We start from the raw sequence: 57,671 nt of genomic DNA, 5'->3' as shown, positions 1-57,671 counted from the left end.
GGTTGCCGATCAGTGGGCGCAGGTCTTCGGGGATCGCATTTTTCAGTTCGATGGTCAGGTACGAAATGCAGCGTCGCGCGTCCAGCACATAGGGGCCGACGAAGGCATTGGTCGGGCAGATGTCGAGGCACGCGGTGCAGCGGCCGCAATGTTCGGTGCTGTGCGGATCATCCACTGGCAACGGCAGATCAACGAACAACTCGCTCAAGAAAAAATAGCTGCCAGCCTTACGGTTCAGCACCAAGGTGTTTTTGCCGATCCAGCCCAGCCCGGCCTGCTCGGCGATGGCTTTTTCCAGCACCGGCGCGCTGTCGACAAAGGCCCGAAAACCGAACGGGCCGATCTCGGATTGAATCTTGTCGGCTAATTGCTGCACACGTTTACGGATCAATTTGTGGTAATCGCGGCCCAAGGCATAACGCGACACGTAGGCTTTTTCCGGTTGGGCCAGGCGTTTGGCCATTTCGGTGTCGCCCGGCAGGTAGTCCATGCGCAACGAAACCACGCGCAATGTGCCCGGCACCAGTTCTTCCGGGTGTGAGCGTTTGCTGCCGTGGGCGCCCATGTAGTCCATTTCGCCGTGGTAGCCGGCCGCGAGCCAGCGCTCCAGATGTTGTTCATGCTCGGCGAGATCCAGACCGCTGATGCCGACTTGCTGAAAGCCCAGCTCGCGGCCCCAATCCTTGATCGATTGGGCGAGGGCGGGCAGGTCTGTGGTGATGGCGGACATGAGGCGAGAGAAACCGGAGCTGAGGTGCGTATAATTCTGCCAGACATCGGAGCCCGAAGACGCATGCCGCACACGAAAGATGAATTACCCGACGCGCTGTATGGCGCCGCGCAGGTGCGCGAACTCGATGCACGGCTGATTGCCGCGGGTACGCCGGGCTTCGAATTGATGCAGCGCGCGGCGCATGCGACCTGGCGTGCGTTGGTGCGGCAATGGCCGTCGGCAACTGAACTGACGGTGCTGGCCGGGCACGGCAACAATGCCGGTGACGGTTATCTGGTCGCGGCCATGGCGCAGCGAGCCGGGTGGTCGGTGCGCGTGTTGGCGGTCGGCGATCCGCAGCGTTTACAGGGCGATGCCGCGCAGGCCCGTGCCGAGGCGTTGGCTGAAGGTGTTGCGGTGCAGGGCTGGCAGGCTGAAAGCGAAATGCGCGGGATCATTCTCGATGCCTTGCTCGGCACGGGGCTGAGCGGGGATGTGCGCGAGCCTTATGTCTCGGCGATCAAGGCAATTAACGCCAGTGGTTTGTCGGTGACTGCCGTCGATATCCCTTCAGGTCTAAGCGCCGACTCCGGGCATGTTCTGGGCGCCGCTGTGCAGGCTGATCTTACGGTGACCTTTATCGGGCTGAAAATCGGCCTGTTCACCGGCGACGCGGCGGATCATGTCGGCCAATTGGTGTTTAACGATTTACAGGCCAGCGCCGACATCTATCGTGACATTCCGATCATCGGCCAACGGCTCAACACGGCTAATCTTCCGGGGTTGGCGGCGCGTGCACCGACTTCGCACAAGGGCCGCTTTGGTCATGTGCTGCTGATCGGTGGCGATCACGGCTTTGGCGGGGCGATTCTGCTCAGCACCGAAACGGCCTTGCGCAGCGGCGCGGGTATGGTTTCGCTGGCGACTCGCCCAGAGCATGTCGCGGCAGCACTGACTCGTGTGCCAGAAGCCATGGCGCTTGGCACCTCATCGGCCAATCAGTTGATGGGTTTGCTGGAGAAAGTTTCTGTGCTGGTGGTCGGTCCGGGATTGGGGCAGGCCAGTTGGGGGCGCGCACTGTTGTCGGCGGCGGCCAACGCGGCATTGCCGCAAGTGTGGGACGCCGATGCGCTGAATCTGCTGGCAAGCGGTTTCGTTGAGCTGCCCAAGGATTGCGTGATCACCCCGCATCCGGGAGAGGCGGCGCGATTGCTGGGCATCAGTACGGCCGAAGTGCAGGCGGATCGTCCGGCGGCGGCGCTGGCATTGAGCAAAAAATATACAGCTGTGGTCGTGTTGAAGGGCGCGGGCAGTCTGATCGCGCATCCCGATGGCCGTCTGGCGTTGTGTCACCAAGGCCACCCGGCCATGGCCACCGCTGGACTCGGCGACGTGCTGGCGGGCTTGACCGGTGCGCTGCTTGCGCAAGGCCTGGACGGTTTCGAGGCCGCGTGTCTGGCCGTCTGGCTGCACGCCAATGCCGGTAGGCAACAAGGAAAATTCGGCCGTGGGCTGGCGGCCAGTGATCTGATTCCAGCCATTCGTCAGTTGTTGGAGGAGCAAGCACCGTGTCTGAAGTAACCCTGTACCTGGCCGATGAACAGGCCATGAGCGACTTTGGCGCACGGATCGCCCGCGTGACTCAAGGCCATGGCCTGATTTTTCTCGAAGGCAATCTGGGCATGGGCAAAACCACCCTGTCGCGAGGCATCATTCGCGGGCTGGGCCATGTCGGCGCGGTAAAAAGTCCGACCTTCACTTTGGTCGAACCTTACGAAATCGGTGACATCCGCGCCTTCCACTTTGACCTGTATCGCCTGGTCGATCCGGAAGAACTGGAGTTTCTCGGCATCCGCGACTACTTCGAAGACGATGCGATGTGCCTGATCGAATGGCCCGATAAAGGTGCAGGCTTTTTGCCAAAGCCTGACCTGACCATTACCATTAGCCCGCAAGACAGCGGGCGTTCGCTGAAAATTTTATCCCAGGGTTCGCGTGGCGAGGCCTGGTGTGCCGCTTTGGCATTGGAATCCAATTAAATGATGGGGTTAGGTATGCGCTTTCGCGCGTTGGTGGCTGCCGCTGGACTGTTGTTGATGGCAGTAACCGTCAACGCTGTGGCCGATTCAAAGGTCAACAGCGTGCGCCTGTGGCGGGCGCCGGACAACACGCGACTGGTCTTCGACCTGAGTGGCCCGGTGCAGCACAGCGTCTTCACCTTGACCTCACCGGACCGGCTGGTGATCGACATCAACGGTGCCACCCTCGGTGCTCCGTTGAATGTGCAGACCGCAAACACGCCGATCACCGCGATGCGCTCGGCCCAGCGCACGCCGACCGACCTGCGCGTGGTCATCGACCTGAAGAAAGCCGTCACCCCGAAAAGCTTCTCGCTGGCGCCGAACGCGCAGTACGGCAACCGTCTGGTGGTCGACCTGTTCGACAACCCGGCCGACGCCGCACCGCCGCCGGCGCCAACGCCGCAGGTGGCGACCGTGCCAGCGGTGCCGGTAACCCCGACCGAGCCTGCAATCAAGTTGCCGCCAGCCCCGGCCGGCAAGCGCGACATTATTGTGGTGATCGACGCCGGCCACGGTGGCGAAGACCCGGGTGCGTCCGGTTCGCGCGGTCAGCGTGAGAAAGACGTGGTATTGCAGATCGCCCGCGAACTGCAGCGTCAGGTCAACGGCATGAAAGGCTTCCGCGCCGAGCTGACCCGTACCGGCGACTACTTCATCCCGTTGCGCGGCCGTACCGAAATCGCCCGCAAGAAAGGCGCCGACCTGTTTGTCTCGATCCACGCCGACGCCGCGCCATCTGCCGCAGCGTTTGGTGCGTCGGTGTTTGCCCTGTCTGATCGTGGTGCAACGTCGGAGACCGCGCGTTGGCTGGCCGACAGCGAAAACCGTTCTGACTTGATCGGGGGGGCCGGTAACGTCAGCCTCGATGATAAGGACCGCATGCTCGCCGGCGTATTGCTCGACCTGTCGATGACGGCCTCGCTGACCTCCAGCCTAAACGTCGGCCAGAAAGTCCTGACCAATATCGGTCGCGTCACGCCGCTGCACAAACAGCGGGTGGAGCAGGCCGGGTTCATGGTGTTGAAGTCGCCAGATATTCCGTCGATCCTGGTCGAAACCGGATTTATCTCCAACGCCAACGAAGCGAACAAACTCTCGGCGTCGAGCCACCAGCAAGCGCTGGCGCGTTCGATCAGCAGCGGCGTGCGTCAGTTCTTCCAGCAGAACCCGCCACCGGGCACCTACATCGCCTGGTTGCGTGATTCCGGCAAGATCGCCCAAGGCCCGCGCGATCACCGCGTTGGCCCAGGTGAAACCCTGGCGATGATCGGCGTGCGCTATCAGGTATCGCCGGCCACGCTCCGCGCCGCCAACAACCTGAAAAGTGATGAGCTGAAAGTCGGTCAGCACTTGACCATTCCAGGCACCGAACTGGCGTCCAAAGAATGAACGAAGTGTTGAACGCTGCTGCCCGCATCGAACTGCTCAGCCCACGGCTGGCGAACCAGATCGCCGCCGGTGAGGTGGTTGAGCGTCCGGCTTCGGTGATCAAGGAACTGCTGGAAAACAGCCTCGACTCCGGCGCCAAACGCATTGATGTCGACGTCGAGCAGGGCGGGGTCAAGCTGCTGCGTGTGCGCGACGATGGTAGCGGTATCTCTGGCGATGACCTGCCACTGGCCCTGGCTCGTCACGCCACCAGCAAGATCCGCAACCTCGAAGACCTTGAACAGGTGATGAGCCTCGGTTTCCGTGGTGAAGCACTGGCGTCGATCAGTTCCGTGGCACGCTTGACCCTGACCTCGCGCACCCGCGACGCCGATCAGGCCTGGCAGGTGGAAACCGAAGGCCGCGACATGGCACCCCGGGTGCAACCAGCGGCGCATCCGGTCGGCACTTCGGTGGAAGTTCGCGACCTGTTCTTCAATACCCCGGCGCGACGCAAATTCCTCAAGACCGAAAAAACCGAATTCGATCACCTGCAAGAAGTGATCAAACGTCTGGCGCTGGCGCGTTTCGACGTCGCGTTTCATCTGCGCCACAACGGCAAGACCATCCTCAGCCTGCACGAAGCCCACGATGATGCGGCCCGCGCCCGGCGTGTGGCAGCGATCTGCGGCTCGGGTTTCCTTGAGCAGGCGCTGCCGATCGAGATCGAGCGCAATGGCTTGCATTTGTGGGGCTGGGTTGGATTGCCGACGTTCAACCGCAGTCAGGCAGATTTGCAGTATTTCTTTGTGAACGGCCGCGCGGTGCGCGACAAACTGGTCGCCCACGCTGTGCGTCAGGCCTATCGCGACGTGCTGTTCAACGGCCGTCACCCGACCTTTGCACTGTTTTTCGAAGTCGATCCGGCGGCGGTCGACGTCAACGTGCACCCAACCAAACACGAAGTGCGCTTCCGTGACGGGCGCATGGTGCATGACTTCCTTTATGGCACCTTGCACCGAGCGTTGGGCGATGTGCGTCCGGAAGATCAGCTTGCCGGTTCCGTGACCACAGCCGTCGTGCGGCCAACGGGCCTCGATGCCGGTGAGTTCGGCCCACAGGGTGAAATGCGTCTGGCGGCCAATGCCTTGCTGGAGCAACCGCAGGCGCAACCGGCGTTCAATACTTCGTCCGGTGCCAGTGCTGGCGGGGCTTATCAGTATCAATACACGCCACGTCCGCAATCGGCAGTGCCGCCGGCTGCCGAGGCGCAAGCTGCTTATCGAGAGTTTTTCGCACCGCTGCCGGAAGCCAATGCCAACGCATTGCCGGCCGGTCAGGAAGACATTCCGCCGCTCGGTTACGCGCTGGCGCAGCTCAAAGGCATTTATATTCTGTCCGAGAACGCCCAAGGTCTGGTGTTGGTGGATATGCACGCCGCCCACGAACGGATCATGTATGAGCGTCTGAAAATCGCCATGGCCAGCGAAGGCCTCAGCGGCCAGCCGCTGCTGGTGCCGGAATCCCTGGCCGTGAGCCAGCGCGAGGCCGATTGTGCTGAAGAGCACGCGGCATGGTTTCAGCGTTTGGGCTTTGAATTGCAGCGTCTGGGCCCGGAAACCTTGGCGATCCGCCAGATTCCGGCGTTGTTGAAGCAGGCTGAAGCCAACCGTCTGGTCGGCGACGTGCTGTCGGATTTGATGGAGTACGGCACCAGCGACCGGATTCAGGCACACCTCAACGAATTGCTCGGCACCATGGCCTGCCACGGCGCGATTCGCGCCAATCGGCGCCTGGCCCTGCCGGAAATGAACGGCCTGCTGCGTGACATGGAAAACACCGAACGCAGCGGTCAATGCAACCATGGCCGACCGACCTGGACCCAACTGGGCCTGGACGATCTGGACAAACTGTTCTTGCGCGGTCGTTGATGAGCCAACTCCCTCCAGCGATTTTTCTGATGGGCCCGACCGCTGCGGGCAAAACCGATCTGGCCATCGAGCTGACCAAGGTGCTGCCGTGCGAGCTGATCAGCGTTGATTCGGCGTTGGTCTACCGCGGCATGGACATTGGCACCGCCAAGCCTTCGAAAGAACTGCTGGCCGAATATCCGCACCGTTTGATCGATATTCTCGATCCGGCCGAAGCCTATTCCGCTGCGGATTTCCGTCGTGATGCCCTGCAAGCCATGGCCGAGATTACCGCGCGCGGAAAAATTCCGCTGCTGGTCGGCGGCACGATGCTCTATTACAAGGCTTTGGTCGAAGGCCTGGCAGACATGCCGGCCGCCGATCCCGAGGTCCGTGCGCAGATCGAAGAAGAGGCTGCACGCCTTGGCTGGCAAGCCCTGCACGACCAATTAACGATCATCGATCCGGTATCGGCGGCGCGGATTCACCCGAACGATCCACAGCGCCTGAGTCGCGCACTGGAAGTTTATCGGGTCAGTGGTCAGAGCATGACCGAGCTGCGTCAGCAACAATCTGCGCAAAGTGCTGAAGCAGCCGCTTCGGGACTGCAACAATTGCCCTATACTGTCGCGAACTTGGCCATTGCCCCGGCGAATCGTCAGGTACTGCACGAGCGCATTAAACAAAGATTCACAATTATGTTGGAACAGGGGTTCATCGACGAGGTCGTAGCCCTGCGTAAAAGAAGTGACCTGCATTCGGGGTTGCCGTCTATACGTGCGGTAGGCTACCGCCAAGTCTGGGACTACCTGGATGGCAAGCTGACGTTGGCCGAAATGCAGGAGCGCGGCATCATCGCCACGCGCCAATTGGCCAAACGCCAGTTCACCTGGCTGCGCAGCTGGGAAGATATACACTGGCTGGACAGTCTTGATTGCGACAATCTGCCACGCGCCTTGAAATACCTTGGGACCATCTCCATATTGAGCTGAGTCCTTGCAATTGCCGTCTATCCTTGGGGGTGTGACGGCCAAAGCCATCTGAATTACCTATTTTTTATTATTGAATCCTTAAAGGAGTGCGGCACATGTCAAAAGGGCATTCGCTACAAGACCCTTACTTGAATACTTTACGTAAAGAGAAAGTTGGGGTTTCCATCTATCTGGTCAACGGTATCAAACTGCAAGGCACGATCGAGTCGTTCGACCAGTTCGTGATCCTGCTGAAAAACACCGTGAGCCAAATGGTTTACAAGCACGCTATCTCGACAGTAGTGCCGGTTCGTCCAATTCGTCTGCCTAGCGCAACCGAATCCGAAGCAGGTGACGCTGAGCCAGGTAACGCCTGATAGGAGTCTCCTTTGTTCTTTGAGCGCCACGGTGGTGGTGAACGAGTCATCCTCGTTCACTTGGATGGACAGGACCCTGAGGCGCGCGAAGATCCGCAGGAGTTTCAGGAATTGGCTAATTCGGCCGGCGCCGAGACCGTTGCGTTTTTTAACGTGCCGCGTCATCGGCCAACCGCCAAATACCTGATCGGCAGCGGCAAGGTCGAGGAACTGCGCGACCTGGTCAAGGCTGAAGAAGCTGATCTGGTGATTTTCAATCACATCCTCACGCCGAGTCAGGAACGTAACCTCGAACGTGTTTTCGAGTGTCGCGTGATCGACCGTACCGGCCTGATTCTCGATATTTTCGCCCAACGCGCCCGTACCCATGAAGGCAAGCTCCAGGTCGAACTGGCCCAGCTTGACCACATGAGCACGCGGCTGGTTCGCGGATGGACTCACCTTGAACGTCAGGGTGGCGGTATCGGCATGCGCGGTCCGGGTGAAACCCAGCTGGAAACCGACCGCCGTTTGCTGCGGGTCCGCCTGCGCCAGATCAAGGGCCGGCTGGAGAAGGTGCGCAGCCAGCGCGAGCAATCGCGACGCGGTCGCTCCCGTGCGGACATTCCTACCGTGTCTCTGGTGGGCTACACCAACGCCGGCAAGTCCACACTCTTCAACAACGTGACGAAATCCGACGTCTACGCGGCCGACCAATTGTTCGCCACGCTGGACCCGACCCTGCGTCGTCTGGAACTGGACGACCTGGGGCCGATTGTTCTGGCGGACACGGTGGGCTTCATTCGTCACTTGCCGCACAAGCTGGTCGAGGCATTTCGGTCTACCCTCGAAGAGTCGAGCAATTCCGATCTGCTGTTGCACGTGATCGATGCGGCCGAACCGGATCGCATGTTGCAGATCGAGCAGGTGATGGTGGTGCTGGGCGAGATTGGTGCCCAGGACTTGCCGATCCTCGAGGTCTATAACAAACTCGATTTGCTTGAAGGCGTTGAGCCACAAATCCAGCGCGATGAAAACGGCAAGCCCCAGCGAGTCTGGCTGTCGGCGCGTGATGGCAGTGGTCTGGAATTGCTTGAACAAGCCATCGCCGAATTACTTGGCAGTGATTTGTTTATCGGTACCTTGCGCTTGCCGCAACGATTCGCCCGACTGCGTGCGCAGTTTTTCGAACTCGGTGCGGTGCAGAAAGAAGAGCACGACGAAGAAGGCATCAGTTTGCTGGCCGTTCGTTTGCCCCGTGTCGAGTTGAATCGACTGGTAAGCCGCGAAGGATTGCAGCCGATGGAATTCATCGAGCAACACACTTTGCAATAAAAGCCTGACAAAGCGGTTGTGCCGCAACGGCAGGCATTCTGTAGCATTGGTCGGCGCGCCGTGGGTGCGTCTTTGCTTTATCAGATGGAGAGCGCTATGGCTTGGAATGAGCCGGGTGGCAACTCGAATAATCAGGATCCTTGGGGTGGCAAACGCCGCAATAATGGCGACCGCAAGGGGCCACCGGATCTCGACGAGGCCTTCCGAAAGCTGCAGGAAAGCCTGAACGGGTTGTTCGGTGGTGGTAAGAAACGTGGTGATGACGGCGGTGGTTCGGGCAAGAGCAGTGGCGGCTTCGGCGGTCTGCTCGGCATCGGCCTCGTTGTGCTGGCGGCTGTCTGGCTGTACAGCGCGGTCTACGTGGTCGACGAGCAGGAGCAAGCCGTGGTGCTGCGCTTCGGCAAGTACTACGAGACTGTCGGCCCGGGCCTGAACATCTATTTCCCGCCGATCGATAAAAAGTACATGGAAAACGTCACGCGTGAGCGTGCCTACACCAAGCAGGGCCAGATGCTGACCGAAGACGAGAACATCGTCGAAGTGCCGCTGACCGTGCAGTACAAGATCAGCAACCTGCAGGACTTCGTGCTGAACGTCGATCAGCCGGAAATCAGCCTGCAGCATGCGACCGACAGTGCCCTGCGCCACGTGGTGGGTTCCACCGCCATGGACCAGGTGCTGACCGAAGGTCGTGAATTGATGGCCAGCGAAATCAAGGAGCGTCTGCAACGCTTCCTCGATACCTATCGCACCGGTATCACCGTCACTCAGGTCAACGTACAGAGCGCAGCGGCACCGCGTGAAGTGCAGGAAGCCTTCGATGACGTGATCCGCGCCCGTGAAGACGAGCAGCGTTCGCGCAACCAGGCTGAAACCTACGCCAACGGCGTCGTGCCGGAAGCCCGTGGTCAGGCCCAGCGTATCCTTGAGGATGCCAACGGTTACCGTGACGAGACGGTCTCGCGCGCCAAGGGTGAAGCCGACCGCTTTACCAAACTGGTCGCCGAGTATCGCAAGGCACCTGAGGTGACCCGCCAGCGTCTGTACCTGGACACCATGCAGGAAGTCTTCAGCAACACCAGCAAGGTACTCGTGACCGGCAACAAGAACGGCCAGAGCAACCTGCTTTACCTGCCGTTGGACAAAATGATTCAGAACAGTTCGGGCAGCAATGCACCGGTCACCGGTTCGGCTGCCGCCAGTAACAACACGGACGTCACGCCGCATGTCACTGACCTGCCGCAATCGCGCACAAGGGAGACCCGCTGATGAGCAATAAATCGCTGATCGCCCTTATTGTTGGCGTCGTTGTCGTGCTGGTGGGCTGGAACTGCTTCTACATCGTCGCTCAGACCGAGCGTGCGGTGCTGCTGCAATTCGGTCGTGTGGTTCAGGCGGATGTTCAGCCAGGCCTGCATGTGAAAGTGCCTTACGTTAACCAGGTGCGTAAATTCGACGCACGTCTGATGACGCTGGATGCACCGACACAGCGTTTCCTGACCCTGGAAAAGAAAGCCGTGATGGTCGACGCTTATGCCAAGTGGCGCGTGAAAGATGCCGAGCGCTTCTACACCGCGACTTCCGGTCTGAAGCAAATCGCCGACGAGCGTCTGTCCCGTCGTCTGGAGTCCGGTCTGCGTGACCAGTTCGGTAAGCGCACCCTGCACGAAGTGGTGTCGGGTGAGCGTGATGCACTGATGGCTGACATCACCGCATCGCTGAACAAAATGGCGGAAAAAGAGCTGGGTATCGAAGTGGTCGATGTCCGGGTCAAGACCATCGATCTGCCTAAAGAAGTGAACCGCAGCGTGTTCGAACGTATGAGCACCGAGCGTGAGCGTGAAGCTCGCGAGCACCGCGCCAAGGGTAACGAACTGGCTGAAGGCATCCGTGCTGACGCCGATCGTCAACGCCGCGTGCTGCTGGCTGAAGCCTATCGTGAATCCGAAGAGGTTCGCGGTGACGGTGATGCCCAGGCCGCTGCGATCTACTCCAAGGCCTACGGCCAGGATCAGGAGTTCTACAGTTTCTACCGTAGCCTGCGCGCCTACCGTGAAAGCTTCGCGAACAAATCCGACGTATTGGTCCTCGACCCAAGCAGCGACTTTTTCCACTACCTGGAAAAGGCCAAGCCTTGATGCGCCGTTGACCTGAATCATTCCGCCCGGCGGCTAATACCTCGGGCGGGGTGATCCTTTGGGAAAACGTGTGTATGATGCGGCAGCCGGGAAATTCCCGGCTTTTTTGCGTCTGCACGTTTGATTGCTGTTTTTTGTTGCAGGCATCGGGTTGAATGGCCCGAGAGTATTTCGAGGAAAGTGATGGGCGAAGCCGGTAACAGGCCTTTCGCCGCGTCGTTCATGCGCGTGCGTTTTGAACGGACCGGTCATTTTCTGCTTCACTCAAGGCTCGCCCGCAGGCTGGCCGCCCGGATCAAAGGGGAATGGCGTAATGGCAACGGTAGACCGCTGGCTGCTGCCAGATGGCATCGAAGAAGTACTGCCACCGGAAGCGGCGCGCATTGAAGTCGCGCGTCGTCAGGTGTTGGATCTGTTCCAGAGCTGGGGTTACGAGTTTGTCGTGACTCCCCATATCGAGTACCTGGAATCCCTGCTGACCGGCGCAGGCCAGGACCTGGATCTGCGTACCTTCAAGGTCATCGACCCGCAGTCGGGCCGGCAGATGGGTTTCCGTGCCGACATCACGCCGCAAGTGGCGCGCATCGATGCGCACACCCTGCGTCGCGAAGGCCCGAGCCGTCTGTGCTACGCCGGTAGCGTGCTGCATGCGCAGCCGCGGGCATTGTCGTCCTCGCGCAGCCCGATCCAGTTGGGCGCCGAGTTGTACGGCGACGCCAGCCCAAGCAGCGACGTTGAAGTGATCAGCCTGATGCTGGCCATGCTGCAACTGGCCGACGTGCCGGATGTGCACATGGATCTTGGTCATGTCGGCATCTACCGTGGCCTGGCGCGTGCCGCCGGTCTGTCCGGTGAAGTCGAGCAGCAGTTGTTCGACGCGCTGCAACGCAAAGCCATCGACGAGGTCATTACCTTGACCGAAGGCCTGCCGGCCGACCTGTCCGGCATGCTGCGTGCGCTGGTTGATCTGTGCGGCGGCCGTGAAGTGTTAAGCGCTGCCCGTGAGCGTCTGGCCAATGCGCCGGCGCCGGTTCTGGCAGCACTGGAAGATTTGCTGGCGATCGCTGAGCGTCTGTCGGCGCGCTTCCCGGAGCTGCCGTTGTACTTCGATCTGGGCGAGCTGCGGGGCTACCACTACCACACTGGTGTGGTGTTCGCGGTGTTCGTACCGGGCGTTGGCCAGTCCATCGCTCAGGGCGGTCGTTACGATGACATCGGCGCAGATTTTGGCCGCGCCCGTCCAGCGACAGGCTTCTCCACCGATTTGAAAACCCTGGTGACCCTGGGGCGTGCTGAGATCGAGCTACCGTCTGGCGGTATCTGGATGCCTGACAGTACGGATGCGGCACTCTGGCAGCAGGTTTGCCAGTTGCGCAGTGAGGGTCAGCGTGTCGTTCAGGCGTTGCCTGGACAACCTTTGGCCGCCGCCCGTGATGCGGACTGCGACCGGCAATTGATTCAGCAGAACGGGCTTTGGCAAGTATCGCCACTGGCTTCTTGAGTTTTCCTGCCGGCCATCGCCGGCACCAAGTTTGCGCGAATGAGGACAAGTGTTATGGGTAAGAATGTCGTAGTCCTGGGCACCCAATGGGGTGATGAGGGCAAAGGCAAGATCGTTGATCTGCTGACCGAACATGCTGCAGCCGTAGTGCGCTACCAAGGTGGCCACAACGCTGGCCACACACTGGTGATCGACGGCGAAAAAACCGTCCTGCACCTGATTCCGTCGGGTGTGCTGCGCGAAGGCGTGCAGTGCCTGATCGGCAACGGCGTGGTGGTTGCACCTGACGCCCTGCTGCGCGAGATCACCAAGCTGGAAGAGAAAGGCGTACCGGTGCGCGAGCGCCTGCGTATCAGCCCGTCCTGCCCGCTGATCCTGTCTTTCCACGTGGCGCTGGACCAGGCCCGTGAAAAGGCCCGTGGCGAGTTGAAGATCGGTACCACCGGTCGCGGCATCGGCCCGGCGTACGAAGACAAGGTCGCTCGTCGTGGCCTGCGTGTTGGCGACCTGCTGAACATGCCGCGCTTCGAAGACAAGCTGCGTGAACTGGTGGATTACCACAACTTCATGCTGGTCGGTTACTACAAAGAGCCGGCCATCGAGTTCGAAAAGACCCTGGCCGAGTGCAAGGAATACGCAGAGCTGCTGAAGCCGCTGATGCTCGACGTCACCGCCGAGCTGCACGACCTGCGTCGCGCCGGCAAAGACATCATGTTCGAAGGTGCTCAGGGTTCGTTGCTCGACATCGACCACGGTACCTACCCGTACGTGACCAGCTCCAACACCACCGCTGGTGGCGTGGCGACCGGTTCCGGCGTTGGCCCGATGTTCCTGGATTACATTCTGGGCATCACCAAGGCTTACACCACTCGCGTCGGTTCGGGTCCATTCCCGACTGAGCTGTTCGACGACGTCGGCGCGCATCTGGCCAAACAAGGTCACGAGTTCGGTGCGACCACCGGCCGTGCCCGTCGTTGCGGCTGGTTCGATGCGGTTATCCTGCGTCGCGCGATCGATGTGAACAGCATCTCGGGCATCTGCCTGACCAAGCTGGACGTGCTCGACGGTCTGGAAACCATCAACATCTGCGTTGGCTACAAAGATGCCGAAGGCAATGCTGTTGCGCCGACCGACGCTGACAGCTACGTAGGCCTGCAGCCTGTGTACGAAGAAGTGCCGGGCTGGACCGAATCGACCGTGGGCGCCAAGACCCTGGAAGAACTGCCAGCTAACGCTCGTGCCTACATCAAACGCGTTGAAGAGCTGATCGGCGCGCCGATCGACATTATTTCGACGGGCCCGGACCGCAACGAAACCATCGTTCTGCGTCATCCGTTTGCTTGATAAGTCGTTGATGTAAAAACACAAAGGCCCCTTCATCGGGGCCTTTGTCGTTTATGCCTGTTGGACGGCATGACCTTTGCTGTGAATCTGTCTACAAGAGTGCCATCAAATTAATGGCGTCAGAAGTAGAGGGATTCACAGTGTCGGCCGTTCTCTCACTGTTACAAAGCCGTTTGTTGCGGCCCGTGTTCGTTACCCTTGGTATCGCCCTTTTGGTGCAGGTGTTGGTGGCGGTTGCCCTGACGCGGAGCACCGTCACCGCGCTGGAAGCTGATTTGGCGGTGCGTTTGGGCGCCGACAGCCAGAAACTCTCCGCTGAGCTGGAGCAGGCCGGGCGTGAAGTCACGTCGAGCCTCGATGCCTTGTCTGCCAGCACCCGCCAGCGGCTGACTGCCGGTCTGTCTTTGCGACTGAAAGACGAGCAGGCGCAGTTGCGTGCGACGTTGGAAAAGGATCTAAAGGATTCGGCCAATGACATGGCGCAATTGCTCGCCTCCGTTGCGCCGCGTGCCATGTGGGACAGCGACGTTCCGACCCTGTCCGAGTTCGCCCGTCGCGCCCAGCGCAATCCCAACGTGCTGTTCGTGGTCTACGACGACGCTAGCGGCCAGCATTTGACCCGTTATCTCAATCGCGAAAATCCGATCAACAAGGCTTTGCTGGAAAAAGGCCAGGGCGAGCGTGCACTGGATAAAGTGCTGGATGCGGCGAAAAACGATCCGTCGGTTTATTACCTCGAGGCCTCGATCAATCCCAATGGCGTGGAAATCGGCAAGGTGCTGATGGGCGTTTCCACTGCGTCGGTGGAAACCGATCTGGCGGCACTGGACAAGCGCTTCTCCGCGCTGATCGCGAGCAGTGATCAACTGGTCGGCGATAGCCTCAAAGGCGCCGCTGCCGACAGTGCCAAAGCCATGCAGGCGCGCCTGCAATCGGCGCAGTCAACGGCCGTCGAGATGAAAGCCAATACCGCCAATACTGTTCAAGAGGCGGCTGCGACCCTGCGCTGGCGGATCGGCATGGGCCTGGCGTTGGTCGGTTGCGGCGTGTTGCTGTTGCTGGCAGTCGTGCTCGGCCATCGCGTCGTCAATCGCCTGAAGATGCTTAACGCCGCGATGGATGATCTGGCGGCGGGTGAGGGCGACCTGACCAAGCGTGTGCAGATCAACAGCAACGATGAAATTGGCGACATGGCCTCGGCGGTCAATCGCTTTGTGGATAAGTTGCAACCGATCGTGCGTGAGGCGGGTGATGTGGCGCAGCGTACCGGCGTCGAGATTGGTGCGATGACCCTGCGCAATGCCGGTGCAGATGCGGCGGCGGGCATGCAGCGTGATGAAGTGGCGGAGAGTTTGCGCGCACTTTCGCAAATGGCGGATGAAGCGCAATCGGAAAGCCATGCGATGCAAGCGGCGTTGAAGCAGGTTGTGGATATTCGCCAGGCCACTGATGAAAACACCCGCACCTCCGCCAAGGTCGGCAGCCTGATCGAGGCGCTGGCCGGACAAGTCGATACCGGTGCAAAAGTGATCGAGCGACTGGCGCAGCAGAGCGAGCAGATTGAAGTGGTGCTGACGGTAATTCACGGGATCGCCGAGCAGACCAACCTGCTGGCGCTAAACGCTGCCATTGAAGCTGCGCGCGCTGGCGAGACCGGGCGTGGTTTTGCGGTGGTAGCGGACGAAGTTCGGGCGCTGGCCAGCAAGACACAAAGTTCTACCGGCGACATTCAGGCGCATATCGTCGCGTTGCAACAGGGCGCACGTGAGGCGGTCGAGGCAATCGGCCAGGCCGGGCGTCAAGCCAGCGAAGGTTTGCTGGTGTTGCGTGACAGCGCGCGGTTGCAGCAGTCGGTACAAACGTCTGTCGAGCAGGTGCACGCGGCGATTGGTCTGGCAACCCAGGCAGCGGCGCATCAGGCGCAAGGTGCGCAGGCGGTGCGTGGGCGCGTCGAGACGATTCATGCGCAGGCCGAGAAAGCAGCGCAGGCGGTGGTGGAGACCACGGCGAGTGGCAAGGTGCTGGATGGCTTGGCTGCGCAGTTGAAGGCGAGTCTGGGGCAGTTCAGGGCTTGAGGTCGTCTGGGCGGGCCTCTTCGCGAGCAGGCTCGCTCCCACATTAGATCGCGTTCCTCTGATGGAACTCGGTCAACATGTGGGAGTGAGCCTGCTCGCGATAGCGGTATCAGCGACTCAGATACATTCGAGTCGTCAGTAAATAAACCGGCAACCCCGATACCAAAATCAACAACGCCGCATAAGGCGCCGCCGCCGCAAATTCGACATTCGCGGTATGCGCCCACACTTCGGTCGCCAGCGTATTGAGCCCGGTCGGACTCAACAGCAGCGTCGCCGTCAATTCCTTCATCGCATCCAGAAACACCAGCGCAAACGCCGCGCCCAATGCCGGGAAGATAATCGGCAACGTCACCCGGCAAAACGCGGTGAACGACGAAGCGCCCAGCGTCCGCGCAGCTTCTTCCAGCTGTGGCGCAGCCTTGTTCAGGGCCGTGCGGATCGGCGCCTGCGCCAGTGGCAGAAACAGCAGCGCATAAGCGATCAGCAGCAGCCCCGGCGTCTGGTACAGCGCCGGCACGTAATGCAGAGCGAAATACACCAGCGTCAACGCAATCACCAATCCTGGCAGTGCATGCAGCAGATACGGCAAGCGTTCGGCCCAGATCGCCAGTTGGCCTTTGTAGCGCACTACCAGCAATCCGACTGGCACTGCCAGCACCAGGCACAATGCCGCCCCGCCAAGAGAAAGCGCCAAAGACGAGAGCAGGGCTTCAGTAATCGCGGCCACCGGAAAAGCCGCCGACGAACCCACCGCCAGCCAATACGCCAACATCCCCAGCGGAATTCCGCTGCCGACAATCGCCAGCATCAGGCAATACAACTGACCGACTGCTGCCCATGGTCCTAGCCGAACCTGCTCAGCCTGACGCGCCGCGCCTTGCCCGGTGCGCACATGCCGGCCTTTGCCGCGTACGCGCAACTCCAGCCACAGCAACACCAGGCACAGCGCCAGCAATACGGCCGACAGCATCGCCGCGTTGGCGTTGCTGAATTCCAGTTCGAATTGCTGATAGATCGCTGTGGTGAAGGTTTGCAGGCCGATGATCGACAACGCGCCGAATTCCACCAGCATGTGCAGGGCGATCAGCAACGAACCCGCCAGCAGTGAAGGCCAGAGCAGCGGTAGAGTGACACGGAAAAACACGCCCCAGCGATTCTGCCCAAGGGTGCGGGCCGATTCTTCAAGGGATGGATCAAGATTGCGCAGGGTTGCCGCCACGGGCAGGAAGATCAGTGGATACTTCGACAGGCTCATGACCAGAATCGCCCCGCCAAGGCCTTCGAACTGCGCGCTCAACGAAACCCAGGTGAAGCTGCTGACAAACGCCGGCACCGCGAACGGCAGGCACAGAATCACACCCCACAGGCGTCGTCCCGGCAGATTGCTGCGCTCCAGCAGCCAGGCCAGCGACAGACCGATCACGCCGCACGTAAGGGTTACGCCAACCATTAACGCCAAGGTGTTGCACAGCAGGCCGAACACATATGGGCGCCACAACAAGTGCAGCGCTTCGGCCCAACCGGCCTGCCAGGCTTTGAGCCCGACATAGGCGAGCGGCAACAGACTCAGTATCACCAGCAACAAAACTGGCAATACCAGCCAGATTGAAGGCCGCTTGCGTTTTGGCACGTAACCCCCGCGCGCGGCGGGGGCGGATAACGATGCGGCCATCAGTTCAAGCCAACTTCACGTTCCAGTTCCAAGGCTTCTTCGGCATTGCCCAGATCGGCCGGGGTTACGTTCGGCGCTTCCAGTTCGCTGAACGGCTTGAGCCCGCGATCCGATTCCATGCCTTTGTGCAGCGGGTATTCGGCGGTGGTTTGGGTGATCACGCGCTGGCCTTCTTCGCTGGCCATATAGGCAAGGAATTGCTGGGCTTCTTTTGGATGTTTGCTGGATTTCAGTACGGCAGCACTGGACACGGTGATCAAGCCGCCGGCGTCGCCACCGGTGAAGTAATGCAGTTTCGAATCCAGTTTGCCTTTCTCGCGTTGCAGTGCGAACCAGTAGTAGTTGTTCACCAGTACGGTAGCGACTTCGCCGTTTTCCACAGCTTTGAGGGCGACCATGTTGTTGCTGTAGGTCTTGCCGAACGCGCGCAGGCCGGTCAGCCATTCCTCGGCGGCATCGCGACCGTGCATTTTGATGATGGCGACGGCTTGTTCCTGAAAGGCGCCGCTGGTCGGTACGAAACCGACTTTGCCTTGCCACTGTGGGTCGGAGAATTCCATTACCGATTTCGGCAGGTCTTTTTCGTCGACCAGTTTCGGGTTGTAGGCGACCACACGAACGCGCGCCGTCACGCCGATCCAGGTGCCGTTGCCAGCCACGTATTTTTCCGGAAGCACGGCCAGCGTGGCGTCATCGGTCTTGGCCAGCAGGCCCAGTTCGCCGAGATTGTTCAGCGGTGGCGATTCTTCGGTGTAGATCACGTCGGCGGGGGAGCGGTCGCCTTCTTCGATGATCTGGCTGGCGAGTTGATTGCTGCTGCCTTTGCGCACGTTGACGTGAATGCCGGTCTTGGCTTCGAAGGCTTTGGCGATCGCGTCGCCGACTTCTTTATGCTGGCCGTTATAGAGAGTCAGGGAAACCGCATCGGCAGCCTGGGTGAGGGGAGTGGCGAGCGCCAGGCCGAGGAGGGTGAAGGTCAGGCCTCGGCGCAGGGTATTTCGAAACGTCATTCGCAGGGTTCCTCACTGTCGCATTGCAAAAACTTGCAACAATGATAAACGATATTGTTTCTCAAGTGCGCCTTGCGAGAGGCTGCCAGCTCTGGTACGGCCTCTACGTTGAACTGTAGGAGCTGCCGAAGGCTGCGATCTTTTGATCTTGCTTTAAAAACAGGATCAAAGGATCGCAGCCTTCGGCAGCTCCTGCAGGGGGGATTCTGGATTTCTGGAAGCCAGAAACGCAAAAACCCGCTTTCGCGGGTTTCTGTGAAATCCAAGGTCGTGACCTTGAATTTGAATTGGTGCCCAGAAGAAGACTCGAACTTCCACGACCGTAAGGTCACCAGCACCTGAAGCTGGCGTGTCTACCAATTTCACCATCTGGGCAATCATCGCTAGCGTTGCCGCTGTTGATGTGGCGCACTATACGGAGCGACTTTTGATCTGTAAACCCCTGATTTAATTTTAATAAATCAGTTTTAAGAAAACCTGGGCTTAGAATGCAAAAAACCCGCTTTCGCGGGTTTTGTGTGAGCCTTGAAACTGATCTAGTCTCAAGCTCGAAATTGGTGCCCAGAAGAAGACTCGAACTTCCACGACCGTAAGGTCACCAGCACCTGAAGCTGGCGTGTCTACCAATTTCACCATCTGGGCAGTATCGGCAACGCTTGTGCGTCGTCGATGGCGCGCACTATACGGAGCGTCTTTTTAACTGTAAACCCCTCTCAGCAAAAAATATGATTTTTTTTACCGGCGGTGTGCAAAACGGCTTTCAAGTGACGCTACAGCCCTTGATAAGGGCCTTATAGAGTCGGAAATTTCCCGTTTCATGGCGCCTATGCCAAACTAACCCGCATATAGACAAGGTGAAAACTCTCTAATGGCCGATTGGCAGTCCCTCGATCCCGAGGCCGCTCGTGAAGCGGAAAAATATGAAAACCCTATTCCTAGCCGCGAACTGATCCTGGCGCACCTCGCCGATCGGGGTTCGCCTGCTGCCCGCGAGCAACTGGTCGAAGAGTTTGGTCTGACCACAGAAGACCAGATCGAAGCCCTGCGCCGTCGCCTGCGCGCCATGGAGCGCGACGCACAACTGATCTATACCCGTCGTGGCACGTACGCGCCGGTCGACAAGCTTGACTTGATCCTTGGTCGCATCAGCGGTCACCGTGACGGTTTCGGCTTCCTGGTGCCGGACGATGGCAGCGACGATCTGTTCATGAGCCCGGCGCAGATGCGTCTGGTGTTCGATGGCGACCGTGCACTGGCGCGTGTTTCCGGTCTTGACCGTCGCGGTCGCCGCGAAGGCGTGATCGTCGAAGTGGTGTCGCGTGCTCACGAAACCATCGTTGGTCGCTACTTCGAAGAAGGCGGCATCGGTTTTGTCGTCGCAGACAATCCGAAGATCCAGCAAGAAGTGCTGGTCACGCCGGGCCGTAACGCCAACGCGCAGATCGGTCAGTTCGTTGAGGTGAAAATCACCCACTGGCCAACGCCGCGCTTCCAGCCGCAAGGTGACGTGGTCGAAGTGGTCGGCAACTACATGGCGCCGGGCATGGAAATCGATGTCGCCCTGCGCACCTACGACATTCCGCATGTCTGGCCTGAAGCCGTTCTGAAAGAAGCGGCCAAGCTCAAGCCGGAAGTCGAAGAAAAAGACAAAGAGAAGCGCGTCGACCTGCGCCATCTGCCGTTCGTCACCATCGACGGTGAAGATGCCCGCGACTTCGACGATGCTGTTTATTGTGAAGCCAAACCGGGCAAGCTGCGCCTGTTCTCCGGCGGCTGGAAGTTGTACGTGGCGATTGCCGACGTTTCCAGCTACGTGAAGATCGGCTCGGCGCTGGACAACGAAGCACAAGTGCGCGGCAACTCGGTGTACTTCCCCGAGCGTGTAGTGCCGATGCTGCCTGAGCAACTGTCCAACGGTCTGTGCTCGCTGAACCCGCACGTCGATCGTCTGGCCATGGTTTGCGAGATGACCATCTCCAAGTCCGGCGAAATGACCGACTACTGCTTCTATGAAGCGGTGATCCATTCCCACGCTCGTCTGACGTACAACAAAGTCAGCGCGATGCTGGAAACGCCGAAAATCACCGAGGCGCGTCAGCTTCGCGGTGAGTACAACGATGTTCTGCCGCACCTCAAGCAGCTTTATGCGCTGTACAAGGTTCTGCTGGCTGCCCGTCACGTCCGTGGCGCGATCGATTTCGAAACGCAGGAAACCCGAATCATCTTCGGTACCGAGCGCAAGATTGCCGAAATCCGTCCGACCACCCGTAACGACGCGCACAAGCTGATCGAAGAATGCATGCTGGCGGCCAACGTGGCCACCGCCGAATTCCTCAAGAAGCACGAAATTCCTGCGCTGTACCGCGTCCACGACGGTCCGCCACCGGAGCGTCTGGAAAAACTGCGTGCCTTCCTCGGTGAGCTCGGCCTGTCCCTGCACAAAGGCAAGGACGGCCCGTCGCCGAAGGACTATCAGGCCTTGCTGGCGAGCATCAAGGATCGTCCGGATTTCCACCTGATCCAGACCGTGATGTTGCGTTCGCTGAGCCAGGCGGTGTACAGCGCTGACAACCAGGGCCACTTCGGCCTGAATTACGAAGCCTATACCCACTTCACTTCGCCGATCCGTCGTTACCCGGATTTGCTCACGCACCGCGCGATCCGCAGCGTGATCCATTCGAAACAGGACACCTCGCACGTTCGCCGTGCCGGTGCGATGACCATTCCGAAGGCGCGCATCTATCCGTACGACGAAGCAGCGCTGGAGCAGCTCGGCGAGCAATGCTCGATGAGCGAACGCCGTGCCGACGAAGCGACGCGCGATGTCGTGAACTGGCTCAAGTGCGAGTTCATGAAGGATCGCGTGGGCGAATCGTTCCCGGGCGTGATCACCGCAGTGACCGGTTTTGGTCTGTTCGTCGAGCTGACCGATATCTACGTCGAAGGCCTGGTGCACGTCACCGCGCTGCCGGGCGATTACTACCACTTCGATCCTGTGCATCACCGCCTGGCGGGCGAGCGCACCGGTCGTAGCTTCCGTCTGGGCGATACCGTTGAGGTGCGCGTCATGCGTGTCGACCTCGACGAGCGCAAGATCGACTTCGAGATGGCGGAAAAAACCATCAGCGCGCCGATCGGTCGCAAAAAGCGTGGTGCTGAAACTGCCGCGCCAGCCGCCAAGGAAAAAGCCGAAGCGGCTCCTGCGAAAAGCGCTGGTCGTCGTCCAGCCAAAGAGAAAGCTGCCGAAGCCTATCGCCCAAGCGACGCCGTAGCGAAGAACGCCGAGCTGCGCAAAAGCCGTGAAATGAAGAAAGCTCTGCTTTCCGACGCCAAAAACGGTGGTAAAGCGGCGTCCGGGGGAAAGACCGGACGGTCGGCGCCTGAAAAGGCCTCCGGCGGCAAGCCAGCAAAACCGAGCAAACACCGTAAAGGCCCGCCAAAAGCGGGTTCTGCTCCAGCCAAAAGTGGCGGGGCACGTAAACCGAAGGCGAAGTCATGAGTCAGTTGGAAAAAATCTACGGCGTTCACGCGGTAGAAGCGTTGCTGCGTCACCACCCGAAACGCGTCAAGCAGATCTGGTTGGCGGAAAGCCGCAACGATCCGCGCGTGCAGACCCTGGTTGAGCTGGCCAACGAAAATCGTGTCCAGGTCGGTCAGGCCGAGCGCCGCGAAATGGACGCCTGGGTTGAAGGTGTTCACCAAGGCGTAGTCGCGGAAGTCAGCCCGAGCCAGGTCTGGGGTGAAGCGATGCTCGACGAGCTGCTCGACCGCACCGAAGGCGCGCCACTGTTGCTGGTGCTCGACGGCGTGACCGATCCGCACAACCTCGGCGCCTGCCTGCGCTCGGCCGATGCGGCCGGCGCGCTGGCGGTGATCGTGCCGAAAGACAAATCGGCAACTTTGACGCCGGTCGTGCGTAAAGTCGCTTGCGGCGCGGCGGAAGTGATTCCGCTGGTTGCGGTGACCAACCTCGCGCGCACTCTGGAAAAGCTCCAGCAGCGCGGTCTGTGGATTGTCGGTACGGCGGGTGAGGCTGAGGTCAGCATTTATGACCAGGACCTGACCGGCCCGACCATCCTGATCATGGGCGCCGAAGGCAAAGGCATGCGTCGCTTGACTCGCGAACACTGCGACTATCTGGTGAAGCTACCGATGGCCGGTAGTGTCAGCAGTCTGAACGTGTCCGTGGCAACTGGCGTGTGCCTGTTCGAAGCGCAGCGTCAGCGCGGTGCCAAAGCCAAGGCTGCCACCAAGAAATCCTGATCTGCTGCAAATCCCCTGTAGGAGTGAGCCTGCTCGCGATAGCGGTGCAACATTCAGCATCAAAGTTGAATGTTACCCCCTCATCGCGAGCAGGCTCACTCCTACATTGTTTTGTGGGAAGGCGAAGATCGTTGGTTGTTCAAATAATCACCAATTGCCTTGCACCTCTTCTGTCCCTTCTCTACAATTGCGCCCCTTGCTGTGACGGCAGGCACGCATGTGCCCCGCGCCAGCAAGTCCATAAGTGTCATTCACTCCTTGTCTGACCGTTTTTGAGCGGCAGGCTACAACCCGTAAGGAGCATTCATGCGTCATTACGAAATCATCTTTTTGGTCCACCCGGATCAAAGCGAGCAAGTCGGCGGCATGGTTGAGCGTTACACCAAGCTGATCGAAGAAGACGGCGGCAAAATCCACCGTCTGGAAGATTGGGGCCGTCGTCAACTGGCCTACGCAATCAACAATGTTCACAAGGCTCACTACGTGATGCTGAACGTTGAGTGCACTGGCAAGGCCCTGGCCGAGCTGGAAGACAACTTCCGCTACAACGATGCAGTGATCCGTAACCTGGTCATCCGTCGCGACGAAGCCGTTACCGGCCAGTCCGAGATGCTCAAGGCTGAAGAAAACCGCAGTGAGCGCCGTGAGCGTCGCGATCGTCCTGAGCACGAAGGCGCTGAAAGCGCTGAAGGCGAAGAGAACGACAGCGATAACGCTGACGAGTAATCCACGGACCTTATTAAGGAGCCTATCAAATGGCACGTTTCTTCCGTCGTCGTAAATTCTGCCGTTTCACCGCTGAAGACGTGAAAGAGATCGATTACAAAGATCTCAACACTCTGAAAGCCTACGTATCCGAGACCGGCAAAATCGTTCCAAGCCGCATCACCGGTACCAAAGCTCGTTATCAGCGTCAGCTGGCCACCGCTATCAAGCGCGCCCGCTTCCTGGCCCTGCTGGCCTACACCGACAGCCACGGCCGCTGAGACCGGGCAGTCGACAAGTAGCAAAGGATTGAATGCATGCGTGCCTTAGCTGAGTTCATCATGCGAGGCCGTATGCAGGCCACTCTCGTGGTGGCCGGATGTGCAACATTGCCGTTGTTGTATTGGTTGGGCGCTGCCGCCGGGAGCCTTGTGCTGCTGCGGCGCGGACTGACGGACGCCCTGGGTGTTCTGTCTCTGGGGCTGCTGCCGGCATTGATCTGGTGGCTGTATGCCGATGATCCACGCGCACTTCTGGTGCTGCTGGGGTCTTCGGGACTTGCGTTGGTTTTGCGCGCAAGTGAGTCCTGGGTTCGCACGCTGCTGGTCAGCGTAGTGATTGGAGTGGTGTTTTCGGTGGTGCTCGGGGCCGCGTTTGCGGCCCAGATCGAGATGCTCGCGCAGGCCTTGATAAAGGTCATGCCGGCGCTTCTCGGTGAGACCTACAAGCAATTGTCGGTCGATGAGCAAGCGCGTTTCGCGTCCCTGATTGCACCAGTCCTGACCGGACTGATTGCGGCGCTGTTGCAAATCGTCAGCGTGCTGAGCCTGATTGTCGGGCGGCATTGGCAGGCGTTGTTGTACAACCCGGGTGGTTTTGGTCGCGAGTTTCGCGCCATCCGGATCCCGCTGGGGCCGGCGATGTTGCTGCTGGCGTTGATGCTTCTGGGCCCGAATCTCGGTGCACAGATGGCCATGTTGACGCCGTTGTGCAGTGTACCGCTGGTGTTCGCCGGACTTGCCCTGATTCATGGGCTGGTCGGGCAGAAGCGACTGGCCGGTTTCTGGCTGGTGGGGTTGTACGTCACGCTGCTGTTGTTCATGCAGCTGATCTATCCGTTGCTCGTGGTCCTGGCCATTGTCGACAGCCTGATTGATTTTCGCGGTCGTCACGTGTCGAAAGACACCGACAGCGCGAACGGTGAAGGTTAAAAGTTAGAGGATTTTCACATGCAACTGATCCTTCTGGAAAAAATCGCCAACCTGGGCAACCTGGGCGACAAAGTAAACGTTAAGGCCGGTTACGGCCGTAACTACCTGCTGCCTTTCGGCAAAGCTACCGCTGCGACCGCTGCCAACCTGGCTGCGTTCGAAGAGCGTCGTGCTGAGCTGGAAAAAGCTGCCGCAGACCGTAAAGCATCGGCTGAAAGCCGTGCTGCCCAACTGGCCGAGCTGGAAGTGACCATCACTGCCACCGCTGGCGACGAAGGCAAGCTGTTCGGTTCGATCGGTACTCACGACATCGCTGACGCACTGACCGCCTCCGGCGTTGAAGTTGCGAAAAGCGAAGTTCGTCTGCCGAACGGCACCATCCGCAACGTGGGTGAATTCGACGTGGCTGTGCACCTGCACGCCGAAGTTGAAGCCACCGTACGCGTTGTCGTGGTAGCAGCTTAAGCAACACTGATCGGCTGGCGGCTTGTCCGTCAGACGGTTAACATCGGGCACGATCCTGTTATACAGGTCGTGCCCTTTGTCTTTCTGAATTCCCTGTTTTTCCAAACAACACAAGTGGCCATGAACGATATCTCCGCTCCCGAGCAATACGATCTGCAAACCGCTGCCCTGAAGGTGCCGCCGCATTCCATCGAAGCCGAACAGGCTGTACTCGGTGGTCTGATGCTGGACAACAACGCCTGGGAACGCGTGCTCGATCAAGTCTCCGACGGCGATTTCTATCGACATGACCACCGTCTGATCTTCCGTGCGATCGCCAAATTGGCCGATCAGAACATGCCGATCGACGTCGTGACCCTGTCCGAGCAATTGGACAAGGAAGGTCAGACCTCGCAAGTCGGCGGCCTCGGTTACCTCGGCGAGCTGGCGAAAAACACGCCATCCGTCGCCAACATCAAGGCCTATGCGCAGATCGTTCGCGAACGAGCGACCTTGCGCCAGTTGATCGGCATCAGTACCGAGATCGCTGATAGCGCCTTCAACCCTGAAGGTCGTACTGCCGCCGAGATTCTTGACGAAGCCGAACGGCAGATCTTCCAGATTGCCGAGGCCCGGCCTAAAACCGGCGGCCCGGTGGGTGTGAACGATTTGCTGACCAAGGCCATCGACCGGATCGACACCTTGTTCAACACTGACAACGCCATTACCGGCCTGTCTACCGGCTACACCGACCTCGACGAGAAGACCAGCGGCCTGCAGCCGTCCGACTTGATCATCGTCGCCGGCCGTCCGTCGATGGGTAAAACCACCTTTGCGATGAACCTGGTGGAAAACGCCGTGTTGCGCAGCGAGAAGGCGGTTCTGGTGTACTCCCTCGAGATGCCAGGCGAATCGCTGATCATGCGTATGCTCTCCTCGCTGGGGCGCATCGACCAGACCAAAGTGCGTTCCGGTCAACTCGAAGACGATGACTGGCCGCGCCTGACCTCGGCGGTCAACCTGCTCAACGATCGCAAACTGTTCATCGATGACACTGCCGGTATCAGCCCGTCGGAAATGCGTGCGCGGACCCGGCGTCTGGTGCGTGAACACGGCGACGTCGGCCTGATCATGATCGACTACCTGCAACTGATGCAGATCCCCGGTTCCAGCGGTGACAACCGTACCAACGAAATTTCCGAGATCTCGCGATCCCTGAAAGCGCTGGCCAAGGAATTCAACTGCCCGGTGGTGGCGCTGTCGCAGCTCAACCGTTCCCTCGAACAGCGTCCCAACAAGCGCCCGGTAAACTCCGACTTGCGCGAATCCGGAGCGATCGAGCAGGACGCCGACGTGATCATGTTCGTGTACCGCGACGAGGTGTATCACCCGGAAACCGAACACAAGGGCATCGCCGAAATCATCATCGGCAAGCAGCGTAACGGCCCGATCGGTTTTATCCGCCTGGCGTTTATCGGCAAGTACACCCGTTTCGAAAACCTTGCCCCAGGCAGTTACAACTTCGACGACGACGAGTGACAGCAGGCCGAAGTCCATCGGCCTGCTGCGACGTATCGATTACAGCATTGCACCACTCGTTCCCGGGGTTTCCTGCGCAGGCGTGACGTCGGCAGGAGGCGCCTCGATCATTGTTCGAGGCTGCAATTCCTGCCGCGTCAGCGTCTGGATCAATGTCGCTTCGACAATCGCCAACTGCGCCGTCACATCATCGGTTTGCATGTTGTATTGAGCCTCGCTCAGCAGGCCTTGTGATGACTGGCTGTCGAGAATTTCCTGGCGATTCTGAAACGGCTGGCGACTCGCATCGAATTGCGCCTGGTATTTGTGAATGATGAAGTCCTGCCAGAAATCCATCGACACCAACGCCTGAAACTCTTCAGGCGAACCATTCAGCGTCGAGACTTGGCGATACGCCGCATCCAGCATTGCCGGGGTAACGCCAGCCATGCCGATAAACGTGAGTGCCTGTGGCTGAAACGGCAATTGCAGCCGATCCTTGAGACCAAAGCGGTAGGCCATGGTCATTTCATGGGGATCGCGTATGCGCAGGTGGTGGCTGTTTCGCAGCTCCCGGGAGGTTGCCGGATCGTCAATGATTGCCCTGCTTGAAGCGATCTCTGCCGCGGCGATGTCGTCGACCTGTTTGAGCCGGAACAATCCTTTGGACAACGCCACCAAGGGGGCGCCATTCAAATCGAGCCTGGCCTGTACGCGCGCCTTGTAAGTCATGGCCAGAACTTGCAGGTCGGTGAAGGTGGCTGCGGCAAGGTCAGTGCAACCTGCTTCGCACGCGCGATCGAACAGTTCTCGACGCAAGGTTCGCGACTGTGGATCGTCTTGGCTGATGACATCGATCACATCCCAGACCTGACGCCGGAAATCGGCATGGTGCGCACGGCTTGCGAGGATGTTGAAGAAGCCGTCTGAGCCTGGCTGCTCGCGCAACGTGCGCCATTGAGTGTTTCTGGCGAACGCTTGATCAGTGGGTAGTCCGGTGGTCCAGATCGGGGTGGGCTCTGCGGCGGTCCTTGCAATGGGACGTTGAGCTAAAGGAAATGACGTTGTGAACAGGTTGAATCTGTTGTGAAGCCCGGTTTGCGCTTCGTCCAGTTGCATGCGATAGACGCCCATTTGTATCCGCGTCTCATCAGTAATCGGATTATTCGTCAGTAACGTGCCACTGTTCACTTGGACCGAATGCGCCAGGCGCTCCGGGGGCGGAGCAGTGACAAAGTCGGGAATCGTGGTGATCTGGTTATTGCTCAGATCGATCCGGGTCAGCAGGGGTTGATCAAACAGTCCGGTTGGCCAATGCGTGATGCCGGTGTTCGCCAGGCTGACCTCGCGCATATCGGTGATCAGGCTGAAGTCCGGGATCACACCGAGTTGGGGATTGTTGTCGATCCAGAGTGCTCTGAGTGTTGTGCGTCCGGCCAGTATCCGTGCCGTTTCTGCATTGAGCTCAAGTTGGTTGTGCTGCAGAAACAGGCGCGTCATCCCGTGCATTTCTCCTACCGCCGGGGGCAAGTCCCTGAGGCGATTGTTCGACATGTCCAGCCAGCGCACATGACGAAAACGGGTGAGGAAGCCTTCCGGTGACTCCGTCAGGTTCATGCCGCTCAATCTGAGTGAACCAACATGGCTGAAGTCGATGCTCAGATCCGGCAGGGTCGGCAAGGTCAGGCCGCTCAAGTCCAGTTCCAGACCGATCGGCGTGCCGTCGAATGCATGTTTTTGCGCTGTTTCGCGGCGCCAGCAACTGATGATCCGATCCCGCGCTGCGGTGCGGTCATTGCGGGTGGTGGCGTTGATTTGCAGTTGATTGGCACGCACGTAACGCAGGCGGTTGCCGCCCCCGGAAAAGACCCAGTCGTCGAGCTGGGTTTTCAAAAGATCGAATTCTTGTTCCAGCCCGAGCAAGCGTGGTGCAACGGTGCCTTTGTCATGATTCCAGATGAACTCTCTGCACTCCTTGATGGTTTTGCTCGGGAACAGGTTTCGATAACGCTGCGCCCTGGAGTCTTCGCTATCGAATACGGCGGGATGGGCCGGCTCCATCAGCTCGGGGTGAGACTCTTTAAGGCGTCGCCAGTAGCCGTCGAATTTTCGCCAGTACGCAGAGGGGAAGTCGTTGCCTTCAAGCCGCGTGACGTTGTTGATCCGCGCGACGACAGCCAGCGTCTCGAGTGTCGGGTTGAGGTTGGCCTGGGGAACCTCGCTCAAGCGATTGTCGCGCAGGTCCAGGTGGTTCAAAGCGGTTTTGTCGAGCAGCCCGGCAGGCCACTGACTGAGGCCCGTGTTTTTCAGGTTCAAGGCTTGCAACCCGGACATGGTGCTGAAGTCGGGCACTGCCCGCAGTTGATTGTTGGACAGATCGATCTGTTTCAACTGGTGCAGTGCACCGAGTGCCAAAGCGCTTTGCTCATCCAGTTTTATCTGGTTTGAACTCAGGTCCAGATAGTTGAGTTTGTCCATCTCGGCGATTTTTTGCGGCAGTTTATCGATGCCGGAGTTAACGATGCTCAGGCTTTCCAGATTGGGGCAATTGGACAGAAGCGTATTGGCGGTGTCCGACCAGATGACCGAGTCGAGACTGAGGGATTTGATGTGGCTGAAATCCACGGTCAGCAGGGGTAATGGACCGTACAGCGGTGGCAGTTTCAGTACGCCGTCCGATTCGCCTAGCCAGCAGCCTCTGATGATCCTTGCCAGGCGGGTGGCGTTGACTCTTTCCGGGCCCCTGGCATAGGCCGGGCCGGGTTGACTGTCGGCGATGTAGGCCTGCAGTTGCGTTTCCAGTAACGCGAAACCGGCAAGGCGTCGCGCGATCTGCTCTTCGGCGCCATCACCCAGGGCGAGCAGATATTCCCTGGCGGCTTGCGGATCCTTGTCTGGATACATATGCCGCACCATCGCCACTTCGGGAATGTCGCCATCCAGTCTGAACGCGTCGGCGCGGGGGCCGGTGCGCATCGCCGGATAGTCGGCCACTACGCGGCGCCAATAGACCTCAAGCGTTCGCCAGTAGCCGGCCGGGAAGGGATTGCCTTCAATCAGGGTAACCGAGTTGATACGGGCGATCGCCAGTAGTTCATTGTTTGACGGGGCAAGGTTCGCCTGTGGAATTTCGCGCAGTTGGTTATTGCGCAAGTCGACCACGTCCAGTGCCACCTGATCGCGTAAACCGCTGGGCCAGTGATCCAGTCCAGTGTTGCTCAGGTTCAATGACCGAAGTTGCGACATGCCGCGAAAGTCCGGGATTCTGCCAAGCGGGTTGCTCGACAGGTCGAGGTGTTCAAGCTGTTCGAGTGCGCCCAGTTTTACTGCTGTCTGCTCATCGAGCTGGATTCGGTTCGAGTTCAGCTCCAGAGCCTTGAGAACGGTCATCGGCGCGATATCGGTCGGCAGCTTATCCAGAGTGGAGTGAGTCACCGACAGTTTCTCGAGGTTGGGAAAACTGCCAAGGAAGGTATCGGCGGTGTCCGACCAGGCGACCGCTTTCAGCTCCAGAGTTCGTACATGGCTGAAATCAGCCGTCAGTGGCGCAAGGATTGCCTCTGCCAAATCAAGTTTCAGCGTCGTCCCCGTCTGCCGCTTCCAGCAACGTTTTATTTCTTCGACAGCACGCTCCACCGCGGGATGTGCAGCTTCGGTGGAGGTCTGCGAGGATGTCTTCCTGATCCAGGAAGCGAGATCCGCCTTGAGCGCCCTATAACTGGCCTCGCGTTGGGACAGATAGCCGCGGACGTCATCCCCGTGCGAATGCAGAAGCCGGGTGATCTCCTCGTTGTTGAGGGCCGGGAAGAGTTTTCGAGCGCGGGACTCTGGCGTGCGCAAATGATTGATCGCGGTGGCAAACCGTTGCAGCAAGCCGGGCTGCGCGGGGCTGCCTGGCTCGCTGCGGAACATGCCGCCGACACCGCCGACCGGCGTCCCCAGCCAGCCGTCGCGAGCATCGAAAATGATCGGCTCCGAGCGCCCGGGACGTGTGGCGATGTAAGTGTTGGTGCTCTCGCCGGCAACCGGATCTTGCGCGCGGACGATACGCATCACCGGTGTCGACGGGGTAGAGGCATCGGTGTCGTGCAGAACCTGATAACTGTGCTTGTCGATCACCGCATAGAGCTTGCCGTTGAGCCGGTGGAGGCCATCGCTGCCCCTTTGAACGTCACTGAAATCCAGTGGCGTACGGAAAGCTTCCAGGCGGGTGCTCGATAATGGCACCCCGATGGGCTCGAAGTGTTCCAGTTCATGCCAGAGTCCCGCGCTGGAGTCTCGCAGCAGCACGGGGCCCGAGGGGCTGGACTCGCTGGGCAGCCTGGCGCGATACAGTCCTGTTTGCGCATCTTTGCTGACCATCACGATGCCGCCAGGTACATCGGCATACTGGCGGCCCTTGTGCGTTCGCAAGCCGTCAGCGTTGCGATCCGACAAACCTGTGGCCGCAGGCACCCAGTAATGTTCCAGGGACTGGCTAGGCGCACGCGGATTTTCAAACGGCAACGCGGGTCGATGAATCGTGATGCTCGGAGTCGGCTCGATCGCATCGATATCGGCTGGCGTTGGTAAGCGGCCCGGTCGTGGCGTTTGCCCACCGGGTATCGAGATCTCTAAATCTGCGCGCGCTGGCAAGTCGAGGCGCGGGGTGTCCACGTCTGCCCCAGCGTTTTGGCGAACCGGGGGATTGCCGGAATTGTTGCCCCTGGGAGGCGATTTAACGGGCATGTCTTTCTATCCTTGCAGGTTTGCGCATCAGCTCGCCTGAGCGGGAGCTGATGGCAGGGGCGGCGTCATTGCCTGATTGATCGTATGGCCCTGAGTTCTTTACTCAGGCTTGGAAGGCACGCCAGCCGGGCTGGCCAGTGCAAATATTTTGCGCGCGGTCTTGCCATCGAAGGTCTGGCGCCAGATGGCCACGTGCGGCAAGCCAGCCTGTTCATCGCGGCGCTGAGCGTCGATGCCGCGTCGGCTCTGTTCGAGGGTTTTGAGGTGACCGCCTCGTGTAGTGAAACTCAGCGGCGCGGTGTTGTGCTGGTCATAGTGGAAATGTGCCTCCCATAACGGTGTGCCGTCGGTGCGATCAGTGATCGAATAAACATCGAGAAACGACTTGTCCTTGCCTTTGCCTGATTGCTTGCGCTCAACGGTTTTGCTCACGCGGACTTCTTCGGCATCCATCAGGTAGTTCAAACGCATGATGTCGAGCACGTCCCTGTTCTTGTACATGCGCACCAGAACACTTTGGCCATGCGCATCCAGTGACTCGGCAGCGCTGCGCAATCGCGCAGCCAGGGCGACTATCTCGGCGTCATTGGTCGCGTCTTCATGGCTTTCCAGGCGCCTTGCCTGCTCGTTGAGGCTTTCCGCCTCTTTGCCCAAGCCTTCAAGAATCTCGGTCGGATTGGTTTTTTTCGCTTCGTCCACCTTGGCCTTGGCGACGTGTTGTTCAACGTCGGCCAGTAACCGTTTTGCCTCGGCGACCAGTTGTGGTCTGGGTGTACTGACGATGGGTGGCCGCACTGGCAACCATTCGCCCTGTCTTTTTTCGTAGCGGGCGGATGGCGAACCGGGACGCAACGGGTCCGGCACCTTGACGATGACGTTGCCGTCCAGCGCCGTTTCCGTTTCGCCGACCAGAACCCGGTACGTGCCGTGCTGGCGGACCCGGAAAATCTTTCTGGGGGCTGACGGGCGGGGGCTTTCGGAAGGGTCAGGCAGTGCTGGAAGGAAATCGAAATCGATATCGTGGTCGATGTTGGGCAGCTCGCGATCGCGCCCGATCGACTCCAGAATGTCGCTCAGCCGGTTTTCGATTCGCTTCTCGAATGGATCAATCAGATCGAGGATTTCCCTCAGATACCCGGCCCTCAAAGCATCGGTGTCAGCGTTGGCGGCCAGTTGCATTTCAAATCGGGACTTGTCCGCCCTGATCTGATCAAGGCTCAAAAGCAGTGCCATCGGATGCTCATGTTGCGGAATGTTTTTCAGGTCTGCGGTGACCAGGTCGACGGCTGAAAGCGAGGGCATGGTGGTATTGGGCGAATGCTCGGGTGTGCCCGCAAACAGGTGTATATAGAGGGTCAGCTTGTTGAAGTTGATGCGCTCGGCCGACGGAACTTGCTGCCTGATTTCTTCGAGTATCGGCGCCGCTCCGGGGTCGGCTTTTCTGATTTCTGCCAGCACCACTTCACGTTCTTCGATAAACCTCAGCTTCTTGTTCAGGTGAGGGATGATTCGCTTGCAACTGTCGGCATCGAGACTGGAGATCGTTGGCTTCACCCGCAGATCCATGGCTGCCATGAGGCGGTTCAGGAACTCGGCGCGCTCTATGCGGAAGGTGTGCAGTTCCTGCTTGAACAGCCCGCTGGCTTTCGCAAGGACCAGCCATTTCCTGTTGAGCACCAGCGACTCCACGAAATCCGCCTGTTTCTGCACATGCTTGAGCAAATGCACTTCGAGACTCAGCAGTTTTGCGATTCGCTCTGCGCTGCCTTCCGCCAGTTTCTGGGTTTGCGCCCAGAGGGTGTTATGCCGGTCCGACGAGTTCGTCAACTCCGTGTGGGCCTTGTGAAAAGGCTCATACATCTGCATCAACGTGTCTTTACTCAGGCGGACAATCTCCGCGTCCTGAATACCTCCCTTCAGGTCTGGCAAATGATAGACCCAGCGATTGCCCTCATCACGCCTGACCGACCGCGTTTCGCCGCTGCGGCTGGCCCGGAAGATATTTGCGCTGTCGATTGCCACGGGGTCTTTCGGATTGACGATGCGCCACGCTTTGTGTGTCGCCGTGGATGCACTCACATCGTGCATGACCTGATAAACCTGATTGTGCAGGGGCAGGTACAGCCGACCCTCGTGGCGCAACAACCCGTCGCTGTCGGCCTTGGCACGTGTGAGATCGAGATTGGTGTGCAACGTCTGCAGGTGAGTGTCGATCAAGGTAACGGCGTCACCGTCCTCGAGCGAATGCCACAGACCGCTGTCGCTGTCGCGCAGCAGTAGCGGACCAGAGGCCACGCGCTCGGCCGCGAGTTGGGCGCGGTAGAGGCCGGTCTGCGGATCGACCCCGACCATCACGATGCTGTCGTGCGCGACATCGACGTATTCGCGGCCCTTGTACATCCTCAAGCCCTCGGTATTGGCCCGGGGCAAACGGTCAGGTGCGAGGATACGGTAACTCTCCAGCGATTTTGGTCCCGTTGCGCCTGTTTTCACCGAGGCGGTTGTCGTGTGCGTGATGACGACGGGCGGTGGTCTTGTTACCTCAGGGCTGTCAGTGCCGTGAGCGCCGTGAGTGCCACCCGGCCGCGTTGCAGGGTGGACAGACAGGGACGGTTCAGGCCCCGTCCGTGGCGCTCGCCCGGTATTGCCTTGCTGCGGCGCATCCGGGCTGGTTGGTGTGTTGACTTTAATGCTGCCCTTGGCGGGCTGTTTGGGTGACATTGCTTCATCCTTGAAGGGTTGCCATATCAGTTGGCGCAGGCACCGGACTGATGAATGTTAAGTTTGAACGATGATTTTTTGCCGGTTACGGGTTATCGGGCAGGCTCGACGCCGGTTGTAAGAGAAACCGACCATTGCCGTCGGAATTGGTTATTTTTTGTGCTATATTCCGCGCCCGCGAATTTTCACTTCAACACCGGTCGTCGACATGCAAGCAGCCAAGCCGTTATTTGACTATCCAAAATATTGGGCCGAATGTTTCGGGCCAGCGCCATTCCTGCCGATGAGCAGGGAGGAGATGGATCAGCTTGGCTGGGATTCGTGCGACATCATCATTGTTACCGGTGATGCCTACGTCGATCACCCGTCGTTCGGCATGGCGATCATTGGCCGGCTGCTGGAGTCTCAGGGCTTTCGCGTCGGGATCATTGCGCAGCCGAACTGGCAGTCCAAAGACGACTTCATGAAGCTCGGCGAGCCGAACCTGTTCTTCGGCGTTGCGGCGGGCAACATGGACTCGATGATCAACCGCTACACCGCGGACAAGAAAATCCGTTCCGACGACGCTTACACGCCTGGCGGCATGGCCGGCAAGCGTCCGGACCGCGCGAGCCTGGTTTATAGCCAGCGCTGCAAGGAAGCCTACAAGCATGTGCCGATCGTCCTCGGCGGCATCGAAGCCTCGCTGCGCCGCATCGCCCACTACGACTACTGGCAGGATCGCGTGCGTAACTCGATCCTGATCGACGCCAGCGCCGACATTCTGCTGTACGGCAACGCCGAACGCGCAATTGTCGAAGTCGCTCAGCGTCTGTCCTACGGGCACAAGATCGAAGACATCACCGACGTGCGCGGCACCGCGTTCATTCGTCGCGATACGCCGAAAGACTGGTACGAAGTCGACTCGACGCGTATCGACCGTCCGGGCAAGGTCGACAAGATCATCAACCCGTACGTGAATACCCAGGACACCCAGGCCTGCGCCATCGAGCAGGAAAAAGGTCCGGTTGAAGATCCGCAGGAAGCCAAGGTCGTACAGATTCTGGCCAGCCCGCGCATGACCCGTGACAAGACCGTGATTCGTCTGCCATCGGTTGAAAAGGTGCGCGGCGACGCCGTTCTGTATGCCCACGCCAACCGCGTGCTGCACCTCGAAACCAACCCGGGCAACGCCCGTGCGCTGGTGCAGAAGCATGGCGAAGTCGACGTCTGGTTCAACCCGCCGCCGATTCCGATGACCACTGAAGAAATGGACTACGTGTTCGGCATGCCCTACGCGCGCGTTCCGCACCCGGCGTATGGCAAGGAGAAGATCCCGGCCTACGACATGATCCGTTTCTCGGTGAACATCATGCGTGGCTGCTTCGGTGGCTGCACCTTCTGCTCGATCACCGAGCACGAAGGCCGGATCATCCAGAACCGTTCCGAAGAGTCGATCATTCGCGAAATCGAAGAGATCCGCGACAAGGTTCCAGGCTTCACCGGCGTCATTTCCGACCTCGGCGGCCCGACCGCTAACATGTACCGCATCGCCTGCAAAACGCCGGAAATCGAATCCGCGTGCCGCAAGCCGTCCTGCGTGTTCCCGGGCATTTGCCCGAACCTCAACACCGACCACTCTTCGCTGATTCAGCTGTACCGCAGCGCCCGTGCATTGCCGGGTGTGAAGAAGATTCTGATCGCTTCCGGCCTGCGCTACGACCTCGCGGTCGAGTCGCCGGAGTACGTCAAAGAGCTGGTGACCCACCACGTTGGTGGTTACCTGAAGATCGCCCCGGAACACACCGAGGAAGGTCCGCTCAACCAGATGATGAAACCGGGCATTGGCAGCTATGACAAGTTCAAGCGCATGTTCGAGAAGTACACCAAGGAAGCGGGCAAAGAGCAGTACCTGATTCCGTACTTCATCGCCGCCCACCCGGGCACCACCGACGAAGACATGATGAACCTGGCCCTGTGGCTCAAGGGCAATGGCTTCCGCGCTGACCAGGTGCAGGCGTTCTACCCGTCGCCGATGGCCACCGCCACCGCGATGTACCACTCGGGCAAGAACCCGCTGCGCAAGGTCACTTACAAGAGCGACGGCGTGACCATCGTCAAGAGCGAAGAGCAGCGTCGTCTGCACAAGGCGTTCTTGCGTTATCACGACCCGAAAGGCTGGCCGATGCTGCGTGAAGCGCTGATCCGCATGGGCCGTGGTGACTTGATCGGTTCGGGCAAGGATCAGTTGATCCCGACTCATCAGCCGGCGACTGACAGCTACCAGAGCGCCCGTCGCAAGAACTCGACGCCGGCCGGCAGCCATAAAGTGGCGAAGGAAGGCAAAGAGAAGACCACCAAGATCCTCACTCAGCACACTGGTTTGCCGCCACGTGCCAGTGATGGTGGTAATCCTTGGGACAAGCGGGAACAGGCCAAGGCGGCGGCGTTTGCCCGCAATCAGCAGGCAGCCAAGGAACGTAAAGACGCTGCGAAAGGCAAAGGGCCGAAACCGACCCGCAAGCCGGTCGTACCGCGCTAAACATCGCTTGAGCTGAACAGAACGCCAACCTTCGGGTTGGCGTTGTGCATTTCTGGGGCTGGATATTGGGTTTTCCGGGAGATCCATCCCCCTCACCCCAGCCCTCTCCCCCATGGGGGGCGAGGGGGAAGGGAGCCGATCGCTGTGCTTTTCAAAATCGAAGTTCGACTCAGGACTTTCACGTCGGCGTATCTCCAACAACCACGTCGGTCAGTTCCCTCTCCCTATGGGCGGTCCGACGTTTCGGGAGGGCCAGGGTGAGGGGCTCTTCGCAACATTTACGTGCAATCAGCCCAAACCATTTCCCCGCATCGCCCGATTTTGGTGCTGTACTGCCCTAAGCATTCCGGGAAAGCGCCCAAGCCTCTGCATGGCATAAGTCTTGCGCGCTTTCGAATACGCTTAGGCTCGCAGGAGGCACGCCGTGTCGATTCATGTCGCATTGCATCACGTCACGCATTACCGCTACGACCGCGCTGTCGAACTCGGCCCGCAGATCGTTCGCCTGCGCCCGGCCGCCCACAGCCGCACGCGGATTCTGTCGTATGCGCTGAAAGTTTCGCCCGAGCAGCATTTCATCAACTGGCAGCAGGATCCGCAGGGCAACTACCTCGCCCGATTGGTGTTCCCCGAGAAGACCAATGAGTTGCGTATTGAAGTCGATCTGCTCGCCGAAATGGCCGTGTTCAATCCGTTCGACTTCTTCCTCGAACCCTACGCCGAGAAAATCCCCTTCGCCTACGCCGCCGATGAGCGCAAGGAGCTGGCGCCGTACCTCGAAACCTTGCCGCTGACGCCGAAATTCAAGGCCTATCTGGACGGAATCGACCGCACGCCGTTGCCGGCGGTGGATTTTCTGGTGGCGCTCAACCAGCGCCTGAGCGAAGACATCGGCTATCTGATTCGCATGGAGCCGGGCGTGCAAACCCCGGAACACACTCTCGAGCACGCCTCTGGTTCCTGCCGGGATTCGGCGTGGTTGCTGGTGCAGTTGTTGCGCAACCTCGGGTTGGCGGCACGTTTTGTCTCCGGCTACCTGATTCAACTGACCGCCGATGTGAAGAGCCTCGACGGCCCGTCCGGTACGGACGTCGACTTCACCGATCTGCACGCCTGGTGCGAGGTGTATTTGCCGGGTGCCGGCTGGATCGGCCTGGATGCCACGTCTGGGCTGTTTGCTGGTGAAGGGCATATCCCGTTGGCCTGCAGTCCCGATCCGTCCTCGGCGGCACCGATCAGTGGCTTGGTCGAGCCGTGCGAATGTGTGTTCAGCCATGAGATGTCGGTGGAACGGATCTGGGAGGCGCCGCGCGTCACCAAGCCCTACACCGATGAGCAGTGGCTGGCAATTCAGGCGCTGGGCCGGCAGATCGATGCTGACCTGCTGGCGGATGACGTGCGCCTGACCATGGGCGGCGAGCCGACCTTCGTTTCCATCGATGACCCGGATGGCGCCGAGTGGAACACCGCTGCGCTGGGGCCGGCCAAGCGTCAGCTCTCCGCCGAACTGTTCCAGCGCATGCGCAAACACTACGCGCCGAATGGTCTGGTGCATTTCGGTCAGGGCAAGTGGTACCCGGGCGAGCAACTGCCGCGCTGGTCGCTCAATTGCTATTGGCGCCGCGACGGCGTGCCGATCTGGCGCAACGGCGCGCTGATCGCCGACGAACAGCAGGATTACGGCGCCAATGGCGAATTGGCTGGGCGCTTTCTCGCCAGCGTTGCCGAACGCCTGAAATTGCCTACACGCTTTGTCTTCCCGGCCTACGAGGACAATTTCTATTACCTCTGGCGCGAAGGCACATTACCGAGCAATGTCAGCGCCGAAGACTCGCGTCTAGAGGAGCCGCTGGAGCGCGCGCGACTGCGCAAGGTCTTCAGTCAGGGCCTGAACAAAGTGATCGGCCAGGTGTTGCCGCTGGCGCGTACAGCCAAGGGCGATCAATGGCAGAGCGGGCGCTGGTATCTGCGCGACGAACATTGCCGTTTGGTGCCGGGCGATTCGCCGCTGGGTTATCGCTTGCCGCTGGGTTCGCAGCCGTGGGTGAAGGCGGCCGAGTATCCGTTTATTCATCCACAGGATCCGAATCAGGACTTCGCCGCGTTGCCAGACACCGCGCAGCTCAACAGTCCGGGAGAAGCGGCGGCGCCTGACGAACGCGCGCCGAAAATCGACGAGTCCGCCGACTGGCTGACCCGCACCGCGTTCTGCGCCGAAGCGCGCGAGGGACGTTTGTACCTGTTCATGCCGCCGCTGGAACGGGTCGAGGATTACCTGGAACTGGTGGCCGCCATCGAAGCGACGGCTGAAGAACTGCATTGCCCGGTGTTGCTGGAAGGCTACGAGCCGCCAAGCGATCCGCGCCTGAGCAACTTCCGCATCACCCCGGATCCCGGTGTGATCGAGGTGAATGTGCAGCCGTCAGCGACCTGGGACGAATTGGTCGAACGCACCGAATTTCTCTATGAAGAAGCGCGGCAAACCCGACTGACCACCGAAAAATTCATGATCGATGGTCGCCACACCGGCACCGGCGGCGGTAACCATTTTGTGCTCGGTGGTGCGACGCCGGCGGATTCACCGTTTCTGCGTCGCCCGGATCTGCTGCGCAGCCTGATCAGCTACTGGCAAAACCATCCGTCGTTGTCGTATCTGTTTTCCGGATTGTTCATCGGCCCGACGTCGCAGGCGCCGCGTGTCGACGAGGCGCGCAATGATGCACTGTACGAACTGGAAATCGCTTTCGCGCAGATGCCCGAGCCGGGTGAGGAGTGCGCGCCGTGGCTGGTGGATCGTCTGCTGCGCAACCTGCTGATCGACGTCACCGGCAACACGCACCGTGCCGAGTTCTGTATCGACAAACTGTATTCGCCGGATGGCGCCACCGGACGTCTTGGCTTGTTGGAACTGCGCGCCTTTGAAATGCCGCCCCATGCGCGCATGAGCCTGGCCCAGCAGCTGTTGCTGCGGGCGCTGGTCGCACGTTTCTGGCGTGAGCCTTATGCGCCGCCGAAACTGGCGCGTTGGGGCACCGAGCTGCGAGATCGTTTCTTGCTGCCGCACTTTATCGAGCAGGACTTCGCCGACGTCATCGTGGAGCTGAACAACGCCGGTTATCCGCTGCGCGCGGAATGGTTTGCCGCGCATCTGGAGTTTCGTTTTCCCAAGGTCGGCGATTACGCCGTCAACGGCATCGAACTGGAGCTGCGTCAGGCGCTGGAGCCTTGGCATGTGCTGGGCGAGGAGGGCGCGGCAGGCGGTACGGTGCGCTACGTCGACTCATCTCTGGAGCGTCTGCAGGTCAAGCTCAAAGGGCTGCCGCCGCAGCGTTATTTGCTGACCTGTAATGGCATCGCGGTGCCGTTGCACCCGACCGGGCGCGTGGGCGAGTTCGTCGCGGGTGTGCGTTACCGTGCGTGGCAACCGGCCAACTGTCTGCAACCGACGATTCCCGTGCACGCACCGCTGGTGTTCGATTTGCTCGACACCTGGATGGGCCGTTCGCTGGGCGGTTGCCAGTACCACGTTGCCCATCCGGGCGGGCGTAATTACGAGACGTTGCCGGTCAATGCCAACGAAGCGGAGAGCCGGCGCATGGCGCGATTCTTCCGCGTCGGACACACGCCGGGGAAACTTCCTATACCCAACGTGGAAATCAGTGACGAGCTACCGATGACAATCGATTTGCGACGTTTCTAGATCGCACGCGACATGCGGATTTTTCGTATATCCGCATGTCATGTGCCTGCGTTAGTCTGACCGTTCTTTGCTGTCTGCCGAGCTTTCCATGCCTGACCTGCTAGACCGCTACCCGCTGACGGCGGGCACTTATCACGAACTGCTCGACGGCAGTGGCGCGGTGCGCCCGCACTGGCGGCGGCTGTTCGATCAGTTGCAGCGCAGCACCCCGGCGCAACTGATGCAGCGACAGTCTTTGCTGGCGCGGCAGATTCAGGAAAACGGTGTCACCTATAACGTCTATGCCGATCCCAAAGGCGCGGATCGGCCGTGGGAGCTGGATCTGTTGCCCCACGTGATTGCCGCAGATGAATGGCAGCATTTGTCGGCGGGCATCGCTCAACGTGCACGTCTGCTCAATTCGGTGTTGGCTGATTTGTACGGGCCGCAACGATTGATCAGCGAAGGCCTGTTGCCGGCTGAACTGGTGTTTGGACACAACAATTTCCTATGGCCTTGTCAGGGCATTGCACCGCCGGAAGACGCGTACCTGCATCTGTATGCCGTGGATCTGGCGCGCACGCCGGATGGGCGCTGGTGGGTCACGGCGGATCGCACACAAGCACCGTCGGGCGCCGGTTATGCTTTGGAAAACCGCACCATCGTGTCCCGTGCCTTTCCTGAGTTGTACCGGGATCTGAAGGTGCAGCATCTGGCCGGGTTCTTCCGCACATTGCAGGAAACCCTTGCGCGGCAGGCACCGAGTGACGATGAGGCGCCGCTGGTGGTGCTGCTCACTCCGGGGCGTTTCAACGAAAGTTATTTTGAACATTTGTATCTGGCTCGCCAGCTGGGTTACCCGCTGGTCGAGGGCGGTGACCTGACGGTGCGCGATGCCACGGTCTACCTGAAAACCCTCAGTGGCTTGCGTCGGGTGCACGCGATCATGCGCCGGCTCGATGATGATTTCTGCGATCCGCTTGAGCTGCGTACGGATTCGGCGCTCGGCGTGCCCGGTCTGCTCGAAGCCGTGCGTCAGGGGCGAGTCCTGGTTGCCAACGCGTTGGGCAGCGGCGTTCTGGAATCGCCGGGTTTGCTGGGTTTTCTGCCGAAGATCAACCAATACCTGTTCGGCGAAGAGCTGATCTTGCCGTCAATCGCGACGTGGTGGTGCGGCGAGCCACCGGTACTGGCGCAGGCCTTGGAAAAACTACCTGAGCTGTTGATCAAACCGGCGTTTCCCTCGCAAAGCTTCACGCCTGTATTTGGCCGTGATCTGAGTGAAAAACAGCGTCACACGCTTGCTGAACGCATGCAGGCGCGCCCTTATGCCTACGTTGCGCAAGAATTGGCTCAGCTATCGCAAGCGCCAATCTGGCAGGCCGAAAATGGTCAACTGCAACCGCGGGCGATCGGCATGCGCATGTACGCCGTGGCCGGTGGTGATGGTTATCGTGTGCTCCCCGGTGGTCTGACCCGGGTGGCCGCCGAGGCTGATGCCGAAGTGGTATCGATGCAGCGCGGCGGGGCGAGCAAGGACACTTGGGTAATTGGCGATCGTCCACCCAGCGGCGAGCAATGGAAGAGCCAGCGTAATGTAGGGGTGCACGATCTGGTGCGGCGCGATCCATATCTACCCTCGCGAGTGGTGGAAAACCTGTTCTGGTTCGGCCGTTACTGCGAACGCTGTGACGACAGTGCGCGGCTGCTGCGCATCATGCTTGCGCGGTATGTCGATGGTGATGACCCGCAAGCGTTGCAGGCGGCGGTCGATCTCGGTGAGCGGTTGACGTTGTTGCCGGATGAAGGAGAGCTGCCCGAGCGCTTGCTCGCTGCATTGCTCGGTGAAGACTGGTCGTTCAGCCTGCGTTCCAACCTGCAACGCTTGCAGTGGGCGGCGTCACAGGTGCGCGGCAAGCTTTCGCGGGAGAACTGGCAGGCGCTGGTGGAGTTGCAGCGCGAAGCGATGGAACTGGACACCGACGAGCCTGACTTCGGCGAACTGCTGGATTTCCTCAACCGGCTGGTGATGTCGCTGGCGGCGTTGTCCGGGTTTGCCCTCGACGACATGACCCGCGACGAAGGCTGGCGCTTTCTGATGATTGGCCGGCGTATCGAGCGACTGCAGTTTCTCAGCAGTAGCCTCGCGGCGTTTCTGCGTGGCGCCGGTGCTTTCGATCAGGCGGGCCTGGAGTGGTTGCTGGAGTTGGGCAACAGCAGCATCACCTATCGCTCACGTTATCTGGCCGTGGCACAATTGATTCCGGTGCTCGACCTATTGCTGCTGGACGAGCAGAACCCGCACGCGGTGTTGTTCCAGTTGAAACTGGTCACGCGCACGTTGAAACGTTTGAACGATGATTTTGGCGCGCCACGGGAAGCGGGATTGCCGCGACTGGTCGAGCGGCTGGCACGGTTCGATCTGGGGTGTCTGGAGAATCCATTGTTCGGTGAGTCCAGCGTACGAGCGGCTTTGAGCGGTCTGGCGGATCTGCTGCAAGAGATTGCCGAGGCCAGTGGGCAGGTCTCGGATCGCTTGGCTCTGCGTCATTTCGCTCATGTCGATGACGTTAGCCAACGCACGGTGTCCGTCTGATGAATGCTCGATACCAGATTTTCCACGACACCTGTTATCACTACGACAGCCCGGTTTCCCTGGCGCAGCAACTGGCGCACTTGTGGCCGCGGAAATGCGATTGGCAGCGTTGTACCGAACAGCAATTGCTGATCAGTCCGGATCCGACAGCGCGGCGCGATGAGCTGGATGTGTTTGGCAATCCGTTGACCCGACTGGCCTTCGAACGCCCGCATGACGAATTGCAGGTCAATGCACAACTCACGGTGGAAGTGCTGGCGCGGCCTGCGCTGGATTTCAATCAGTCGCCCGCCTGGGAGCTGACCCGCGATGCGCTGACCTACAGCAGCCAGCCGTTGTCCGCTGAGTTGCTCGAAGCCTGTCGCTACCGCTTCCAGTCACCGTACGTGCATTTGAAGCGCAGCTTCGTCGAGTTCTCTCAGAGTTGTTTCCCGCCGGGCCGACCGTTGCTGTTGGGCGTGCAGGACTTGATGCAGAAGATCTTCAGCGAGTTCACCTTCGATGCCGAAGCAACCCAAGTGGCGACCCCGCTGGTGGAAGTGCTGGAGCGGCGACGCGGGGTGTGTCAGGACTTCGCGCACTTGATGCTGGCGTGCGTGCGCTCGCGAGGGCTGGCGGCGCGCTACATCAGTGGTTATTTGCTGACGCAGCCGCCGCCGGGGCAGCCACGCTTGATCGGCGCCGACGCTTCGCATGCGTGGGTGTCGGTATTTTGTCCGGTGCTGGGCTGGGTGGATTTTGATCCAACCAACAATGTGCAACCGGCGCTGGAGCACATCACATTGGCGTGGGGGCGGGATTTCTCTGATGTGTCGCCGTTGCGTGGGGTGATCCTCGGTGGCGGCAATCACGACCCGGAAGTGCGCGTCACCGTAATGCCTCTGGATTAACGCCGATCAAACTGTAGGAGTGAGCCTGCTCGCCCCCACATTGGGAATTTGGGTGTGCTTGGGAAGGGGGAGGGCTGTGAGGGCCAGCAGTGAAACTGCCAGCCCCGTCACAAATCCGCAGGGCCTGATTCGATCATCAAACCCGGTGGGGTTCAGGCGTCGGGCGCCTGATCTTTCGGTGTTTCAGTCGCATCGGTTGCATCAACATCATCTTGCGTCGCCACTTCACCGTCAGGGTTCATTGCTGCTTCTTCAGCGGTTTGTTTCTTGCGCTGAAGCTTTTCCTCTTTCTTCTGTTCCTTTGCCAGGTCTCGTTGACGTTTGGCGAAGGAGTAATTGGGTTTGGCCATGGGCGATCCTCTTGGGTCGAAGGTGAGGTTGAGCGGCGCATATTCTGCCCTGTATCGGTGCCTCGTGGTTAGCCGGGTTTTTGGTCGACCCACTTGGGCGTGATGGTCGGCTTCCAGTTATCCAGGGCATCGAGCAGTGTTTGCGGCGATTCGCTCACTTGCAGCATGTCACGGTGTGGCGCGCGAACGAAGCCTTCGCCGACGATATGGTCAAGAAAAGCGGTGAGTTTGCTGTAAAAGCCGTTCACTTCCAGCAGGCCCAGCGGCTTGCCGTGGTAGCCGAGCTGACCCCAGGTCCAGACTTCGAACAGCTCTTCCAGCGTGCCGAGACCGCCGGGCAGGGCGATAAACGCATCGCTGAGTTCAGCCATGCGCGCCTTGCGCGCATGCATGCCGTTGACCACTTCCAGGCGTGTCAGGCTTTTGTGGCCGATTTCCTTGTCCATCAGGCTCTGCGGGATGATGCCGATCACTTCGCCGCCAGCGGCCAGCGCCGCATCGGCAACAATGCCCATCAGACCCACAGCACCACCGCCGTAGACCAGGGTCAACTTGCGTTCAGCCAAGGCCCGGCCAAGGGCAACAGCGGCTTCGGTGTAAGCCGGAACAGTGCCGGCGTTGGCACCGCAAAATACACAAACGGATTTCAGAGACATGCCTTCCTCCTGGGTCAATCCGTCACAGGGTAATGGCTGGCACGCCTCGATCCAAGGGCTAAACTTCGCGTTCCGGCGATTCAAAGGTGCCGCTGGCGCCACAGGCGTAGGCGGCGAGCAAACTGCACAACAGACCGTTAAAGAACATGACAGGCACTCCGTCTCAGTAGATGCGCCGATCATAGGCCGGGCCTGGAATTCTGGCCGTTAGATTGTCTCGATGAGTGTCATAGCCTGAAAGTTGTATACAATTTTTGACTCAAGTCATAGGAACTTGCGAAGATTTCAGGCAGTCTTTCCACCATTCGTGTTTTTGTTAACCCTGCCTTGGAGATTCACCATGTTTTCCAAAGTTGTTGCGGTATCCCTGCTGGCGCTGGCCAGCAGCCAATTGATGGCTGCCGAGTGCAAAACCACCGTTGACTCCACCGATCAGATGTCCTTCAACACCAAGGAAATCGTGATCGACAAGAGCTGCAAGACTTTCACCGTTGAACTGACTCACTCCGGCAGCCTGCCGAAGAACGTCATGGGCCATAACCTGGTAATCAGCAAAGAAGCGGACATGCAGCCAATCGCCACTGATGGCCTGGCTGCTGGCATCGACAAAAACTACCTGAAAGATGGCGATGCTCGCGTGATCGCGCACACCAAAATCATCGGTGCCAAGGAAACTGACTCGGTAACCTTCGACGTGTCGAAGCTGGCCGGCACTGATAAATACGGCTTCTTCTGCTCGTTCCCAGGCCACATCTCGATGATGAAAGGCACCATTACTGTCAAGTAAGCCGGTCAACCGCGTCATCGTTCTTCGCGAGCAGGCTCGCTCCCACAGGTTTGCGCCATCAATGTGGGAGCGAGCCTGCTCGCGAAGGGGCCATTCGCATCAATGAAAGCAATGGCCAAAGAAAAGCCCGCTGAGGATCACTCCTCAGCGGGCTTTTTCATTCCATCAGCGCTTAAGGCGCAAACGGCATCACGCGTTTGTGATGAGTCTTGTTGTAGGTCGCGACGATGATGTCGAACGCTTCCTGACGCACCGGCTCACCGTGCAGGAACGCATCGATCTCGGCATAGGTCACGCCGTGCGATGCTTCATCCGGTTTGCCTGGCGACAGATCTTCCAGATCCGCCGTTGGCACTTTCTCGACCAGCGACTCCGGCGCGCCAAAGCTGCGGGCAATCGCGCGAACCTGATTCTTCACCAGACCGCTGAGCGGTGCCAGATCGCAGGCGCCGTCACCAAACTTGGTGAAGAAACCCATCACCGCTTCTGCCGCGTGATCGGTGCCGATTACCAACCCGTGCGCCGCGCCGGCGATGGTGTACTGCGCGACCATGCGCATGCGCGCCTTGGTGTTGCCCAATACGAAGTCCACCGACACCGCGTGCTTGCCTTCAAACGCCGCCACTTCACTGGCCAGCGATTTCACCGCTGGGCCGATGTTGACCGTGTGACGTTCGTCCGGGGCGATGAAATCCACCGAGGCTTGGGCGTCGTGCTCGTCGAACTGGGTTTCGTACGGCAGGCGCACGGCGATGAATTTGTAGCTGTTGTCGCCGGTCTGGTCGCGCAGCTCACGCATCGCCCGCTGGGCCAACAGGCCGGCGGTCAGCGAGTCGACGCCGCCGCTGATGCCCAGCACCAGCGTCTTGAGCCCGGAATTGACCAGACAATCCTGAATAAAGGTAATGCGCCGGGCGACTTCGGCCTGCAGGGCCTGGTAGTCGGCGAACGGCGGTTGCACCTTGAGCTGTTCAGCAATCTCACGCTGTACGGCTTGCATGAATTCACTCCTTGCTAGATAGACTGGAATCGGCAGGAACCTGGAAAACGTGTCGCAAATAAGCGACGAAATTCGGGTCTTTGCAGTGGGACTTGCCTGGCTCGTCGGAGATCTTCGCCACCGGTTGGCCGTTGCAGGCGGTCATTTTAAGCACGATGCTCATCGGTTCGACACCCGGAATGTCACAGGTGAGGTTGGTGCCGATGCCGAAGCTGACATTGATCCGGCCGTGCAGGGCGCGGAAGATCTCCAGCGACTTGGGCAGGGTCAGGCTGTCGGAGAACACCAGGGTCTTGCTCATCGGGTCGATGCCGAGCTTGTGATAGTGCGCAATGCATTTTTCGCCCCACACCACAGGATCGCCGGAGTCATGGCGCAGGCCGTCAAACAGCTTGGCGAAGAACAGGTCGAAGTCGCCGAGAAATGCATCGGTGGTGATGCAATCGGTGAGCGCGATCCCCAGCAGGCCACGGTATTCGCGGACCCAGCAATCGAGCGCGGCGATCTGGCTATCGATCAGCCGTGGACCGAGTTGCTGGTGCGCCATGATCCATTCGTGGGCCATGGTGCCCAGCGGTTTCATGTCCAGTTCTCGTGACAGATGCACGTTACTGGTGCCGACAAAACGGCCGGGGAAGTCGTGCTTGAGCACGTTCACCACTTCTGCCTGCACGCCGAACGAAAAGCGCCGGCGGGTGCCGAAGTCGGCGACCTGCAGCTGCGATAACTCGTCGGACGAGGCGTTGGCGGTCAGCCAGTCGAACTTGCGGTAGAGCTGTTCGCGCGCTTGTTCAAGCACGGTTTCGCGGTAGCGATAGCGATTGCGCACTTCGCTGACGATCGCCAGCAACGGCACTTCGTAGAGAATCACATGCAGCCACGGCCCGCGCAGACGGATGAACAGTTCGCCGTTCTCGATACCGGTGTGCAGATAGCGCAGGTTGAAGCGGAACAATCCGAGAAAACGCAGGAAATCCGGTTTGAGGAAGCTGATCCGCTCAAGGAAACTCAGTTGATCGGCGCTCAGGCTCAGTTCGGCCAGACGCTCGATCTGAAAACGGATCTCGGCCAGATACGGGCGCAGATCTTCGCTGTTACGGCAACGAAACTCCCATTCGACTTCGACGTTGGGGTAGTTGTGCAGCACCGCCTGCATCATCGTCAGTTTGTAGAAGTCGGTGTCGAGCAGGTTCTGCACGATGCGATCGGCAAACACGCTCTCGCTCATAACGGGGTCTCCAGGTGCGCCGCGCCTGTGCGCGGTCTCAAACAATGGCGCTAGTGGCGCATATCAGGGACGAAGATTGCCAGCAATTTTTTAGATCACCGCAGAACCCTGGTGGGAGTGAGCCTGCTCGCGAAGGCGTCAATTCAGTCGAAATGGGTATTGAATGTGCCGGTCTCTTCGCGAGCAGGCTCGCTCCCACATTTTTCAATCGGGTCAGTCATTCGGGCTATCGATCTGCTCCAGCATCCATTTCACAAAATCCCGTACCTTCGGCACTTCCGCCGCATGCTCTGGATACGCCAGGTAATAGGCGTCGGAACTGGGCATTGCATGCTGCCAGGGAATGACCAGTTTGCCGTCGGCCAATTCCTCTTCCACCAGAAACCGTGGCAACAACGCCACACCGCAACCGACCTGCGCGGCGCGGATGCACATATAAAAGGTTTCGAAACGCGGCCCGTGGTAGCTGTGTTCGGTCTGGTAACCCTGACTGTCGAACCAGTCGTGCCAGGCTTGCGGGCGCGAGGCATTTTGCAGGAGGACCAGATCGGTAAGTTGCGTCGGATCAGTGAACGGCGTGTCCGGCAGGCTGCCCGGCGCGCACACCGGCACCAGTTCTTCGCCGAACAACTTCAGGCATTCAGTGCCGGGCCGTGAGCCCTGACCAAAATAGAACGCCAAATCACTGCGCCCTTGCAGCAGATCATCCGCTTCTTGCTCGTTGCACAAATCCAGGTGAATCGATGGATGGCGCAGACGCCAGCCTTTCAGGCGCGGCACCAGCCAGCGCGCGCCGAAGGTCGATGGCGTCGACACGCGCAGGACTTCAGTCTCACCGCCGTAGGAGCGCAGGTAATGCGTCGACATTTCCACTTGGGTGAGGATTTTTCTTACTTCAACCAAGTACAAATCCCCAGCCGGGGTCATCTGCAAGCGCCGCCGCACCCGGCGGAACAACAAGTGCTGCAACAGCTCTTCAAGCTGCGCGACCTGTTTGCTCACTGCGCTCTGGGTCAGGTTCAGCTCCTCGGCGGCGCGGGTGAAACTCAGGTGACGGGTCACGGCCTCGAAACACTGCAATGCGGTGATCGATGGCAGGTGGCGTTTGTTCAGCATGGCTGATCCTTTTCTTGTCTTTCTATGCCCAGCATGAATAAACGGAATGATATCTCGCGTAAAGGTCGTTTGTTGCCTTGCCATTGTGACGCTACAACTAAAGGCCTGCCCGGTCGCGAAAAAGCGTCCGCACACATTCAGTTTTTTGCTTGAGGAGTGACCCATGGTTGCCGCATTGCTTGATCGTCTTGGTGTGAACCCGGCCCTTTATCAGAACGGCAAAGTGCCGGTGCATTCGCCGATCGACGGCAGCCGCATTGCCGCCGTCAACTGGGAAGGCCCGGCCGAAGTCGAGCAGCACATCAGTCGCGCAGATCATGCGTTCGAGCAATGGCGCAAGGTGCCGGCCCCGCGTCGCGGCGAGCTGGTGCGTCAATTCGGTGAAGTGCTGCGCGAATACAAGGCTGATCTTGGCGAGCTGGTTTCTTGGGAGGCTGGCAAGATCACCCAGGAAGGTCTCGGTGAAGTGCAGGAGATGATCGACATCTGCGATTTCGCCGTCGGCCTGTCCCGCCAGTTGTACGGTTTGACCATTGCCTCCGAGCGTCCGGGCCACCACATGCGTGAAACCTGGCATCCGCTGGGCGTGGTCGGGGTGATCAGCGCGTTCAACTTCCCGGTCGCAGTGTGGGCGTGGAACACCACGCTGGCGCTGGTCTGCGGCAACCCGGTGGTGTGGAAACCGTCGGAGAAAACTCCGCTGACCGCGTTGGCCTGCCAAGCGCTGTTTGATCGTGTAGTGAAGAATTTCACCGACGCCCCAGCGAATCTTTGCCAGGTGATTATTGGTGGCCGCGACGCTGGCGAAGCCTTGGTCGATGACCCGCGTGTTGCGTTGATCAGCGCCACTGGCAGCACACGCATGGGCCGCGAAGTGGCGCCGAAAGTCGCCGCTCGTTTCGCTCGCAGCATTCTGGAATTGGGCGGTAACAACGCGATGATCCTCGGCCCGAGCGCGGATCTCGACATGGCCGTGCGCGCAATTCTGTTCAGTGCGGTCGGCACGGCCGGCCAGCGCTGCACCACCTTGCGCCGTCTGATCGCTCATGAGTCGGTCAAAGAAGAAATCGTAACTCGTCTCAAGGCCGCTTACTCGAAAGTGCGCATCGGCAACCCGCTGGAAGGCAATCTGGTCGGCCCGCTGATCGACAAGCACAGCTTCGAAAACATGCAGGACGCGCTGGAGCAGGCGTTGAGCGAGGGTGGGCGGGTATTTGGCGGCAAGCGTCAACTGGAAGACCAGTTCCCCAATGCTTATTACGTTTCGCCAGCGATTGTTGAAATGCCGGAGCAGAGCGATGTGGTGTGTAGCGAAACCTTCGCACCGATTCTGTACGTGGTCGGCTACAGCGATTTCCAGGAAGCGCTGCGCCTGAACAATGCGGTGCCACAAGGTCTGTCGTCGTGCATCTTCACCACCGATGTGCGCGAAGCCGAGCAGTTCATGTCGGCGGTCGGCAGCGACTGCGGCATCGCCAACGTCAACATCGGCCCGAGCGGTGCCGAAATCGGCGGCGCTTTTGGTGGCGAGAAGGAAACCGGTGGCGGTCGTGAGTCCGGCTCCGATGCGTGGCGCGCGTACATGCGCCGGCAGACCAACACCGTGAACTACTCGCTGGAGCTGCCGCTGGCGCAGGGCATCACATTCGACTGATAGGTTGAGATCGATCGTTCCCACGCTCTGCGTGGGAATGCCTCAGCGGACGCTCCGCGTTCGCTTTTGGGACGCAGAGCGTCCCTGACTGCATTCCCACGCAGAGCGTGGGAACGATCATTTTGCAGTGTTTGTTAGGTTTCTGTTGGAGTCTGGCAATGCCGTTACGCGAAGAATGTCTGTGGGAAAAACTCACACCGCAAAGGCCGGATAACACCGGGCTGCGGGGCGAAGTGAAGGTCGATGTCTGCGTGATCGGCGCCGGGTTTACCGGGTTGTCGGCGGCGCTGCATCTGTTGGAAAAGGGCAAAAGCGTCTGCGTGCTGGAGGCCCATCGCGCTGGTCACGGTGGTTCCGGGCGCAACGTCGGGCTGGTCAACGCTGGCATGTGGATTCCACCGGACGAGATCGAAGCCGGGTTTGGCGAAGCGGTCGGCAGTCAGCTCAATCGCATGCTCGGGGCGGCGCCAGCGCTGGTGTTCAGCCTTGTGGATAAGTACAACATCGATTGTCAGTTACGCCGCGAAGGCACCCTGCACATGGCGCACAACGCCAAGGGCGAAGCGGATCTGCGCAGTCGTGAACAACAATGGAAACGCCGTGGCGCGCCAGTCGAATTGCTCACTGGCAAGGCGTGCGAGCAAGCCACGGGCACGCAAAAAATCGCCGCTGCGTTGCTTGATCGCCGCGCCGGTACGCTCAATCCGATGGCTTATGTCACCGGGCTGGCCAATGCGGTAAGCGGTCTCGGCGGGCAACTGTTCGATCATTCACCGGTCACTCGCCTTGAGCGTCAGGGCACGAAATGGTCGGTGCAGACCGAGCACGGTTCGGTGCTGGCCGAGCAAGTGGTCATCGCCTCCAACGCCTACACCGAAGGCGACTGGACCGAGCTCAAGCGCAACTTCTTCCCCGGTTACTACTATCAGGTCGCGTCGGTGCCGTTGACCGAAGACGCCGCGCAGGAAATTCTCCCGGGCGGGCAGGGCTCGTGGGATACGCGGCAAGTGCTGAGCAGCATTCGTCGCGACAAAGAAGGCCGGTTATTGCTCGGCAGCCTCGGCAACGGCAATCAGAAGCCGACCTGGTTTCTCAAGGCCTGGGCCGATCGCGTGCAGCAGCATTACTTCCCCAATCTGAAACCCGTCGAGTGGGAATGCACCTGGACCGGGCGCATTGCGTTTACACCCGATCACCTCATGCGTTTGTTCGAGCCGGCGCCGGGACTGGTGGCCGTCACCGGTTACAACGGCCGTGGCGTCACTACCGGCACCGTGGTCGGCAAGGCTTTCGCTGATTATCTGTGTAACGGCAATCCGCAAGCCCTGCCGATTCCCTTCGCACCGATGCAGCCCTTGGCCGGCGTGGGCTTGCGCAGTTGCCTGTACGAGGCCGGTTTCTCGCTGTATCACGCGGGCCAGTGCCTGCGCATCGTCATTTGAGTGTTGAAATATGTTGCCGGAAGCGGCGCTTTTCGATGCAGCGACTAGCCTGTAATGGTGCGGGTTGTAGCAGTCCCGCACCAGCAGTGTGCAGTTCGGTGACGCGGGCTGTTACAGGCTGGTTGCACGTCGTTTGGCGCCGCGGTTGCAATGATGGCGCGTGCGGGTTGCGCCTGAAAAAATAAATGGTTTCACCTTCCGCGGTTTAGACGGTTGCACGCCCAATGAAAATGGGAACGAAACAGTCGAAATAACAAGAAAGCAGCGACTTTTTGAAGAATAAAAAACCGATGGCACGGCCCTTGCTCTGAGCATTCAGTGAAGTGAAGTCGCAGTGCCAACTAAAAAAACCTTGGAGCACCACCTCATGTCCCAGACGTTTTACAAGAAAGGCTTTCTGGCCCTCGCAGTGGCTACTGCGTTGGGTGTTTCTGCGTTTGCTCAAGCTGATGTGAAAATCGGTGTAGCGGGTCCAATGACGGGCGCCAACGCGGCATTTGGCGAGCAGTACATGAAGGGTGCACAGGCAGCGGCTGATGCAGTCAACGCGGCGGGTGGCGTCAACGGGGAGAAAATCGTTCTGGTCAAAGGCGATGACGCCTGCGAGCCGAAGCAGGCCGTGACGGTCGCCAAGGACCTTACCAACCAGAAAGTCGCCGGCGTGGTCGGTCACTTCTGCTCCTCTTCGACCATTCCAGCGTCGGAAATCTATGACGAAGCCGGGATCATCGCGATCACCCCGGGTTCGACCAACCCACAAGTCACCGAGCGCGGCCTCAGCGCCATGTTCCGTATGTGCGGGCGTGACGACCAGCAAGGCATCGTGGCCGGCGACTACATCGTTGATGTGCTCAAGGGCAAGAAAGTCGTTGTGCTGCACGACAAAGACACCTACGGCCAAGGCTTGGCGGATGCCACCAAGGCACAACTGGTCAAGCGCGGCGTGACGCCTGTGTTGTACGAAGGCCTGACCCGTGGTGAAAAAGACTTCAGCACCATCGTCACCAAGATCCGTGGCGCCGGCGCCGACGTCGTCTACTTCGGCGGTCTGCACCCGGAGGCCGGCCCGCTGGTTCGCCAGCTGCGTGAACAAGGCCTGAAAGACGTCAAGTTCATGTCCGATGACGGCATCGTGACTGACGAACTGGTGACCACCGCCGGTGGCCCGCAATTCGTCGACGGCGTGCTGATGACCTTCGGCGCCGACCCGCGCCTGCTGCCAGACAGCAAGACTGTGGTGGACGCTTTCCGCAAGGCCGGTACCGAGCCTGAGGGTTACACCCTGTACGCCTACGCTTCGGTGCAGACCCTGGCTGCCGCGTTCAACGGTGCCAAGTCCAACAAGGGCGAAGAGGCCGCAGCCTGGCTGAAGAAAAATCCGGTGAAAACCGTCATGGGCGAAAAAACCTGGGACTCCAAGGGCGACCTGAAAGTCTCCGACTACGTGGTTTACCAGTGGGACAAGGACGGCAAATATCACCAGCTGGAAAAACAGAAGTAAGGGCTGACGCGACCGTTTGAACTCCGCAAATCCCTGTGGGAGCGGGCTTGCCCGCGATGACGGCCTGACAGTCGACAACTGTGTTGAATGTTCTACCGCTATCGCTGGCAAGCCAGCTCCCACAAGGTCCTGCGGTGATCGAACTGTTCGCGCTCTGACATTGCTCCGACGTAAATCTGTATTTTTCCTAGAAGAACCGCACATCACAGGTGTGCAGGTTCTCACTGCGTGAGATTGCGTTATGGATGGTATTTTCCTGCAGCAACTGGTCAACGGCCTGACCCTCGGGTCGGTCTATGGCCTGATCGCCATCGGCTACACAATGGTCTACGGCATCATCGGCATGATCAACTTCGCCCACGGCGAGGTTTACATGATTTCTGCTTACCTGGCGGCAATCAGTCTGGCTCTGCTGGCGTACTTCGGTATTGAATCCTTCCCGCTGCTGATGCTCGGCACCCTGATTTTCACCATCGTGATCACGGCGGTGTATGGCTGGGTCATCGAGCGTGTCGCTTACAAACCCCTGCGCAACTCGACCCGACTGGCACCGTTGATCAGCGCCATCGGTATCTCCCTGATCCTGCAAAACTACGCACAGATCGCCCAAGGCGCCAAACAACAGGGTGTGCCTACCCTGCTGACCGGGGCGTGGCGTGTTGAAGTCGGTACTGGCTTCGTGCAACTGACCTACACCAAAGTCTTCATTCTGGTGGCCGCGTTCGTCGGCATGGGCCTGCTGACCTACGTCATCAAGTACACCAAGCTCGGGCGCATGTGCCGTGCGACCCAGCAAGACCGCAAGATGGCTTCGATCCTCGGCATCAATACCGATCGGGTCATTTCCTATGTGTTCATCATCGGTGCAGCCATGGCGGCGCTGGCCGGCGTGCTGATCACCATGAACTACGGCACTTTCGACTTCTATGCCGGCTTCATCATCGGCATCAAGGCGTTCACCGCGGCGGTGCTTGGCGGGATCGGTTCGCTGCCCGGGGCCATGCTCGGCGGGATCATCCTCGGCATTTCCGAGTCGCTGTTCTCCGGTCTGGTCAACTCCGACTACAAAGACGTGTTCAGCTTCTCGCTGCTCGTACTTGTTCTGGTCTTCCGGCCGCAGGGCCTGTTGGGCCGTCCTCTTGTGTCGAAGGTGTAAGCGATGTCTTCAACCACTCAAAAAAGCATTGATATCAAAAAAAGCCTGGTTGAGGCGATTCTGGCCGGCCTGATTGCCCTGATCGTATTCGGGCCGATTGTCGGCGTCGTACTCGAGGGTTACAGCTTCAATCTTGAGCCGACCCGCGTGGCGTGGATTATCGGCATTGTCATGATCGGCCGCTTCGCCCTCAGCTTGTTCCTGCAAACACCCAAGGGCCTGAAAATCCTCGACGGATTCGAGAGCACCGGTTCCGGTGTGCATGTGCTGCCAAGCGACCATAAATCGAGCCTGCGCTGGATCATCCCGCTGCTGATTGTGCTGGCGATCATCGTGCCGTTTGTTTCCAACTCCTATCTGCTGGGCGTGGTGATCCTCGGATTGATCTACGTGCTGCTGGGGTTGGGGTTGAACATTGTGGTCGGTCTGGCCGGTCTGCTCGATCTGGGTTACGTGGCGTTCTACGCCATCGGTGCCTACGGTCTGGCGCTCGGTTATCAGTATCTCGGTCTGGGCTTTTGGACGGTGTTGCCGCTGGCGGCGATCACTGCCGGGCTGGCCGGGTGCATCCTTGGCTTCCCGGTGTTGCGTCTGCACGGCGACTATCTGGCAATCGTGACCTTGGGCTTCGGTGAAATCATTCGCCTGGTCCTCAACAACTGGTTGTCGCTGACCGGCGGCCCGAACGGTATGCCGGCGCCACTGCCGACGTTCTTCGGTCTGGAATTCGGCAAACGGGCGAAGGATGGCGGGGTGCCGTTTCACGAGTTCTTCGGCATCGCCTACAACCCGGACGTGAAGTATTACTTCATCTACGCGGTGTTGTTCCTCGTGGTGTTGGCTGTGCTGTACATCAAGCATCGGCTGGTGAAAATGCCGGTCGGTCGCGCTTGGGAAGCCTTGCGGGAAGATGAAATCGCCTGCCGCTCGATGGGCCTCAACCACGTGCTGGTCAAGCTCTCGGCGTTCACTATCGGTGCATCGACCGCAGGTCTGGCCGGGGTGTTTTTCGCCACCTACCAGGGCTTCGTCAACCCGACCTCGTTCACCTTCTTCGAATCGGCACTGATCCTCGCCATTGTCGTGCTCGGCGGCATGGGCTCGACCATCGGCGTGGTGATTGCGGCATTCGTACTCACCGTCGCCCCGGAACTGCTGCGTGGCTTCGCCGAATATCGCGTGCTGCTGTTCGGCATCCTGATGGTGTTGATGATGATCTGGCGACCACGCGGGCTGATTCGTATCAGCCGTACCGGGGTCACTCCACGCAAAGGTGCCATTCACTATGAGAGGACTGCGCCATGAGTGAAGTCGTACTCTCTGTTGAAAAACTGATGATGCATTTCGGTGGCATCAAGGCCTTGAGCGATGTCAGCCTGAAGGTCAAACGCAACTCGATCTTCGCCCTGATCGGCCCCAACGGCGCCGGCAAGACCACGGTGTTCAACTGCCTGACCGGGTTCTACAAAGCCACCGGCGGCAAGATCGAACTCAATGTGCGCGGCCAGCAGACCAACGTCATCCAGTTGCTGGGCGAGTCGTTCAAACCGACGGATTTTGTCTCGCCGAAATCCTTCCTCAGCCGCATGTACTACAAGATGTTCGGCGGTACGCACCTGGTAAACCGTGCAGGCCTGGCGCGGACATTCCAGAACATTCGTCTGTTCAAGGAAATGTCGGTACTGGAAAACCTGTTGGTGGCCCAGCACATGTGGGTCAACCGCAACATGCTCGCCGGCATCCTCAACACCAAGGGCTATCGCAAGGCCGAAAGCGACGCGCTGGACTGCGCCTTCTACTGGCTGGAAGTGGTCGATCTGGTCGACTGCGCCAACCGTCTCGCCGGTGAACTCTCCTACGGCCAACAGCGTCGTCTGGAGATCGCCCGGGCCATGTGCACGCGGCCACAGATCATCTGCCTCGACGAACCGGCTGCCGGCCTCAACCCTCAGGAAACCGAAGCGCTGAGCGCGATGATCCGGCTGCTGCGCGACGAGCACGATCTGACCGTGGTGCTGATCGAACACGACATGGGCATGGTAATGAGCATTTCCGATCACATCGTGGTGCTGGACCACGGCATCGTCATCGCCGAAGGCGGGCCTGAAGCGATCCGCAACGATCCGAAAGTGATCGCGGCCTATCTGGGCGCCGATGAAGAGGAGCTGGTATGACGCAACCGATCCTCGAACTCAAAGACCTCGACGTCTTCTACGGTCCGATCCAGGCCCTCAAAGGTGTGTCGCTGCAGATCAATGAAGGGGAAACCGTCAGCCTGATCGGCTCCAACGGGGCGGGGAAATCGACGTTGCTGATGTCGATCTTCGGCCAGCCACGGGCCGCGGGCGGGCAGATCCTTTATCAAGGCGTCGATATCACCCACAAGTCCTCGCACTACATTGCTTCCAACGGCATTGCGCAGTCGCCGGAAGGGCGGCGGGTGTTTCCCGACATGACCGTCGAGGAGAACCTGCTGATGGGCACCATCCCGATTGGCGACAAGTACGCCAAAGAGGACATGCAGCGCATGTTTACGCTGTTTCCACGGCTGGAAGAGCGACGTAACCAACGGGCGATGACCATGTCTGGCGGTGAACAGCAAATGCTCGCCATTGCTCGGGCACTGATGAGTCGACCGAAGCTGTTGCTGCTCGATGAACCTAGCCTCGGGTTGGCGCCGATTGTGGTGAAGCAGATCTTTGCGACCCTGCGCGAATTGGCGAAAACCGGCATGACCATTTTTCTGGTCGAGCAGAACGCCAACCATGCGCTGAAACTGTCTGACCGCGCGTATGTGATGGTCAACGGCGAGATTCGCCTGACCGGCACGGGTAAAGAGTTGCTGGTGAATGAGGAGGTGCGTAACGCCTATCTGGGCGGGCACTGATTCTTCCAGCGTTATGCACAGCCCCGGCGACGCAAGTCCCGGGGCTTTTTCATTCCGCAAACATACCGCACGCCTGTGTAGGAGCTGCCGAAGGCTGCGATCTTTTGATCTTGTCTTTGAAGATCAAAAGATCGCAGCCTTC

The 57,671-nt window shown here is 59.6% G+C and carries 41 protein-coding genes and 2 tRNA genes (1 of these 43 running past the window's edge); 31 read left to right on the top strand and 12 right to left on the bottom strand.

Annotation, left to right across the window (positions count from 1 at the left end):
• Positions 1-730, bottom strand: partial view of a tRNA epoxyqueuosine(34) reductase QueG gene (gene queG, locus PMI23_RS06710; RefSeq protein WP_007915804.1) — the 5' portion only. Its footprint begins 341 nt before the window's first position; only the first 730 of its 1,071 coding nucleotides appear in the window; it begins with the start codon at positions 728-730; the stop codon falls past the left edge of the window.
• Between the two features lie 63 nt (positions 731-793).
• Between queG and PMI23_RS06705 the strand changes: the two genes are divergently transcribed.
• From PMI23_RS06705 to PMI23_RS06650, 12 genes are all read left to right on the top strand, one after another.
• Positions 794-2,293: a bifunctional ADP-dependent NAD(P)H-hydrate dehydratase/NAD(P)H-hydrate epimerase gene (locus PMI23_RS06705; protein WP_007915805.1), complete on the top strand. Its 1,500-nt coding sequence runs from the start codon at positions 794-796 to the stop codon at positions 2,291-2,293.
• Positions 2,281-2,751 (top strand): tRNA (adenosine(37)-N6)-threonylcarbamoyltransferase complex ATPase subunit type 1 TsaE, encoded by a 471-nt coding sequence (gene tsaE, locus PMI23_RS06700; protein ID WP_007915806.1) that lies wholly within the window; start codon positions 2,281-2,283, stop codon positions 2,749-2,751. Before PMI23_RS06705 ends, tsaE begins: the two co-directional genes overlap by 13 nt.
• A 57-nt stretch (positions 2,752-2,808) precedes the next feature.
• Positions 2,809-4,182, top strand: coding sequence for an N-acetylmuramoyl-L-alanine amidase (locus tag PMI23_RS06695; RefSeq protein WP_401044867.1), 1,374 nt, complete (start codon positions 2,809-2,811; stop codon positions 4,180-4,182).
• Positions 4,183-4,190: 8 nt separating this feature from the next.
• Positions 4,191-6,092 (top strand): DNA mismatch repair endonuclease MutL, encoded by a 1,902-nt coding sequence (mutL, locus tag PMI23_RS06690; protein ID WP_177321044.1) that lies wholly within the window; start codon positions 4,191-4,193, stop codon positions 6,090-6,092.
• Positions 6,092-7,063, top strand: a complete 972-nt coding sequence (gene miaA, locus PMI23_RS06685) for a tRNA (adenosine(37)-N6)-dimethylallyltransferase MiaA (protein ID WP_007915817.1) — start codon at positions 6,092-6,094, stop codon at positions 7,061-7,063. Before mutL ends, miaA begins: the two co-directional genes overlap by 1 nt.
• Before the next feature lie 95 nt (positions 7,064-7,158).
• The gene (hfq, locus tag PMI23_RS06680) at positions 7,159-7,419 is read left to right on the top strand and encodes an RNA chaperone Hfq (RefSeq protein WP_007902656.1); all 261 of its coding nucleotides are present in this window, start codon (positions 7,159-7,161) and stop codon (positions 7,417-7,419) included.
• Between the two features lie 12 nt (positions 7,420-7,431).
• Positions 7,432-8,733 (top strand): ribosome rescue GTPase HflX, encoded by a 1,302-nt coding sequence (gene hflX, locus PMI23_RS06675; RefSeq protein WP_007915827.1) that lies wholly within the window; start codon positions 7,432-7,434, stop codon positions 8,731-8,733.
• 96 nt (positions 8,734-8,829) lie between these two features.
• Entirely contained in the window at positions 8,830-10,002 is a 1,173-nt protein-coding gene (gene hflK, locus PMI23_RS06670; protein ID WP_007915828.1) for an FtsH protease activity modulator HflK, read from the top strand.
• Positions 10,002-10,871 (top strand): protease modulator HflC, encoded by an 870-nt coding sequence (hflC, locus tag PMI23_RS06665; protein WP_007915830.1) that lies wholly within the window; start codon positions 10,002-10,004, stop codon positions 10,869-10,871. Before hflK ends, hflC begins: the two co-directional genes overlap by 1 nt.
• A gap of 313 nt (positions 10,872-11,184) precedes the next feature.
• On the top strand, positions 11,185-12,372 hold the full coding sequence (locus tag PMI23_RS06660; protein ID WP_007915833.1) for an ATP phosphoribosyltransferase regulatory subunit: 1,188 nt from the start codon (positions 11,185-11,187) through the stop codon (positions 12,370-12,372).
• A gap of 54 nt (positions 12,373-12,426) precedes the next feature.
• Complete coding sequence (locus PMI23_RS06655; RefSeq protein ID WP_007915835.1) at positions 12,427-13,716, top strand: adenylosuccinate synthase; 1,290 nt, start codon at positions 12,427-12,429, stop codon at positions 13,714-13,716.
• Positions 13,717-13,856: 140 nt separating this feature from the next.
• Positions 13,857-15,791: a methyl-accepting chemotaxis protein gene (locus PMI23_RS06650; RefSeq protein ID WP_007915837.1), complete on the top strand. Its 1,935-nt coding sequence runs from the start codon at positions 13,857-13,859 to the stop codon at positions 15,789-15,791.
• 109 nt (positions 15,792-15,900) lie between these two features.
• On the opposite strand, the gene PMI23_RS06645 is transcribed toward PMI23_RS06650, so the two are convergent.
• The 4 genes from PMI23_RS06645 to PMI23_RS06630 all read right to left on the bottom strand — a co-directional run bounded on the left by PMI23_RS06645 (position 15,901) and on the right by PMI23_RS06630 (position 19,118).
• Complete coding sequence (locus PMI23_RS06645) at positions 15,901-17,466, bottom strand: ABC transporter permease (RefSeq protein WP_007915839.1); 1,566 nt, start codon at positions 17,464-17,466, stop codon at positions 15,901-15,903.
• The gene (locus tag PMI23_RS06640; protein WP_007915841.1) at positions 17,466-18,476 is read right to left on the bottom strand and encodes an extracellular solute-binding protein; all 1,011 of its coding nucleotides are present in this window, start codon (positions 18,474-18,476) and stop codon (positions 17,466-17,468) included. The genes PMI23_RS06645 and PMI23_RS06640 overlap by 1 nt, the downstream gene beginning before the upstream one ends.
• A 288-nt stretch (positions 18,477-18,764) precedes the next feature.
• Positions 18,765-18,851: transfer RNA gene (locus tag PMI23_RS06635), tRNA-Leu, on the bottom strand.
• 180 nt (positions 18,852-19,031) lie between these two features.
• Positions 19,032-19,118: transfer RNA gene (locus PMI23_RS06630), tRNA-Leu, on the bottom strand.
• Between the two features lie 226 nt (positions 19,119-19,344).
• On the opposite strand from PMI23_RS06630, the gene rnr reads away from it, so the two are divergent.
• The 7 genes from rnr (at position 19,345) to dnaB (ending at position 26,638) form a co-directional block, all read left to right on the top strand.
• The gene (gene rnr / locus PMI23_RS06625; RefSeq protein ID WP_007915842.1) at positions 19,345-21,975 is read left to right on the top strand and encodes a ribonuclease R; all 2,631 of its coding nucleotides are present in this window, start codon (positions 19,345-19,347) and stop codon (positions 21,973-21,975) included.
• Positions 21,972-22,739, top strand: coding sequence for a 23S rRNA (guanosine(2251)-2'-O)-methyltransferase RlmB (rlmB, locus tag PMI23_RS06620; protein WP_007915843.1), 768 nt, complete (start codon positions 21,972-21,974; stop codon positions 22,737-22,739). Before rnr ends, rlmB begins: the two co-directional genes overlap by 4 nt.
• 306 nt (positions 22,740-23,045) lie before the next feature.
• Positions 23,046-23,465 (top strand): 30S ribosomal protein S6, encoded by a 420-nt coding sequence (gene rpsF / locus PMI23_RS06615; protein WP_007915844.1) that lies wholly within the window; start codon positions 23,046-23,048, stop codon positions 23,463-23,465.
• Between the two features lie 29 nt (positions 23,466-23,494).
• Complete coding sequence (gene rpsR / locus PMI23_RS06610; RefSeq protein WP_002551829.1) at positions 23,495-23,725, top strand: 30S ribosomal protein S18; 231 nt, start codon at positions 23,495-23,497, stop codon at positions 23,723-23,725.
• Positions 23,726-23,761: 36 nt separating this feature from the next.
• A complete protein-coding gene (locus tag PMI23_RS06605; protein WP_007915845.1) occupies positions 23,762-24,655 on the top strand; it encodes a hypothetical protein in 894 nt (297 codons plus the stop codon).
• A gap of 18 nt (positions 24,656-24,673) precedes the next feature.
• Entirely contained in the window at positions 24,674-25,120 is a 447-nt protein-coding gene (rplI, locus tag PMI23_RS06600) for a 50S ribosomal protein L9 (protein WP_003186385.1), read from the top strand.
• A gap of 120 nt (positions 25,121-25,240) precedes the next feature.
• A complete protein-coding gene (gene dnaB / locus PMI23_RS06595) occupies positions 25,241-26,638 on the top strand; it encodes a replicative DNA helicase (RefSeq protein WP_007915846.1) in 1,398 nt (465 codons plus the stop codon).
• Between the two features lie 39 nt (positions 26,639-26,677).
• Here the strand turns inward: dnaB and PMI23_RS06590 are convergent, their stop codons facing one another.
• Both PMI23_RS06590 and PMI23_RS06585 read right to left on the bottom strand, forming a co-directional pair.
• On the bottom strand, positions 26,678-31,072 hold the full coding sequence (locus tag PMI23_RS06590) for an NEL-type E3 ubiquitin ligase domain-containing protein (RefSeq protein WP_238539520.1): 4,395 nt from the start codon (positions 31,070-31,072) through the stop codon (positions 26,678-26,680).
• 372 nt (positions 31,073-31,444) lie between these two features.
• A complete protein-coding gene (locus PMI23_RS06585) occupies positions 31,445-34,066 on the bottom strand; it encodes a hypothetical protein (protein WP_238539519.1) in 2,622 nt (873 codons plus the stop codon).
• Positions 34,067-34,274: 208 nt separating this feature from the next.
• On the opposite strand from PMI23_RS06585, the gene PMI23_RS06580 reads away from it, so the two are divergent.
• From PMI23_RS06580 to PMI23_RS06565, 4 genes are all read left to right on the top strand, one after another.
• Positions 34,275-36,587, top strand: a complete 2,313-nt coding sequence (locus tag PMI23_RS06580) for a YgiQ family radical SAM protein (protein ID WP_007915855.1) — start codon at positions 34,275-34,277, stop codon at positions 36,585-36,587.
• A gap of 424 nt (positions 36,588-37,011) precedes the next feature.
• Positions 37,012-40,287, top strand: coding sequence for a transglutaminase family protein (locus tag PMI23_RS06575; RefSeq protein ID WP_007915857.1), 3,276 nt, complete (start codon positions 37,012-37,014; stop codon positions 40,285-40,287).
• A gap of 88 nt (positions 40,288-40,375) precedes the next feature.
• Positions 40,376-42,862 carry a circularly permuted type 2 ATP-grasp protein gene (locus tag PMI23_RS06570; protein WP_007915860.1) on the top strand — a complete coding sequence of 829 codons (2,487 nt, stop codon included), beginning with the start codon at positions 40,376-40,378 and terminating at the stop codon, positions 42,860-42,862.
• Entirely contained in the window at positions 42,862-43,752 is an 891-nt protein-coding gene (locus PMI23_RS06565) for a transglutaminase family protein (RefSeq protein WP_007915861.1), read from the top strand. The genes PMI23_RS06570 and PMI23_RS06565 overlap by 1 nt, the downstream gene beginning before the upstream one ends.
• A gap of 152 nt (positions 43,753-43,904) precedes the next feature.
• Here PMI23_RS06565 and PMI23_RS06560 read toward each other — a convergent pair whose 3' ends face one another.
• Entirely contained in the window at positions 43,905-44,102 is a 198-nt protein-coding gene (locus PMI23_RS06560) for a hypothetical protein (protein WP_007915864.1), read from the bottom strand.
• A 68-nt stretch (positions 44,103-44,170) separates the two neighbouring features.
• Positions 44,171-44,758: a TIGR00730 family Rossman fold protein gene (locus tag PMI23_RS06555; RefSeq protein WP_007915867.1), complete on the bottom strand. Its 588-nt coding sequence runs from the start codon at positions 44,756-44,758 to the stop codon at positions 44,171-44,173.
• A gap of 340 nt (positions 44,759-45,098) precedes the next feature.
• On the opposite strand from PMI23_RS06555, the gene azu reads away from it, so the two are divergent.
• Positions 45,099-45,545 carry an azurin gene (gene azu / locus PMI23_RS06550; protein ID WP_007915878.1) on the top strand — a complete coding sequence of 149 codons (447 nt, stop codon included), beginning with the start codon at positions 45,099-45,101 and terminating at the stop codon, positions 45,543-45,545.
• Between the two features lie 172 nt (positions 45,546-45,717).
• Here the strand turns inward: azu and nadE are convergent, their stop codons facing one another.
• From nadE to PMI23_RS06535, 3 genes are all read right to left on the bottom strand, one after another.
• Positions 45,718-46,545, bottom strand: a complete 828-nt coding sequence (nadE, locus tag PMI23_RS06545; protein WP_007915880.1) for an ammonia-dependent NAD(+) synthetase — start codon at positions 46,543-46,545, stop codon at positions 45,718-45,720.
• A gap of 4 nt (positions 46,546-46,549) precedes the next feature.
• Positions 46,550-47,773, bottom strand: a complete 1,224-nt coding sequence (gene pncB / locus PMI23_RS06540) for a nicotinate phosphoribosyltransferase (protein WP_007915883.1) — start codon at positions 47,771-47,773, stop codon at positions 46,550-46,552.
• A 213-nt stretch (positions 47,774-47,986) separates the two neighbouring features.
• Positions 47,987-48,889 (bottom strand): LysR family transcriptional regulator, encoded by a 903-nt coding sequence (locus PMI23_RS06535; protein WP_007915885.1) that lies wholly within the window; start codon positions 48,887-48,889, stop codon positions 47,987-47,989.
• A gap of 163 nt (positions 48,890-49,052) precedes the next feature.
• Here PMI23_RS06535 and amaB point away from each other — a divergent pair, with 163 nt between their 5' ends.
• From amaB to PMI23_RS06500, 7 genes are all read left to right on the top strand, one after another.
• Complete coding sequence (gene amaB / locus PMI23_RS06530) at positions 49,053-50,543, top strand: L-piperidine-6-carboxylate dehydrogenase (protein ID WP_007915887.1); 1,491 nt, start codon at positions 49,053-49,055, stop codon at positions 50,541-50,543.
• A gap of 158 nt (positions 50,544-50,701) precedes the next feature.
• Entirely contained in the window at positions 50,702-51,985 is a 1,284-nt protein-coding gene (gene amaA, locus PMI23_RS06525; RefSeq protein ID WP_007915889.1) for an L-pipecolate oxidase, read from the top strand.
• A gap of 367 nt (positions 51,986-52,352) precedes the next feature.
• Positions 52,353-53,486: an ABC transporter substrate-binding protein gene (locus tag PMI23_RS06520; protein WP_007915892.1), complete on the top strand. Its 1,134-nt coding sequence runs from the start codon at positions 52,353-52,355 to the stop codon at positions 53,484-53,486.
• Positions 53,487-53,727: 241 nt separating this feature from the next.
• Positions 53,728-54,642, top strand: coding sequence for an ABC transporter permease subunit (locus tag PMI23_RS06515; protein WP_007915894.1), 915 nt, complete (start codon positions 53,728-53,730; stop codon positions 54,640-54,642).
• A 3-nt stretch (positions 54,643-54,645) separates the two neighbouring features.
• Complete coding sequence (gene livM / locus PMI23_RS06510) at positions 54,646-55,947, top strand: high-affinity branched-chain amino acid ABC transporter permease LivM (RefSeq protein ID WP_007915896.1); 1,302 nt, start codon at positions 54,646-54,648, stop codon at positions 55,945-55,947.
• Complete coding sequence (locus tag PMI23_RS06505) at positions 55,944-56,816, top strand: ABC transporter ATP-binding protein (protein WP_007915898.1); 873 nt, start codon at positions 55,944-55,946, stop codon at positions 56,814-56,816. The genes livM and PMI23_RS06505 overlap by 4 nt, the downstream gene beginning before the upstream one ends.
• Complete coding sequence (locus PMI23_RS06500) at positions 56,813-57,529, top strand: ABC transporter ATP-binding protein (RefSeq protein WP_007915900.1); 717 nt, start codon at positions 56,813-56,815, stop codon at positions 57,527-57,529. The genes PMI23_RS06505 and PMI23_RS06500 overlap by 4 nt, the downstream gene beginning before the upstream one ends.
• Positions 57,530-57,671: the final 142 nt, after the last annotated feature.

It is taken from the genome of Pseudomonas sp. GM24 (assembly GCF_000282235.1).
Taxonomy (GTDB): Bacteria; Pseudomonadota; Gammaproteobacteria; order Pseudomonadales; family Pseudomonadaceae; genus Aquipseudomonas.
Note: the sequence above shows the minus strand (reverse complement) of the source record. Positions and strands in the feature narration are given on the sequence as shown.

Bases quoted from the DNA above. Each gene is read 5' to 3' on its own strand.
- dnaB (WP_007915846.1), top strand. From the start codon at position 25,241: ATGAACGATATCTCCGCTCCCGAGCAATACGATCTGCAAACCGCTGCC.
- hfq (WP_007902656.1), top strand. From the start codon at position 7,159: ATGTCAAAAGGGCATTCGCTACAAGACCCTTACTTGAATACTTTACGT.
- PMI23_RS06695 (WP_401044867.1), top strand. From the start codon at position 2,809: ATGGCAGTAACCGTCAACGCTGTGGCCGATTCAAAGGTCAACAGCGTG.
- PMI23_RS06655 (WP_007915835.1), top strand. From the start codon at position 12,427: ATGGGTAAGAATGTCGTAGTCCTGGGCACCCAATGGGGTGATGAGGGC.
- PMI23_RS06520 (WP_007915892.1), top strand. From the start codon at position 52,353: ATGTCCCAGACGTTTTACAAGAAAGGCTTTCTGGCCCTCGCAGTGGCT.
- rpsR (WP_002551829.1), top strand. From the start codon at position 23,495: ATGGCACGTTTCTTCCGTCGTCGTAAATTCTGCCGTTTCACCGCTGAA.
- nadE (WP_007915880.1), bottom strand. From the start codon at position 46,545: ATGCAAGCCGTACAGCGTGAGATTGCTGAACAGCTCAAGGTGCAACCG.
- PMI23_RS06580 (WP_007915855.1), top strand. From the start codon at position 34,275: ATGCAAGCAGCCAAGCCGTTATTTGACTATCCAAAATATTGGGCCGAA.
- PMI23_RS06560 (WP_007915864.1), bottom strand. From the start codon at position 44,102: ATGGCCAAACCCAATTACTCCTTCGCCAAACGTCAACGAGACCTGGCA.
- rpsF (WP_007915844.1), top strand. From the start codon at position 23,046: ATGCGTCATTACGAAATCATCTTTTTGGTCCACCCGGATCAAAGCGAG.
- PMI23_RS06660 (WP_007915833.1), top strand. From the start codon at position 11,185: ATGGCAACGGTAGACCGCTGGCTGCTGCCAGATGGCATCGAAGAAGTA.
- PMI23_RS06585 (WP_238539519.1), bottom strand. From the start codon at position 34,066: ATGTCACCCAAACAGCCCGCCAAGGGCAGCATTAAAGTCAACACACCA.
- miaA (WP_007915817.1), top strand. From the start codon at position 6,092: ATGAGCCAACTCCCTCCAGCGATTTTTCTGATGGGCCCGACCGCTGCG.
- PMI23_RS06605 (WP_007915845.1), top strand. From the start codon at position 23,762: ATGCGTGCCTTAGCTGAGTTCATCATGCGAGGCCGTATGCAGGCCACT.
- hflC (WP_007915830.1), top strand. From the start codon at position 10,002: ATGAGCAATAAATCGCTGATCGCCCTTATTGTTGGCGTCGTTGTCGTG.
- rplI (WP_003186385.1), top strand. From the start codon at position 24,674: ATGCAACTGATCCTTCTGGAAAAAATCGCCAACCTGGGCAACCTGGGC.
- PMI23_RS06505 (WP_007915898.1), top strand. From the start codon at position 55,944: ATGAGTGAAGTCGTACTCTCTGTTGAAAAACTGATGATGCATTTCGGT.
- PMI23_RS06565 (WP_007915861.1), top strand. From the start codon at position 42,862: ATGAATGCTCGATACCAGATTTTCCACGACACCTGTTATCACTACGAC.
- PMI23_RS06535 (WP_007915885.1), bottom strand. From the start codon at position 48,889: ATGCTGAACAAACGCCACCTGCCATCGATCACCGCATTGCAGTGTTTC.
- PMI23_RS06555 (WP_007915867.1), bottom strand. From the start codon at position 44,758: ATGTCTCTGAAATCCGTTTGTGTATTTTGCGGTGCCAACGCCGGCACT.
- PMI23_RS06570 (WP_007915860.1), top strand. From the start codon at position 40,376: ATGCCTGACCTGCTAGACCGCTACCCGCTGACGGCGGGCACTTATCAC.
- hflK (WP_007915828.1), top strand. From the start codon at position 8,830: ATGGCTTGGAATGAGCCGGGTGGCAACTCGAATAATCAGGATCCTTGG.
- PMI23_RS06640 (WP_007915841.1), bottom strand. From the start codon at position 18,476: ATGACGTTTCGAAATACCCTGCGCCGAGGCCTGACCTTCACCCTCCTC.
- PMI23_RS06705 (WP_007915805.1), top strand. From the start codon at position 794: ATGCCGCACACGAAAGATGAATTACCCGACGCGCTGTATGGCGCCGCG.
- azu (WP_007915878.1), top strand. From the start codon at position 45,099: ATGTTTTCCAAAGTTGTTGCGGTATCCCTGCTGGCGCTGGCCAGCAGC.
- livM (WP_007915896.1), top strand. From the start codon at position 54,646: ATGTCTTCAACCACTCAAAAAAGCATTGATATCAAAAAAAGCCTGGTT.
- PMI23_RS06645 (WP_007915839.1), bottom strand. From the start codon at position 17,466: ATGGCCGCATCGTTATCCGCCCCCGCCGCGCGCGGGGGTTACGTGCCA.
- PMI23_RS06515 (WP_007915894.1), top strand. From the start codon at position 53,728: ATGGATGGTATTTTCCTGCAGCAACTGGTCAACGGCCTGACCCTCGGG.
- amaA (WP_007915889.1), top strand. From the start codon at position 50,702: ATGCCGTTACGCGAAGAATGTCTGTGGGAAAAACTCACACCGCAAAGG.
- pncB (WP_007915883.1), bottom strand. From the start codon at position 47,773: ATGAGCGAGAGCGTGTTTGCCGATCGCATCGTGCAGAACCTGCTCGAC.
- rnr (WP_007915842.1), top strand. From the start codon at position 19,345: ATGGCCGATTGGCAGTCCCTCGATCCCGAGGCCGCTCGTGAAGCGGAA.
- PMI23_RS06500 (WP_007915900.1), top strand. From the start codon at position 56,813: ATGACGCAACCGATCCTCGAACTCAAAGACCTCGACGTCTTCTACGGT.
- amaB (WP_007915887.1), top strand. From the start codon at position 49,053: ATGGTTGCCGCATTGCTTGATCGTCTTGGTGTGAACCCGGCCCTTTAT.
- rlmB (WP_007915843.1), top strand. From the start codon at position 21,972: ATGAGTCAGTTGGAAAAAATCTACGGCGTTCACGCGGTAGAAGCGTTG.